This window comes from Geobacillus lituanicus, from assembly GCF_050994965.1.
Lineage (GTDB): Bacteria > Bacillota > Bacilli > Bacillales > Anoxybacillaceae > Geobacillus > Geobacillus stearothermophilus.
The window spans coordinates 536,206-593,876 of sequence record NZ_CP194773.1; the positions used below are offsets into that span (position 1 = coordinate 536,206).

The window sequence follows — 57,671 nt, forward strand, 5'->3', positions numbered from 1 at the left end:
AAAGCATGCCAAAAAGCCCGGAGCGCTCGTTGAAGTTGGATTTTTATCGAATCCGGACGAGCGGGAGCTGCTCGCCTCTGACCATTACCAGACGAAACTCGCCGCCTCGATTTACAAAGGAGTGCTGCGTTACTTTTCGAACGAACCTACCCCTCGCGAATAGCGAGGTTTTTTATCGTCCCGAAGCGGGAAAGGCCCTGCTTCCAAGCGGGGAAGAACGGCCAAGGCGAGAGAACCGTTCTCCCCCGTCCAAAAGCGCGCCATCGCCATTCATCTCACATTTCGCACCCTAACAAGGTCAAAACAAAGGATTTTTTATTTAGTTTTTCAGAATAACTTTTTGACCAACACGACGAGCGATGGCAATCCTTTTTTTACCATCGCTGGTCGTTCCGTATGACGTTACACGTAAATGCTCTCATCCAGCCCCAACCCCTGCAGAATCCTTCGTTGTTCAGGGGTGAGGGAGCGATCCAGTGAGCGTTGGATGCGTCCATCCGGCAGCTCCAGGAGGACGACGTTCACATATTGAAACAGCTGGAAAATCGCCTGCCCCGTCGGTCGGGTCAGCTTGCGGCCTCCGGCGCCCTTTAATGGGTGTTCGGGTGTGATGAACTGGCGCACTCGGCGCTGAAAAACGCGGTAAATCGCCAAGGCCAACAGAAACAAATAGCCTAATACTGCGACCCGTTCTGGTTTTTTGACGTAAATCTCATCCGTGAAAAACGGATCTTTCAAAAAAGCGAAGTTCATTTCCACCGAGATCTGCCCTTTATACAGCTTCAAGATCTCTTGGGCATCCATGGGTTGGCCCTTCCATTCCTTCGGAACGGTCGTGACAAGGACAAACCGGGACGCTTTCCGTCTTGCCTGTTCCCACGCGTCTTGGTCGAATTCGACGTCAAGGTGCAAGAAATACAGCGTCTCCACCTCGGGTTCCGCCCCTTTTTTCGGCCGTCCGCGCCGTTTTTTCAGGCGTACGGTCTCTTCGACCGCGGCCTCAACCCGATGAAACCGGGGGCGAAGGGACGCCTTGAGGGACGCCAAGGCTTGTTCGGCATCTTCCCGGCAGGAGAAGGGGTGACGCTCCCAACGGGCTTGTTCCTCGCGAAGAAGCTCCGCTTCTTTGGTTCGTTCTTTTTCAAGCGTCTTTCCTTTTCGCTGGTCGAGCGCACTCGATTCGACGACGATCAGCCGAACGGGGTGGCCTTCATAGGTGGAGGATGTTTCCCATACCCGATACGTGGCGCCGTTTCTCTCCGCCAGGGTAAAGGGTTCGCTCCACGGGATGTGAGGCGAATCGGCCTCCGCTAATGCCCGTTTCACGATCCGAAGCGACGAAGGGCCTCGGGTGATCAAAAAGGCGTTGGCCGCTTTGGTTTGCGCCAGAGTGTCTTTTGTCATCGCGGCGGAATCGGCCACGTAAATCCATTCGTCTTCCATCTTGGCTTGTTTGAGCTGTTCGTGGACACGGGACAGCACCTCCGGATTCCACGTTTTGTCAGGCAGGTTGCCGTCGTGCACATCGCCGTAAAACGGGATGCCGTCCTCGTTGCCGACCAGTCCGAAACCGATCTGTTTTTGCCAACGATGATGGCGGTTATAGCCATGTGTGATCTGCAAAGCCTCTAATGAGGCCGATTCATACGCGCCGTAAACGGTCTTGTCCGTCGTATCGGCGTGGAAGGCTCGGAGGGAAAGGCCTTCTTTGCGATAAATATGAATCAAGCAAGTGCTGATGACGTTGTGAATGCCAGCCTCATACAGGCGATCGAGATGACGGGCCAACGCATCGTCGTTCAACCAGGAAGGATGGAGATCGGGACGGATGAGTTTCTCACAATCGACCTCCTGAGCCCAATGTTCCAAGTGAACAAGGGCTTGCCGGCCGTCAAACAGATTGTAGATGATGGCCTGAACGGCATCGCTGACTCGAGTCTGGCACTGTGGATCAACGGGAACGAGATGGTCAATCAATTGGGGCAGGCCCAGTTTCTTGAATAGGGCACTTATTATATTCAAATAATCATTACGATAGACCTTTTTGACTTGAACGTTCATGAGAGAAAAACTCCTTCACTTTCCTTGTGTGTCAAGGATTCATTCGACATCGGAACGAAAAAATCCTCCCGATTTTCGTCGAGAGGGTGCGAAATGTGAGATTCATACATCTGAAAAGAACACTCAATGTAACGAATGTCGAAAAGCCGGGACAGGCAGGGGGACGAAATGGAAGCCATCTGGCGGTTTATGGTATAGTAAATATATAAGGGAACTATTGATTTGAAAAAGGGTTGGTGAATACGATGCTGACGGAAAACGAAGTGCGAGCCATTCTTGAAAACATGAAAGACCCGTTTTTAAACAAGACCTTTAAGGAAACAAACGCCATTCAAGAAATTAAAATTAAGGAAGAGAAAAACCATGTCAGCGTAAAGATCGCGCTTGCCAAAACCGGCACGCCTGACCAACTGCGCGTGCAAACGGCGATCGTCCAGCAGCTGAAAGAGGCTGGCGCCGCATCCGTCGGCTTGCGGTTTGCCGAACTGCCGCGCGAAGTGGTTGAGAAATATAGCGACAATCCGCAAAAAACGACGTATATCGCCATCGCCAGCGGCAAGGGCGGCGTCGGAAAATCAACGGTTTCCGTCAACTTAGCGGTCGCGCTCGCCCGGCTTGGCAAAAAAGTCGGGTTGATCGACGCCGATATTTATGGGTTTAGCGTTCCAGACATGATGGGAATTACTCAGCGTCCGACAGTGCGGGGCGATAAAATCATCCCCGTCGAGCGGTTTGGGGTGAAAGTCATTTCGATGGCCTTTTTCGTCGAGGACAATGCTCCGGTCATTTGGCGCGGCCCGATGCTTGGAAAAATGCTGAACAACTTCTTCAAAGAAGTTGAGTGGGGCGACTTGGATTACTTGCTGCTCGACTTGCCTCCAGGCACCGGCGATGTCGCGTTAGACGTGCACACGCTTTTGCCGTCATGCAAAGAAATTATCGTCACCACTCCGCACCCGACCGCCGCGTTTGTCGCTGCCCGCGCTGGGGCAATGGCGCTGCGCACCGACCACGAAATTATCGGTGTCATTGAAAATATGTCGTATTACGAAAGCCGGAAAACGGGTGAGCGGGAATACGTCTTTGGCAAAGGCGGCGGGGAAAAGCTGGCAAAGGAGCTGAACACGGAGTTGCTCGGGCAGCTGCCCCTTCAGCAGCCGGACTGGAACGATGATGATTTCGCTCCGTCCATTTACGCCGAAGATCATCCGATCGGAAAAATTTATATGGATATCGCCCGCAAAATAGCGGAGAAATATTAAGGGGAATAACGAAAAAGGTGTCCGATGGCGCGGAACCGCATTGCATCGCCTGCTCTTTGGAACGTTGCGATCCCGTCCCCCGCCGGACACCTTTTTTTGATTGATTATCCTCCCCCGCCTTGTTGGTTGCCTCCGCCGCTTTCTTCCCCTTCTCCTCCTTCCCCTTCTCCTTGTTTTTCAGCGCCTTGTTGGAGCGATTCCGCCGCTTTTGTCAGCATATCTTGAATTTTGGCTTGGTACAGCGGGCTGTTTAGCGTTTCTGTAACTACCTTTTGCAAGTGTTGGCGGAACTCTTTGCTTTTGACTACTTCGATCATGGCCTTTTCCATTTCTGGATCTTTTAAAATGTCCATCATCATCTGTTGATAGTCGGGATCCTTCATCAGCGCTTTTATCATTTTTTCATGTTCCTTTTGCAGTCCCTTGGCAAAGCTTTCGGCAAATTTCGGGTCTTTTAAAGCGGTTTCCCAAAATTTTTTCCCTTGTTCCGATGTCAGCACCTTTTCGAGTGTATCTTTCACAGCGGCTTGATCCATCACAAGTTGCTGCTTCATCTGATCTTCCGACATAATATCTTGAATCGCCTTTTTCCCCTCGTCGGTTTTTAAAATGTCAACAACCATCTTTTTCGTTTCGTCATAATCCGGGGGAGGGGGGCTGGTTTCTTGAGGGGCACAGGAACCAAGAATGAGAAAACTGAGCAAGAGGAGCGGTAGGCATTTGTTCATGAAAGTGAGCTCCTTTCTGCAAAAATCCCTCACCTTTAATATGAATGTTGGGGAAAAAAATATACATGGGGGAGATCGGAGCTGGCTTTTTCACAAGGGCGCTGGTAAAATGGTAAGCGGGTTATGCTGAAACGATGGAGGATGAAGCTGTGAACAGCCGCAAATGGGTGCGTTTATTTTTGACCACGCTGCTGATCGGCGGAATCGCGACAGCAGCCGTCGGGATAGTTTTGAATTGGAAAGAGTTTGGACATCTCCTTGTACGTTTCGAGGTCATTGAATTTCTTGCCGTATTGCTTTGGCATGTCGGCGTCGGCTTTATTTTCAGCGTCATCAGCCAGGCGGGCTTTTTTGCCTATTTGACCGTCCATCGGTTCGGACTTGGCATGTTCCGTTCCCTCTGGAACGCTGTCCAGCTTGTTTTGATCATGTTCGTGCTGTTCGATCTAGTCTATTTCCGCTACATGGTGTTTGCGGATAAAGGCGATTCGATCATCCCGTATGTATTGACCGCCTTGTTTATTTTGGCGGTTGGCTTAGCCGTTGCCTACATAAAAAGCGCGCAGACGAACAAAGGGGCATTCGTCCCGGCGCTGTTCTTTATGGTCGTGGTAACGGTGATTGAATGGTTTCCCGTTTTGCGCATCAATGACCGAGACTGGTTATATTTGATGCTGATTCCGTTACTAGTATGCAATGCATATCAACTTCTTATACTGCATAAATTGACAGGCGGCGCAGGATCGTCCGCGTAAAGCGCCGCCTGTTCTTTTTTGTCGGGCCGCTCATTCTAAAAGGAAACATGATCAGGATATCATCCAACTGCAACGGCCATGCTAAAGTCTTGAGGGAAGGCTGGCGGCTTTTAGGCGAAAACCCGCCTCCCGCCCTTTTTAGTCGATCCCTTTGCTTTCTGCTTTACCGTTGGCCAGCAGCTCAGAGAGGCTGGCGTTTTTATAGCCGTTTTCTTTCATGGCTGCAATAATTTTCGGCAGCGCCTTTGCCGTTTGTTTGGCCGAGTCGGACGCGTGAAGGAGCACAATATCGCCCGGCTCCAAATCGCTTGTGACGTTGGCGACAATTTGCTCTGTGCCGGGATTCAGCCAGTCCTTCGAGTCAACGCTCCAATGCACAACCGTATAGCCGAGAGACTCCGCAACTTTTAGCACCTTTTTGTTAAAATTCCCTCCCGGGGGGCGCAGCAACTCGACGTTTTTCACACCTAACATGTCGAACACTTTCTCCGCCATCATTAAATCTTGGCGGATTTTAGCGTTCTCGAGTTCTGCATAATTGACAAAATTATACCCCATGCTGCCGATTTCATGCCCTTCCTCTTTGATCCGCTTTACGACGGACGGATGGCGTTCAGCCCATGAGGCTGATAAAAAAAAGGTTGCGTTTTTAATCCCGTGTTGCTTCAATACGTCCAAAATTTTTTCCGCGTTCTCATCCCCCCAGCTAATGTCAAACGTCAATGCCACCTCATCGCGGTCATTGTCCACCTTGTACACGGCCTTAGGCCCAGAGGAAAGCGAAAACACGGGTCGGTTCATTTCATAAGCGTATAGGATGACCGCAGTGAAAAAAGCAGAACAAATAATAATGAGAGCTTTTTTCAATGTCCGCCCATTTAGTGCGTAAAACATGGCTTCCATCCCTCCCTAAACAGTTGTCCTATGTACATCTTATGCGGCGGTCTATGGCGGTTATGAAACATAATTGCCACTCCTTGGCGCCAGAGTAGGCAAAAGCGGGGGTGGGGATAAACATGGATTGGGATCCGCAAACTTCCTAAAAATATTATCTTGCATTTTTGGAGGTAAAGTGGTATATTTTTAAACGTCGCTGTTCGGAAAAGCAGTTTGGCAACAGCGAAGCAAAAAAGTGGTTGACATCAAAAAAGTGTTATGATAATATAAAAGAGCTGTTTGCAAAGGGAAATTTACAGCGTTCCTTGAAAACTGAACGAAACGAAGCGCGACGAAAAGCGGAGGTCCGCGGGTCGCCGCGACGGGCAAATGTTCTTCGCCTGCAAGGGTGCTTGCACCCGGAAGGCGAAGGTTATTTGACCCCGAGCGGCGGCGGACCGAAGCTGGACAATACGAAAAGCGGAGGTCCGCATGGGCCGAAGCAAAAGCCAATCAACTTTCTTTGGAGAGTTTGATCCTGGCTCAGGACGAACGCTGGCGGCGTGCCTAATACATGCAAGTCGAGCGGACCGGATCGGGGCTTGCCTTGATTCGGTCAGCGGCGGACGGGTGAGTAACACGTGGGCAACCTGCCCGCAAGACCGGGATAACTCCGGGAAACCGGAGCTAATACCGGATAACACCGAAGACCGCATGGTCTTCGGTTGAAAGGCGGCCTTTGGGCTGTCACTTGCGGATGGGCCCGCGGCGCATTAGCTAGTTGGTGAGGTAACGGCTCACCAAGGCGACGATGCGTAGCCGGCCTGAGAGGGTGACCGGCCACACTGGGACTGAGACACGGCCCAGACTCCTACGGGAGGCAGCAGTAGGGAATCTTCCGCAATGGGCGAAAGCCTGACGGAGCGACGCCGCGTGAGCGAAGAAGGCCTTCGGGTCGTAAAGCTCTGTTGTGAGGGACGAAGGAGCGCCGTTCGAAGAGGGCGGCGCGGTGACGGTACCTCACGAGAAAGCCCCGGCTAACTACGTGCCAGCAGCCGCGGTAATACGTAGGGGGCGAGCGTTGTCCGGAATTATTGGGCGTAAAGCGCGCGCAGGCGGTCTCTTAAGTCTGATGTGAAAGCCCACGGCTCAACCGTGGAGGGTCATTGGAAACTGGGGGACTTGAGGGCAGGAGAGGAGAGCGGAATTCCACGTGTAGCGGTGAAATGCGTAGAGATGTGGAGGAACACCAGTGGCGAAGGCGGCTCTCTGGCCTGCACCTGACGCTGAGGCGCGAAAGCGTGGGGAGCAAACAGGATTAGATACCCTGGTAGTCCACGCCGTAAACGATGAGTGCTAAGTGTTAGAGGGGTCACACCCTTTAGTGCTGCAGCTAACGCGATAAGCACTCCGCCTGGGGAGTACGGCCGCAAGGCTGAAACTCAAAGGAATTGACGGGGGCCCGCACAAGCGGTGGAGCATGTGGTTTAATTCGAAGCAACGCGAAGAACCTTACCAGGTCTTGACATCCCCTGACAACCCAAGAGATTGGGCGTTCCCCCTTCGGGGGGACAGGGTGACAGGTGGTGCATGGTTGTCGTCAGCTCGTGTCGTGAGATGTTGGGTTAAGTCCCGCAACGAGCGCAACCCTCGCCTCTAGTTGCCAGCATTCGGTTGGGCACTCTAGAGGGACTGCCGGCGACAAGTCGGAGGAAGGTGGGGATGACGTCAAATCATCATGCCCCTTATGACCTGGGCTACACACGTGCTACAATGGGCGGTACAAAGGGCTGCGAACCCGCGAGGGGGAGCGAATCCCAAAAAGCCGCTCTCAGTTCGGATTGCAGGCTGCAACTCGCCTGCATGAAGCCGGAATCGCTAGTAATCGCGGATCAGCATGCCGCGGTGAATACGTTCCCGGGCCTTGTACACACCGCCCGTCACACCACGAGAGCTTGCAACACCCGAAGTCGGTGAGGTAACCCGCAAGGGAGCCAGCCGCCGAAGGTGGGGCAAGTGATTGGGGTGAAGTCGTAACAAGGTAGCCGTACCGGAAGGTGCGGCTGGATCACCTCCTTTCTAAGGACGAAAAGCGGAGGTCGCAATGGCCAACTGTCGATACACAGCGCTTTCGTTTCGTTCAGTTTTGAGGGAACGAGTCATGTTCTCTCAATGACAAAAATCGTTCCTTGAAAACTAGATAACCGGAAAAGCGGAGGCTCGCGGGTTGCCGCGATGGGCAAATGTTCTTCGCCTGCAAGGGTGCTTGCACCCGGAAGGCGAAGGTTATTTGACCCCGAGCGGCGGCGAGCCGACGCTAGACAATAAGGAAGAAGCCGAGAGCGCTGTAGGTTAAGCTAGAAAGGGCGCACGGTGGATGCCTTGGCACTAGGAGCCGATGAAGGACGGGGCAAACGCCGAAACGCTCCGGGGAGCTGTAAGCAAGCGTTGATCCGGAGATGTCCGAATGGGGGAACCCACTGTCCGTAATGGGGCAGTATCCATGCCTGAATCCATAGGGCATGGAGGGCACACCCGGGGAACTGAAACATCTTAGTACCCGGAGGAGAAGAAAGCAAACGCGATTCCCTGAGTAGCGGCGAGCGAAACGGGAACAGCCCAAACCAAGAGGCGTGCCTCTTGGGGTTGTAGGACCGCTCATTGTGGGAGTGAGAAAGGAACGGGGTAGACGAACCGGTCTGGAACGGCCGGCCAGAGAAGGTGACAGCCCTGTAGTCGAAACTTCGTTCCCTCCCGAGCGGATCCTGAGTACGGCGGGACACGGGAAATCCCGTCGGAAGCAGGGAGGACCATCTCCCAAGGCTAAATACTCCCTAGTGACCGATAGTGCACCAGTACCGTGAGGGAAAGGTGAAAAGCACCCCGGAAGGGGAGTGAAAGAGAACCTGAAACCGTGTGCCTACAAGTAGTCAGAGCGCGTTCATGCGTGATGGCGTGCCTTTTGTAGAATGAACCGGCGAGTGACGATGGCGTGCGAGGTTAAGCCGAAGAGGCGGAGCCGCAGCGAAAGCGAGTCTGAACAGGGCGAAAAGTACGTCGTCGTCGACCCGAAACCAGGTGATCTACCCATGTCCAGGGTGAAGGCCGGGTAACACCGGCTGGAGGCCCGAACCCACGCACGTTGAAAAGTGCGGGGATGAGGTGTGGGTAGGGGTGAAATGCCAATCGAACTTGGAGATAGCTGGTTCTCCCCGAAATAGCTTTAGGGCTAGCCTCGGGATGGAGAGTGTTGGAGGTAGAGCACTGATTGGGCTAGGGGCCCTCATCGGGTTACCGAACCCAGTCAAACTCCGAATGCCAACGACTTATGCCCGGGAGTCAGACTGCGAGTGATAAGATCCGTGGTCGAGAGGGAAACAGCCCAGATCGCCAGCTAAGGCCCCAAAGTGCACGTTCAGTGGAAAAGGATGTGGAGTTGCAAAGACAACCAGGATGTTGGCTTAGAAGCAGCCACCATTTAAAGAGTGCGTAATAGCTCACTGGTCGAGTGACTCTGCGCCGAAAATGTACCGGGGCTAAACGTGCCGCCGAAGCTGCGGGATGACCGTTGGTCATCGGTAGGGGAGCGTTCTAAGGGCGTTGAAGCCAGACCGGAAGGACTGGTGGAGCGCTTAGAAGTGAGAATGCCGGTATGAGTAGCGAAAACAGAGGTGAGAATCCTCTGCGCCGAAAGCCTAAGGGTTCCTGAGGAAGGTTCGTCCGCTCAGGGTTAGTCGGGACCTAAGCCGAGGCCGAAAGGCGTAGGTGATGGACAACAGGTTGAGATTCCTGTACCACCTCCTTCCCGTTTGAGCGATGGGGGGACGCAGGAGGATAGGGCGAGCAGGCGGCTGGAAGAGCCTGTCCAAGCCGCAAGGCTGATCCGTAGGCAAATCCGCGGATTGTAAGGCCAAGCGGTGATGGCGACGGAGTCATCCGGAAGTCCCCGATTTCACACTGCCAAGAAAAGCCTCTAGCGAGGGAAGAGGTGCCCGTACCGCAAACCGACACAGGTAGGCGAGGAGAGAATCCTAAGGCGCGCGGGAGAACTCTCGTTAAGGAACTCGGCAAAATGACCCCGTAACTTCGGGAGAAGGGGTGCTCGTTTGGGTGAAGAGCCCGAACGAGCCGCAGTGAAAAGGCCCAAGCGACTGTTTATCAAAAACACAGGTCTCTGCGAAGCCGAAAGGCGACGTATAGGGGCTGACACCTGCCCGGTGCTGGAAGGTTAAGGGGAGCGCTTAGCGGAAGCGAAGGTGCGAACCGAAGCCCCAGTAAACGGCGGCCGTAACTATAACGGTCCTAAGGTAGCGAAATTCCTTGTCGGGTAAGTTCCGACCCGCACGAAAGGTGTAACGACTTGGGCGCTGTCTCAACGAGAGACCCGGTGAAATTATACTACCTGTGAAGATGCAGGTTACCCGCGACAGGACGGAAAGACCCCGTGGAGCTTTACTGCAGCCTGATATGGAATTTTGGTATCGCTTGTACAGGATAGGTGGGAGCCTGGGAAGCCGGAGCGCCAGCTTCGGTGGAGGCGGCGGTGGGATACCACCCTGGCGGTATTGAAGTTCTAACCCGCACCCCTTAGCGGGGTGGGAGACAGTGTCAGGTGGGCAGTTTGACTGGGGCGGTCGCCTCCCAAAAGGTAACGGAGGCGCCCAAAGGTTCCCTCAGAATGGTTGGAAATCATTCGGAGAGTGCAAAGGCATAAGGGAGCTTGACTGCGAGACGGACAGGTCGAGCAGGGACGAAAGTCGGGCTTAGTGATCCGGTGGTTCCGCATGGAAGGGCCATCGCTCAACGGATAAAAGCTACCCCGGGGATAACAGGCTGATCTCCCCCAAGAGTCCACATCGACGGGGAGGTTTGGCACCTCGATGTCGGCTCATCGCATCCTGGGGCTGTAGTCGGTCCCAAGGGTTGGGCTGTTCGCCCATTAAAGCGGTACGCGAGCTGGGTTCAGAACGTCGTGAGACAGTTCGGTCCCTATCCGTCGCGGGCGCAGGAAATTTGAGAGGAGCTGTCCTTAGTACGAGAGGACCGGGATGGACGCACCGCTGGTGTACCAGTTGTCCCGCCAGGGGCACCGCTGGGTAGCTATGTGCGGACGGGATAAGCGCTGAAAGCATCTAAGCGTGAAGCCCCCCTCAAGATGAGATTTCCCACCGCGTCAGGCGGGTAAGATCCCTCGAAGATGACGAGGTCGATAGGTCCGAGGTGGAAGCGTGGCGACACGTGGAGCTGACGGATACTAATCGATCGAGGGCTTAACCTAGAAAAGCGCAGGCGAGCGGTTCGCCGCGACGGGCAAATGTTCTTCACCCGCAGGGGTGCTAGCACCCCGAGGGGGAAGGTTATTTGACCCCGAGCGGCGGCGAGCCGGAGCTAGACAATGAAAAGTGAAAGCGCCCCGGCTTCTTCCGACGGTTATCTAGTTTTGAAGGAATGAACTTCCTGTTGACAAATAAAGCAGGGTGGATATAATAATTATTGTCTAAAGCAAATCGATCATCCATTGCCTAGTGGTGATAGCGGAGGGGAAACACCCGTTCCCATCCCGAACACGGAAGTTAAGCCCTCCAGCGCCGATGGTAGTTGGGGCCAACGCCCCTGCAAGAGTAGGTCGCTGCTAGGCAATGTTATTCACTTCGCAATAGCTCAGCGACGAGCTTTAGCATCGTTGAATTTACTTTGAATTTACTTTGAGTTGTCCCGACGTATCTGACTCTTTATGAATTGGCTGGCAGAGGAAGGGACACTGATTTTTAGCATGTTGGACTTTTATTTCAAATTGCCTCGACGCATCTCGCTTCCTTGAATTAGTTGGCAGAGGAAGAGGCAACAAGCACATTGAGAAGATGTGCATGACATATAGTTTATTCATCATTCCGCAATAGCTCAGCGGTAGAGCAACCGGCTGTTAACCGGTAGGTCGTAGGTTCGAATCCTACTTGCGGAGCCATTTTTATGCTTCCATAGCTCAGTAGGTAGAGCACTTCCATGGTAAGGAAGAGGTCACCGGTTCGAGCCCGGTTGGAAGCTCCATTTCTCACTGGCCCGTTGGTCAAGTGGTTAAGACACCGCCCTTTCACGGCGGTAACACGGGTTCGAATCCCGTACGGGTCACTTTCGTTCAAATCAACCGCCCTTCGAAGGGCGGTTGATTTGAAAATGTATAGCCACATTGCAACAGTGACATAATAATTACTGGATATCGAATCGTTTCACAGCGTTGGGCTATAGCCAAGCGGTAAGGCAACGGACTTTGACTCCGTGATGCGCTGGTTCGAATCCAGCTAGCCCAGCCATTATTTTTTTGTACATAAAATTTACATGCTATGGGTCATTCGTTCAGCAACGAGCGCTACATCTTCGAATTTGCTTCGAGTTGCCCCGACGCACTTGACATCTTCGAATAAGCTTGTAGAGGAAGGGGCATCGTTGTCTCGGAGTGTTATTGAACCCATGAGCCATTAGCTCAGTAGGTAGAGCAACGAGCGTTACATCATCGAGTTTGCTACGAGTTGTCCCGACGCATCTGACATCTTCGAATATGCTAGTAGAGGAAGGGACATCGTTCACTGTGAGTGTATACCTAACCATGAGCCATTAGCTCAGTAGGTAGAGCAACGAGCGTTGCATCTTCGAATTTGCTTCGAGTTGCCCCGACGCACTTGACATCTTCGAATAAGCTTGTAGAGGAAGGGGCATCGTTGTCTCGGAGTGTTATTGAACCCATGAGCCATTAGCTCAGTAGGTAGAGCAACGAGCGTTACATCATCGAGTTTGCTACGAGTTGTCCCGACGCATCTGACATCTTCGAATATGCTAGTAGAGGAAGGGACATCGTTCACTGTGAGTGTATACCTAACCATGAGCCATTAGCTCAGTAGGTAGAGCATCTGACTTTTAATCAGAGGGTCGGAGGTTCGAGTCCTCCATGGCTCACCATAGCGCGGAAGTAGTTCAGTGGTAGAACACCACCTTGCCAAGGTGGGGGTCGCGGGTTCGAGTCCCGTCTTCCGCTTGGGCGGGGCCTTAGCTCAGCTGGGAGAGCGCCTGCTTTGCACGCAGGAGGTCATCGGTTCGATCCCGATAGGCTCCATCAAGAGCAGACTGCTTGACAACCACAAGCAGTCTGCTCTTTTTTGTTATATCGGTATAAATATTCAAAATTTTGTCAAGTTGAGTCATCCCCTTTCTTTCCTCTACAATAAAGACGTAACGAAAGGAGTGGGAGACAGCATGAAGCCAATTTCAATTATCGGGGTTCCGATGGATTTAGGGCAGACACGCCGCGGCGTTGATATGGGGCCGAGCGCGATGCGTTATGCAGGCATCATCGAACGTCTGGAACGTCTTCATTACGATATTGAAGATTTGGGAGATATTCCAATTGGGAAAGCAGAGCGGTTGTCCGAGCAAGGGGATTCGCGGTTGCGCAATTTGAAAGCGGTTGCGGAGGCGAATGAGAAACTCGCGGCGGCGGTTGACCAAGTCGTTCAGCGGGGGCGCTTCCCACTTGTGCTGGGCGGCGACCATAGCATCGCCATTGGCACGCTCGCCGGGGTGGCGAAACATTATGAGCGGCTTGGAGTGATCTGGTATGACGCGCACGGTGACGTCAATACGGAGGAGACGTCGCCGTCTGGAAACATTCATGGCATGCCGCTGGCGGCGAGCCTCGGGTTTGGCCATCCGGCGCTGACGGGAATCGGTGGATACAGCCCCAAAATCAAGCCGGAACATGTCGTATTGATTGGAGTCCGTTCGCTTGATGAGGGAGAGAAGCGGTTTATTCGCGAAAAAGGAATCAAAATTTACACGATGCATGAGGTTGACCGCCTTGGGATGACGAAAGTGATGGAAGAGACGATCGCGTATTTGAAAGAGCGAACGGATGGCGTCCATTTGTCGCTTGACTTGGATGGCCTTGACCCAAGCGACGCACCGGGGGTTGGGACGCCTGTCATTGGAGGATTGACATACCGCGAAAGCCATTTGGCGATGGAGATGCTGGCCGAAGCACAAATCATCACTTCAGCGGAATTTGTCGAAGTGAACCCGATCTTGGATGAGCGGAACAAAACAGCATCAGTGGCTGTAGCGCTGATGGGGTCGTTGTTTGGTGAAAAACTCATTTAATGCATGTGAGCAAAGAGGGTTGGTTGCGGGATTCACGGATATGATGATGATTTGTTCCCGCTGTTTGTGAAAGAGGGGCTGCCATTTGTTTGGTGTCTCCTCTTTTTCAGTTGTATGATACAATAAATATGTTGCATGAAACTTTTCTTGATCGAGCGCCGTAATATACAGTAAGCCGTGAGGCGGGGGTATTGTATTTTATGGATCTATTTATTAAAAAGAGAATTAAGGCGATCCAAAAAGGGGATCAAAACGCATACGCGGATCTTGTCGATTTGTATAAGGACAAGATTTACCGCCTTTGTTATCGAATGCTCGGCAACCGGCACGAGGCGGAAGATGCGGCACAAGAGGCATTCATCCGCGCTTATGTCCATATTGATACGTACAACCCGGAAATGAAATTTTCCACATGGCTGTACCGGATTGCGACGAATTTAACGATCGATAAGCTGCGGAAACGGAAGCCTGATGTGTATTTGGATGAAGAACTAAACGGTACGGACGGATTGACGATGCAGGCGCAGCTTCCTTCCCGCGAAACATCCCCGGAGGAGGCAGTGGAAAGCCTGGAGCTGCAAGAGACGGTGCAGCGAGCGATTGAGCAGTTGCCGGAAAAATACCGGAGCGTGATCGTGTTGAAATATATGGAAGATTTGTCGTTGCAAGAGATTAGCGAGATTTTAGGGTTGCCGGTCGGCACGGTGAAAACGCGGCTGCATCGCGGCCGCGAAGCGTTGCGCAGGCAATTGGGTCATTTATAAGAGGGTGGGAGACTATGGAATGTCCGAAAGAAATCGTGTTGCTCATGCACAGCTATTTTGATGGAGATCTCCAGCCAGAAGGAGAGCAGCAGCTGAAAGAACATTTGCGTTCGTGCGCTGCGTGCGCTGCCCATTTTCACGAGCTGAAAAAGACGGTTGCTTTCCTCCAATATGCCGCCCACGTTGCGGCGCCGCCGTCGTTTGCAGCCAAGGTTATGGAGGCGATGCCGAAAGAGAGAAAGACCGCGCGGCTGCGCCGCTTCCTGCATCGCCACCCGCTGCTTACGGCTGCCTCGTTGTTTTTAGCGCTCACTTTCGGCAGCTTAGCTTCTTCATGGGGGGAAAGAGGCGCGTTTTCCGTCTCAGCTGATGAACATGTCATCATCCGCGATCATACAGTGATCGTGCCGGAAGGGCAAACAGTTAAAGGGGATATTACAGTTCGCAATGGATCGATTCGGATTGAAGGAACGGTCGATGGGGATGTGACGGTGATCCACGGGAAGAAATATATGGCGTCTGCTGGACAAGTAACCGGGGAAGTAGAAGAAATTAATCAAGTGTTTGAATGGATTTGGTATAATATTAAAGAGAGGGTTCACCATGCGCTCCAATCCCTTGAATGATGGCAGCCATCGTCCGATGGCTTTTTCCATGACCATCGGAAGGTTGGAATTAGAGATAAAGGAAGTGTGAAGATGTCCTTCGAAGAGCTCCCCATCGTGTCATATTTGTTAAAAGTGGTTGATATCCTTGTCGTTTGGTATGTGATTTACAAGTTGATCATGATGATTCGCGGGACGAAGGCCATTCAGCTGTTAAAAGGCATTTTTTTAATTATTTTGGTTCGTTTCGTGAGCAATTATCTCGGTTTGACAACGCTGCAATGGCTGATGGATCAGGCGATCATTTGGGGATTTCTCGCGATCATCATTATTTTTCAGCCGGAATTGCGGCGCGCCCTCGAGCAGCTTGGCCGTGGACGGCTGTTTACACGCAGCACAGTCAATGAAGACGAGGAACGGCTGCAGATGGTGGAAGCCATCGTCAAAGCCACGGAGTATATGGCGAAGCGGCGCATCGGGGCGCTCATTTCGATCGAGCGGGAAACCGGAATGGGTGATTATGTGGAAACGGGGATTACGCTTAACGCACATGTATCGCCGGAGCTGCTCATTAATATTTTCATTCCGAACACCCCGCTTCATGACGGAGCGGTGATTATTCAAAAAAATCAAATCGCTGCGGCCGCTTGTTATTTGCCGCTATCGGAGAGTCCGTTCATTTCAAAGGAACTCGGGACGCGCCATCGGGCGGCGCTCGGCATCAGCGAAGTGACTGACAGCGTCACCGTCGTCGTGTCGGAAGAGACGGGAGCAGTATCGTTGACGAAAAACGGCGAGCTGTACCGTGATTTAACGATCGATGAGTTTCGGGAGCTGTTAACGGGGGAACTTGCTCCTGCGACGAAGGCGTCCGCTTCTTCCCGTTGGCAGTGGAGGGGGAAGAAACATGGATAAGTTGATGGACCATCCTTGGTTTATTCGTGTCGTCTCTTTATTGCTGGCGATTATGCTGTATATGTCGGCCAATGTCGGGGCGAAAACCGGTGAAACGCGCAACACGTTTGGCCAGGAAGATACGGAAACGTTGATCGATATTCCGGTGGTCGCTTACTATGATGAAGACAACTTGGTCGTATTCTGGCGTCCCGAAATACGTGAACGTTACGCTCCAAGGCCCGGCAAGCATCGTCAAACCGACGGCTCTGCAGCGAAATTTCGAGGTGTATGTCGATTTAACGGAATTGCCGTTAGGGACATACACGGTGCCGATCAAATACAAGGACATCTCGGAAAAGCTGAAGGTGAATATCCAGCCGGCTTCAGTGAAAGTGACGATCCGTGAAAAAGTATCGAAACGCTTTTCGGTCGGCGTCGAATTTTTCAATCGAAACAAAATGCCGGATGGCTATTCCGTTGGAGAACCGACTGTGAAACCAGATGCCGTGACGATTACCGGGGCGAAGGAACTAATCGACGAGATTGCGTTTGTCAAAGCCATCGTCGACTTAGATGGGGCGACGGAAACGCTGACGAGAGAAGCGCGCGTTCGGGTGTACGATCGACGGGGAAATGAGTTGGATATTGAGCCAGAGCCATCGTCGGTGGAAGTAACCGTGCCGGTGAAAAGCCCGAGCAAGACGGTGCCGGTTCAAGTGCGAACAACTGGGGAGTTGCCGGATGGTGTGCATCTTGTCAGCATCACGCCGGAGCCGGATCGAGTGACGATTTATGGACCGAAGGAAGTGTTGAACCATATTGACAAGCTGGAAGGATTGACCGTTGATTTGGACGACATTACCGACGATGCGACGGTAGAACTTGACGCTCCGCTCCCTGATGGCGCAAAAAACGTCGATCCAGACAAAATCAAGGTGCATATTGATGTGGAAAAAGACATCACGCAAACGTGGAAAGACGTGCCGATCGCCGTCGTCGGCTTGCCGGATTCATACAAAGCTGAATTTGTCAAACCGCTTGAAGGCAAAATTACGGTTCGCCTTGTCGGTCCGCCCGATGTCGTCCGCGGGTTGACAAAAGACGATATTCGTTTGTATGTCGATGTCGGTGGACTTGACACCGGCGAACATCAAGTTCCCATTCAATGGAACCACCCTAAACAAGTCCAATGGCAGCCGTCATCAGAAACGGCGATGGTTCACATTAGCGAAAAAGCAGTTGCACAATAAATTGTACAAGTAAGGAGAGAGTGACCGAATGGGCAAATATTTTGGCACTGATGGTGTACGTGGAGTCGCAAATCGTGAATTGACGCCAGAGTTGGCGTTTCAAATCGGCCGCTGCGGCGGATACGTGCTGACCAAAAGCGCTGAGCGCCCGAAAGTACTGATCGGGCGCGACACCCGCATTTCCGGCCATATGTTGGAAGGCGCCCTTGTCGCCGGGCTTTTGTCGATCGGGGCGGAAGTGATGCGCCTTGGCGTCATTTCCACGCCAGGCGTCGCCTATTTGACGAAGGCGCTTGGAGCGCAGGCCGGCATTATGATTTCCGCCTCCCACAACCCGGTGCAAGATAACGGCATTAAATTTTTCGGTCCGGACGGGTTCAAGCTGTCGGATGAGCAGGAAGCGGAAATTGAGGCGCTGATCGACAGCGCGGAGGATATGCTGCCGCGGCCGATCGGGGCTGGGCTTGGGCAAGTAAACGACTATTTCGAAGGCGGACAAAAGTACTTGCAGTATTTAAAACAAACGATTGATGAAGAAGATTTTTCCGGGATGAAAATCGCCCTCGACTGCGCGCACGGGGCGACGTCATCGCTGGCGACGTACTTGTTTGCCGATTTGGATGCGGATGTCGTGACAATGGGGGCGTCGCCCAATGGGCTCAACATTAACGAAGGGGTCGGGTCCACCCATCCGGAAGCGCTCGCCGCATTTGTCAAAGAAAAAGGAGCCGATGTCGGGCTCGCCTTTGACGGCGACGGCGACCGTCTCATTGCCGTCGATGAGAACGGCAACATCGTCGATGGCGACCAAATTATGTACATTTGCGCCAAATATTTAAAAGAAACCGGCCGCCTCAAGCACCAAACCGTCGTCTCAACCGTCATGAGCAACCTTGGGTTTTACAAGGCGCTTGAGGCGCAGGGAATCAAAAGTGTACAAACGGCGGTCGGCGACCGCTATGTCGTCGAGGAAATGAAGAAGAACGGCTATAATCTCGGCGGCGAGCAGTCCGGACATATCATCTTCCTTGACTACAACACGACGGGGGACGGAATGTTGACGGCGCTCCAGCTTGTCAACATCATGAAAATCAAAGGCAAGCCGCTTTCCGAATTGGCGGGGGAAATGAAAAAATACCCGCAGCTGCTTGTGAACGTCCGGGTGGCCGATAAGGAAAAAGCAATGGAAAACGAACAAGTGAAAAAAGTGATCCAGGAAGTGGAGGCAGAGATGAACGGCAATGGCCGCGTTCTTGTCCGCCCATCGGGGACTGAGCCTCTTGTGCGCATTATGGCGGAGGCCCAAACCGAGGAAGCGTGCCGCGCCTACGTTGAGCGGATCGCGGATGTCGTCCGCCGTGAAATGGGAGTGGAATAACCGACCGCTTGGACAACCACCCTATGCATAGACGGAACGTTCGCTTCCGTTTATGCATAGGTTATTTTATATAAAGGGATGGATAGATGATAGTTGACGCCGCTGGGAATGTCCTGTAATATTAACGTTGTTGCCTTTTTCTTGAAAGGAGGCGATGGAAGGGCGAAGAGCGGAACATGGTGAAGTGATGGCTTGCCGCAACCGTGGGCATGGCCAACAAAGCAAAAAGGTGGTTGGTTGTTGCAATCGTTTTGACGACAAAAGCGCCTGGACTAAGCGTTGGACGGAAGAACGCTTAGTTGACGAGGAGGAGGTTTATCGAGGTTTTCGGCGGATGCCTCCCGGCTGGAGCGATGACAGCCGCAAGTCCTCTCTTAAAACAAAGGGGCGACCCTTTGCACAAAGGGGAGGATGTCATCGCGCAAATCGAAAGGGGAGTCTGCCGCATTGACGGTGAGGCCCCGTTGTTCTTTGACAACTGAACATGGAAGGATCTCATTAGCGGCAGCCTCCAAGATGAAAAGGAGGAACATTTGCCATGTGCGGCATTGTTGGCTATATCGGTTATCAAGATGTGAAGGAAATTTTATTGCGCGGATTGGAAAAACTCGAGTATCGCGGCTACGATTCGGCGGGGATCGCTGTGTTGAACGAAAGCGGCGTGCATGTGTTTAAGGAAAAAGGACGGATTGCTGATTTGCGCCGCATCGTCGACCCGAACGTCAACGCGACGGTCGGCATTGGCCATACACGCTGGGCGACACACGGGGCGCCAAGCCGAGTGAACGCCCACCCGCATCAAAGCGCTTCAGGCCGTTTTACGCTCGTGCATAACGGTGTCATTGAAAACTATGAAATGGTCAAGCGCGATTATTTAGCCGATGTTGCGTTTCAAAGCGACACGGACACGGAAGTGATCGTTCAGCTCGTGGAGAAGTTCGTCAACGACGGACTGGCAACGGAAGAGGCGTTCCGAAAAACGCTCTCGCTGCTAAAAGGATCGTACGCCATCGCCATGATCGATGCGCAAGACGAAAACACCATCTATGCGGCGAAAAACAAAAGCCCGCTTCTCGTCGGCTTGGGCGATGGATTTAACGTTGTGGCGAGCGACGCGATGGCGATGCTTCAAGTGACGAATCAATTCGTCGAACTGATGGATGGGGAGCTCGTTATCGTCACGAGCGAGAACGTCACGATTCAAACGCTCAACGGCGAAACAGTCGAACGGAAGCCATTTACGGCTGAGCTCGATGCGAGCGACATTGAAAAAGGGACGTATCCGCATTACATGTTGAAAGAAATTGATGAGCAGCCGTTCGTCATCCGCCGCATCATTCAAAAATACCAAGACGAAAACGGCGGATTGACGATTGACCAAGCGATCATCAACGAAGTGCTGAACGCTGACCGCCTGTACATTGTCGCGTGCGGAACGAGCTACCATGCAGGTCTCGTCGGCAAGCAGTTGATCGAATCGTGGGCGAAAATTCCGGTGGAAGTGCATATCGCCAGCGAATTTTCGTACAACATGCCGCTGTTGTCGGAAAAGCCGCTCTTCATCTTTATCTCGCAAAGCGGCGAAACGGCCGACAGCCGCGCCGTGCTCGTGCAAACGAACAAACTCGGCTATAAAGCGATTACGATCACGAACGTCCCAGGTTCGACGCTGTCGCGGGAAGCCGATTATACGCTCCTGTTGCACGCCGGTCCGGAAATCGCCGTTGCCTCGACAAAAGCCTATACGGCGCAAATTGCTGTGCTTGCGATTTTGGCCGCCGCGGCGGCGAAAGCGAAAGGCTTTGAGCTGGACTTTGACTTGACGAAAGAGCTTGCCATCGTCGCCAATGTGATGGAAATGCTGTGTGATGCGAAAGAAGAAATGGAGAAAATCGCAAGCGACTACTTGACGCTGACGCGCAACTGCTTCTTCATCGGCCGCGCCGTTGACTACTATGTCTGCCTAGAAGGCGCGCTGAAGCTGAAGGAGATCTCGTACATTCAAGCGGAAGGGTTCGCCGGCGGCGAGCTGAAACACGGCACGATCGCCTTGATTGAGGACGGCACGCCGGTCATCGCCCTCGCCACCCAAGAGCACGTCAACTTAAGCATTCGCGGCAACGTAAAAGAAGTCGTCGCCCGCGGCGCGAACCCGTGCGTCATCTCGATGCGCGGCCTGGAAGGCGACGGCGACCGCTTCATCATCCCGGCTGTCCATCCGGATCTTACGCCGCTTGTCTCCGTCGTGCCGTTGCAGCTGATCGCCTACTATGCCGCCTTGCACCGCGGCTGCGACGTCGACAAACCGCGCAACTTGGCGAAGAGCGTGACGGTGGAGTAAGCGGTTCATTGGTCGGAAAGGCTGTTATTACCGTCAAATAAATCCTGTCCTGAGAAAATAAAATCTGTCCAAGGAAAATAAATAATGTCCACGAAGCCGAGCGTGGTTAGGGTTTTGCCCTGATTCATGCTTGGCTTCTTCTTTTGTTGAAAGTGGTACAGGGGAAAGGGGAAAGGAAAGAACATTGGTCTATCAAGCAGTTTCCCAATATACCCCCTCCCGCTATGTTCCGATTGAGCTTCTCCATTTGTTCACTCAAATGATTTCCCTGGACATTTCCCAACGTTCCATTTTTGAGCCCCCTGTCAACTTTTCCCTAAATTCTTCCAATTTGGCGGACACTTTTTATTTTCCTGGCATTTTGTACCAACTCGTTCCTCAAGTCCTGAAACCCTTGTACAGCAAGGGATTGGAGGCCTTGGTGGAGCTTGAGTGGGATGGACATGAATTAATTTCCCTTAACATAGTAGGGAAATCAAAATGGGTTGATCGGACTCTTGCGGTTGGTTTGCGAAAGGGGGCAGGGGGGAAGGGGATAGAACATTAGTTTTTCTGTTATGGTTGTGATAAAATGATTTGCAGAAAGCACAGCAAAGGAGTTGAGCCTATTGACCGTCTAAAAGGTAATTGAACAAATAAGCCATGAACTAAACGGAATACCTGGCGTTGTGGGGGTCGTTTTGGGTGGTTCAAGAGCAAGGGGCACAAATCACTCGACTTCCGATATTGATATTGGCATTTATTACGATGTATCGGCAGGTTTTGATATCAAAGCAGTGAGCAAAATCGCGACAAGACTCGATGATCAACACAGAGAACATTTGATCACTTCTCTAGGGCAATGGGGACCCTGGGTTAATGGCGGCGGATGGCTGGTGGTTCAAGGGTATCATGTTGACTTTTTGTTCCGTGACATCCATCGGGTGGCCCGCGTGATTGATGAATGCTTGCAAGGAAAGGTTTCGGCCCATTATCAGACGGGTCACCCGCACGCTTATCTCAATGTCATGTACATGGGTGAAATCGCCATCTGTCAAATCCTGTCCGACCCAACTGAACAAATTGCCAAATTAAAAGCGAAGACGGTACCTTACCCCAAAGCGGTCAAAAGATGCGATTGTGGGCTTTTTCTTGTTTGAAGCCGCTTTTTCTTTGATGTTCGCCGAGGATAGCGTGGATAAGGACGACATTTCCTATGTAGCGGGTCATGTCTTCCGCTCGATTTCGTGTTTGAATCAGGTGATCTTTGCAATCAATGAAGAATACTGCATCAACGAGAAAAAAGCGGTTCGGATGATTGAGGGTTTTCGTGCCAAACCCCGCAATTACAAGCAAAGGATAGACAATATCATAACGTTGCTTTCCTCGGACCAGAAAAGCACAAAGAAAGCCGTAGAATTCCTTCGGGAACTGATTGCTGAAACCGAAGAATTAATAAAGAATTAGTGAATGTCATTCATCACGATCCCCAATGGAAATCAGGGGCGGATATTCGAAATAAGGAATTCTTTTATGAGGAGAGGGACAAGTGAAGGCGGTAGAAACCAATTTATTGAAATTTATGCAAGGCACAAAACAATTCATCATCCCGATTTATCAGCGAAAATATAGCTGGACGATGAAGCAGTGTCGCCAGCTTTGGAACGATATTGTAAGAGCGGCGGAAGACGAAAAGATCAAGGGCCACTTTGTTGGCTCGATTGTCTACATCGAACAAGGGTTATATCAAGTATCATCCGTTCCGCAACTGCTCGTCATTGATGGACAGCAACGATTGACCACGTTGACGTTACTGTTGCTTGCGTTGGGCAAAGCCATCGAGGAAAGCGGACAATCCTTGGATATTACGAAAAAGAAGATCATGAATTACTATCTGGTCAACAGCGAAGAAGAGGGGGAACTGTATCACAAACTCATCTTGACGGAGAGCGATAAGGACACGCTGATCAACTTGATTTTAGACAAAACACTCCCCGAAGAATACTCCCCGAGAGTGTACGAGAACTACAATTTTTTTGCGGAATCCATCAAAAACAGTGGTATCGATCTGAACAAGCTGTACAAGGGAATCTCCAAGTTGATTATTGTAGATATTTCGTTGGATCGTGACCATGATAATCCACAGTTGATTTTTGAAAGTCTTAACTCAACGGGGCTTGATCTGTCGCAAGCCGATTTGATCCGAAACTTCGTTTTGATGAAACTGGAGCCGAAAGAGCAAGCGGAACTGTACAGGGAATACTGGTATCCGATGGAAAAAAGCTTCGGGAATCTGACAAATTCCGCTTTGTTTGACCGATTTATGCGTGACTATTTAACGGTGAAAACGGGGCGAATTCCAAACATTCAAGAAGTATATTCCAGCTTTAAGGAATACGTATTTCAGCATAGTGAACTGAGTGTTCAACAAATTGTCGAGGACATTTATCGATATTCCCAGTATTTCGTAAAGCTCGTGTTCCAGACGGAAAAGGATAAAGAAATCAATGAAGTGCTTAAAGATATCAATACGCTAAAGGTCGATGTCTCGTATCCGTTCTTGCTTGAGGTATATGACGACTATGAGCGTCAAATTTTATCAAAATCGGAATTTATCGAAATCCTAAAGCTTGTTGAAGCTTACGTTTTCCGCAGAGCGGTTTGCGGGGTTCCGACCAATTCATTGAACAAAACGTTTGCGACCCTCAGCAAAGAGATCGACAAGGCGAATTATGTGGAAAGCGTGCGGGCGGCGTTTTTGCTCAAAGATTCCTATAAACGGTTTCCGACCGATGAGGAGTTCAAGCGGGAACTCATGATTAAGGATGTGTATAATTTCCGTAATCGAAATTACCTGCTTCGGAAGCTGGAAAATTTCAATCGGAAAGAGATTATTGATATCGAAGCCTATACGATTGAACACATCATGCCGCAAAATCCAAACTTGTCTCCAGAGTGGAGACGGGATTTGGGGGCCAAATTGGGAAGAGGTGCACAAAACGTATCTTCATACGCTGGGCAACCTGACACTGACCCGATATAATTCCGAGCTCGGTGATCGGCCGTTTAAGGAAAAACGGGATATGGAAGGCGGGTTTGCAGACAGCCCGCTGAGGTTAAACAGAGAACTAGCCAAACTTGAAACTTGGAATGAGGAGGCAATCCTCAAACGTGCAGAGCTTCTTGCAAATTTGGCGTTAAAAGTCTGGGAATACCCACAGCTATCGGATGATATTCTGGCTAAATACCGAAAGAAAGGCTCCGAAAATGATAGTGTGACTTATACGATTGCCGATCACCCTGAATTACAGGGAGATATGTTGGCGTTATTCGAGGAATTGAGCAAACGAATTTGTAACCTGGACAGCTCGGTTCGCATGGAGTTCAAAAAGTTATACATTGCTTTTAAGATGTCAACAAACTTCGTCGATATTGTGCCGCAGAAAAGCAGACTGCGGTTAAGCTTAAATATGCCATTCGATGAAATACAGGATCCTCGAGGTATTTGTAAAGATGTGAGTAACCTCGGTCGTTGGGGGAACGGTGACGTTGAATTTGGCGTTTCTTCTTTAGATGAAATCGACTATGCGATGTTTCTGATCAGACAGTCATATGAAAGGCATCGGGAAGATGAATAGTTGAGAAGAGGAGTGATCGTGTGAGTAAAATATTTGTGGGTGACATTCCGAAATGATCCCCGACGAGGGTTGCGAACTTTTGTTCGCGACGCTCGTCGGGGCCACCAAGCGAAGCGCGGTAGAAAAAAGCAAATGTCATGCAAAAAGGACTCTCTCCCTGCTATGATGGTGATTGTCAACATCAACCGAAAACAGGAGGGAGAGAGTCCATGAAACATGGTGTTCGCTGTCTTGTTGGCGGCCCTTTTGGAGGAGATTGATCAACAACTGGCGGAAGCGCGGGACAAGCGCCGGTATCAGCTGAAAGACAAACGGCCGACTACGATCCAAACGCTGTTTGGAGAAGTGACGTTTCGACGGAACGACTACTATGACCGGCAAACGGGGAACTATACCTTCTTGCTGGATGCCGAATTAGGCTTTGATGGGGCCCGATCGATTAGTCCTTGCCTCGAGGAAACGGCGGTCGAGTTGGCCGTAGAGTGCTCTTCCTACCGCAAAGCGGCCCGTACGTTGGAGTCGATCGTGGGGTATGCGGTCATGAGCCACGAGGCGATTCGCCAACTGGTGCTGGAGGCCCCTGTCTCGCTGCACCGCCCTGTTTCCCAACGGCACGGCCGGGTGCTGTTTGTGGAGGCGGATGGACTGTTTATTTCCCGCCAGGGGAAAGGGAAACGGGCGAAAGAAGAGAAAATCCTGGCGGTTCACGAGGGATGGAAACGAAACGGTTCGCAGCTCGAGCTCGTGAACCGGCGCCACTACCTCCATGAAGGGGAGGGAGACGTGTGGGAACGGTTCGAAGAGTGGCTGATGAACGAATATGCCTATGATCCGTGCCGGGACCTGTTGATCATCAACGGCGACGCGGCGTCGTGGATCACGGCCTGCCGGGAGTATTTTGGGAAGCGGGCGTGCTTTCAGCTGGATCGATTTCATGTGGCGCGGGAGCTGCGTCAGTGTCTGTCCGGCCATCCGCGTTGGCGGGAGGTGCGGAAGAAGCTGGCGAAACAAGACGAAGAGGGGCTTCTCGTGGAGCTGAACAGCGCGGTCGGCACGTTGGAGGACGAAGCGAAAGAGAAGCAGATGGCTGCCATGATCCGCCGGATCGAGTCGATGCCGGGATGCATCCGGGACTATCGGGAGTGGCTGTCGGAGCAAGGGGTGGAGACGACCGGCATGCGTCCGATGGGCCACGCCGAGAGCGTGATGAGCCGGTTTGCGCATCGGGTGAAATCCCGCCGCAGCTGGAAAGACCAAGGGCTTCGGGCGTTTCTGAGGGCGATGGCGGCCCGAATCGACGGGATTTGGCGGAGAAATGGGCAGTTGGTGGAGGAAGAAGAGACCCGAACGGCGGCCTCGGCCTCAACAAAGTCCAAGCGGATCGAACAGGCCAAACGGAAGGCCGGACGGTTATGGGCAGATGTGGTGTGTCAGAATCTACCGTGTCTGCAGCGGTCATCCGGGACACCGATCCATCAAGCGTTGTCGGCGCTCCGGGATGGTGGTTGGGTGTAAAAAAATGGAATATCGTATCATCGCCTCAAGATGAGGGATGAGAGTCCGAAAGCGCTTACGATATGAATTCCTGAAAATGGTTCGCTAACTAGTGATTGACAACGCCCGTAGTGAACCGAAAAAATGTTCTCCACAAAGTCTTGACTGACTCTTGTTTCTACATCAATTTGCTTATCCATGCCAATACCGATAATATGAGAATAATAGTGATTATTTTGATGAAAAGACCCTTTAGGTCTATTTTTTTATTTTTTATTTGGAAAAACAAAATAAACAAAGAAATAATTAAAAGCAAAATATAAATAATTTCACTCATGAGATTTCCTCCCTATAATAAACAATGTCAGCTTTTCCATCATTTAATACAATTTTCTTGTTCACAAGATACATTAATTCATCAGTGTGACTAATAAACAAACAAATTTTGTCATGAAGTAAATCCAGTAAAATGTTTTGAAAAGCCTCTTTTGCGTTTGGATCCATATTCGATGTAGCTTCATCAAATATCAAGACATCAACATCCTTCATAAATATTCTTGCAAAAGCGATTTGCTGAATTTGTCCTTTGGACAAGTTTTTCCCATTATCAATAATTTTTTTATTTAAATCCAAACCATCCAAAAAGCCATATTCAAGAAGTCTATCTAATCTTTTTTGAAATTCTTCCTCAGACAACACCCGATTTCCAATCCGAATATTTTCCTTTACACTTCCTTCGAATAGATAGATATTTTGCGGAACAATCCCAATTTTGGATCTTAAACTATTTATATCTAACTCTTTCAGTTCATAATCATTAATGGTGATATTCCCAGAATAATTTTTATAAAAACCCAATAAAAGTTTGGCTATAGTAGTTTTACCAGATCCATTTTTTCCGATAAATGCTATCCGATCTCCAGAATATAGATCAAAACAGATATTATTAAGAATACTTTCATTCGATGTATCGTATTTAAATGATACATTTTCAAATTTTACAAACTTGATGCAATCTATTTTTTACCTGTGCTTTCCTCTATGTTCTCTGTGTTATTAGAGGATAACATGCTGTTAATTCTTGAAATAGCAGCAATAGCAGGTTGTATACTTAACTTAAAACTCTGTAACATAATCAACGGAGAGTATATCATGCCAACATATTGGGGCATGGACACATAATCTCCTATAGTCAGCTTTTTATTGGTTATGAAAAAACCAATTATACCTATAATGAGCGTCTGAACCACCAAAACCATCACGTTTAGCATTTGGGAACTTTTACTGGCAGTTTTGCTTTGATGAATTGTCTTCAATGCTAATTGGTTGACTTCTTTTGTAATAGACTGATTCATGTGTTCTTCCTCGTTTAGTTCTTTTAATGCAATTATCCCCTCTAATGCAGAATGTATTTTGTTATTCGTATTTGCAGTAGCTTCAAGCATTTCTCTAGAGTATTTGTTTAAGGATGTGATAGAAGTGTTAGAAATAATATAAACCACTGGAATGAACGATACACATGCAACGAATATTTCAATGCTTTTGGACAATATGTACATTAAAGCGCCTATCATTGATATTGTGCTGGAAAGAAAGTTAAAAACAGTTGGAGTAAATATCGATGATAAAGAATTCACTTCGTTCAATCTTGATAAGATATAAGCTGTTGATTGTTTATCAAAAAATGATACAGGCATTTTTAATATCTTCTGAATGATTTCGTTCTTGACGTTGGCTATAATCTTAGCAGATGTTGCAGATATTAAATAATCACTAAAATGATTTAAAACACCTCTTCCAATATATACTCCTATTAGAATAGATGAGTAAACAGCAATGTTAAAAACATTGTTTTTCATAATTCCTTCATCAAAAACCATTTGTGATAATATAGGAATGATGTTGCTAAGGAAAGAGATGAATAGGGTGAGCAATACTAGAATAACAACATTTTTTAAGCTTTTTTTTAAATAGAACTTTAATATTTTCAATTTCCTTCCTCACCTCCATAACCAAGAGGTTACATCGTTAAAAATTTTTCATTCGATATTTTCTTTAAAAGAAAATGGAGCGTGATTACAAGGAAAAGCAATATACCAATAATGGTTCCAATAATCTTGTATCGATGTATATTCGTAAAGGTTAATACATAAAACATCGCTCCAAACATAGAAGTAACTTTTAATATGACAATATTATCAACCAGAAACGTGACGACGCATAACACTATTCCAAAGAGCAAGTTAATAAACGGCAATAATAATAAAGACAGCAAGTATTGAGAAGGGATCTGAATCCCCAGGTACAACTGATATCCATAGAATAGAAACGAATACATGCTGCTAAGGATTGTTGCGATAAAAACAGAAAAAAGTACCTTGACAATTAATATCTTCTGTATAGAAAAAATTTGCAACATTTTCTCATATACTCGATTTTGTTTATCTGTCTTAATGGATTCAAAAAGTATTTGTAACAGAAAAATAATCGATGTCGTTCCTAAAATGAGATTAAATTTAATATGAATAGGGATAGAATTTAATCCATAGATGAAGTACAACACTAGAACAAATTCAATTGCTATTAGAAGCAACATCTTTTGCATTTTCTTCTTCAGAAAAAGATATTCTTTCCACAATAGAGCCTTCATTCCGTCAACCTTCTTTCTTATTCAAACGTAAGTAAATATCTTCAAGTATTGCTTCATTTTCTAAAACATCACGTATTTCTATATTCAAATGGATTAATTTTAATAAAACATCGTTCAATTTATAAATTTGTTTATCTAAAATCACCTCATGATCTTTCACCAGAACATTTGGAAATTCTTCTTTAATTAGAATTGATTGTTGTTGATTGATTTTTGAGATGGTTCGTATTCTGACAAGAGAGGATTGAAAATCAGATTTTAATTTATTCAGTTCCTCTTTCACTTTTATCGTTCCATCAACAATCATAACAATTCGATTACACATATGTTCAATGTCATCAAAATTATGAGATGTAATGACAATGCAACTTTCCTTAGGATATTCCTGTATAAATTTCTTTATTAAAGATCGATTTTCTACATCCAAATTTACTGTAGGTTCATCCAAAATAAGAAGTTTGGGGGAATGAATAATAGAGCAAGCAAAAGCAAGTTTTTGTTTCATTCCAGAAGAAAGCAAAGACACCTTTTTGTCTGCCATCTTATCCATGTTTAGCCTATCTATCAGTTCCTCCACTACATGGATAGGGGATTGATAAGTTTGAGACCAAAATATGAGATTTTCTCTCACTGTAAACTCTTCTATAATCCCTTTGGTAGAAGGCAAATACCCAATTTCGTGATTGGATATGTTTCTATTGATTTTCCCAGATGTTGGAGTATACAATCCCAAGATTATTCTTAATAAAGTGGTTTTCCCAGAACCAATTCCCCCAATAATGCCCACACGATCCCCTTGGTGTAACGACAAGTTGATATCTTTTAGTATGTAATTTTTATTATCAAATGATTTAGCAATATTGTGCAGTTCAATATAATTCAATTGTTTCCCTCCTACATTCTACTTCTTGGCTTTTAATTATCCTTATTATAACTCCGTATAAGAACAAAGAGATTTTTGGGTTAAACTGTTAGAAAAAGCAACCTCTGCGGCTCTGCAATCCATACACATTCGTTTAAATTCGCAAGTACCACAAGGTTCAATATTTTCCAATGAAAGCTTCCAATATTTCAGGACTTCTTCTTTTCTGTCAAATAAATCAAGCAGACTGTTATGTTCTTTAAGATCCATCAGCACTTCCGATTCTAATCTTGGACACGGAACCACTTTTTTATCGGAAGTGATTGCTAAGCTGCCTGTTAAACAAGGATGATATATTCCAAGATCAGGCGTGTTGATTATCCAATAAAATCCAAAGGGTATAGAAAAAAGAGCACCTTTCCTGTAGAATGTGAGTAGCGACACAAACAAACCCAGGAGGTGCTCTCTATGAACAAGCATACCACACTCCCGAATTTGATGCAAAAACTTGTTTCGGATGAAGAGATTCAACTGATTGCCGAAGCGGTTGGGTATCGTGATTCGTCTCGAACCTTTACGTTGCGCGAGTTGATTCACTTCTTCCTGCTGGCCGCCATGCATCAATGGAAAAGCTTTCGCCACGGAGCCGATGTGGGGCCTCTGTATGGATTGCCGCGATTCCATTATTCAACTGTATCCAAGAAAGCGAAAGAAGTTCCCTATGACATCATGAAACGCTTGTTGGCGTTGATCATTTCCAAGTGCAACCGCCAAACCCGCCGTTCGCTTCGGTTTCCCAAACCGCTTCGGGTGGTGGATTCGACGACCGTCACGGTCGGGAAAAACCGCCTGCCATGGGCGCCGTATCACGGCGAACGCGCCGGAGTGAAGCTGCACGTCGCGTATTCGCCGGAATCCTCGTTGCCGGCAGACGTGGTGGAAACCATCGGACTGCGTCATGATGGCCCGGTGGGAGAACAGTTGACGAACGCTCAACAAGTGCTGGTGGAAGACCGGGCGTATTTCAAAATCGAACGCCTCGATCGATTTGTGGAGCAGCATCAGCTGTTTGTCATTCGGATGAAGGACAACATCGAACTTCATCAGAAAAAAAAGCTTGAAACGCCTTTCCAGCACATCCTCATCGGTTCAAGCCGACTTCACGTGCCAGTTGGGGACGAAACAATGCCGCTCCACCAAGCGTCACCGGGTGGTGATCTTTCGAGATGCGAATGGCCGCGACATTCGGGTCGTGACGAACCTCTTCCATGCGTCTGCGGAAACCATTGCCGACATGTACCAACAACGTTGGACTGTTGAGGTCTTTTTCCGTTGGGTGAAGCAATATCTGAATGTCCCGACCTTGTTTGGCACGACGGAAAATGCGGTATACAACCAACTGTTTGCGGCATTCATCGCGTATGTGTTGCTGCGATGGCTGTATGATCAAACCAAAAAACAGACGAACGTCTCTCTTTCCTTCATTTCGTTCGTTCGCCGTTTTTTCTCTGGGCAGCTTCCTCTCGATTGGAAATCCGGGATGGCCGCTGCTTTGTTTGAGTATGCCCAAATTTATGGAAGGCGTATGTCTAATTTTGGATAATCAACACTCGTGGTATAATTTATAAAAAATGAATTCAATATGTTGCATTGAAACTCCTTCCGAAGTCGAGAAAAAGGAAAAACCCCTTGATATTCAAGGGGTTTTTCTAGTTTTGTAGGGAATTGTTGAATGCAACATAATATCTATAAGGATCTAACCTGTTCGGGTTTCATGGCGGCGAATGGCCACCGCTTTTTGAGGGTTTCTTTTCCTCGCGATGTTTCCGTTTGCCCGTGTGCTCTTGTCACGCCAGACTGAGCCATTGCATAAGATAGTGGCAGATTCCAAGTGTGAGGAGAGTGAACAGGCAATTGAATCCGAATTACGTCCATCCGTATATTAGCACTCAGTGGCCCTACCCGATGTCCAGTTACTTCCCCCCTCATTATGGCTGGTGGAGCTGGTCACCGTATGCTTATGGTATGCTACAACATGCAAGGAACGACAGGTTTCCTCCCATCAAATTGAGAGATTACGGCGGAAAACCGTTCGTTGTCAATATTGAGAGAGCCGCCGAGCAAAATCAAAATTTCCGAACCGCATTATGGACAGGAAAACATTTGCAAGTGACGTTGATGAGCATTGAGGTAGGAGGAGATATCGGACTGGAAGTTCATCCGAATGTGGACCAGTTTATTCGTATTGAACAAGGACAGGGTCTTGTGCAGATGGGGGAACGAAAAGACCGTCTGGATTTTGAAAGAAGAGTGTCCGAAGGTGACGCGATCATGATTCCAGCTGGGACGTGGCATAATGTGACCAATATAGGGCATGTTCCCTTGAAGCTATATTCCATTTATGCTCCGCCCGAGCATCCGTTTGGCACGGTTCACAGGACGAAAGCCGAGGCCATGGCCGATGATCGGTGACTGATTTGGCAGTTTCGTTGGAAACCAGAGTTATGTCAGGTTTTCAATTGATTATGGGAAAAAGTAGCCGCAGAGCCCTTCGTCAGGGGTGTTCTGCGGTTTTTGCTTTCAAACGAGGGGTGCCGCCTGCAACATTTAGGGGTTCGTTTGGCAGAACGTCGCGGCTGATCAAAGCGTTTGTGCAGCTTGTTCGCTTCGGTTGGGCGCAGGCGCAATCTTGCGTGTTTCCGGTTGTCATTTTTGCCTCATTGGCGCTGACGAAGATCGCGCCGCTTCCGCTATTGCCGCGGTATGATTGGCTGCTTGTTATTTGCCTGCTCATGCAATGGTGGATGGTGCGGTCAGGGATGGAAACGCGGGATGAACTCAAAGTGATCACCTTGTTCCACGTCATTGGACTTGCGCTCGAGCTGTTTAAAGTGCGCATGGGTTCGTGGTCGTATCCGGAAGAGGGGTATACGAAAATCTTTGGCGTGCCCTTGTACAGCGGCTTTATGTATGCGAGCGTCGCCAGCTATCTTTGCCAGGCGTGGCGAAGGCTGAAGGTGGAGTTGGTGCAATGGCCGCCGTTTTGGATGGTCGTTCCTCTCGCTTCGGCGATTTACTTGAATTTTTTCACCCACCATTATTGGGTGGACGTTCGTTGGTGGCTCTCAAGCCTCGTCATGCTTGTCTTTTGGCGGTCATGGGTGACGTATGAGGTCGGGGGAGTCCGCTACCGGATGCCGCTTGTTTTGTCCTTTTTGCTGATCGGGTTTTTCATCTGGATCGCGGAAAACATCGCCACCTTTTTTGGCGCTTGGCAATATCCAAACCAGGCGAAGGCGTGGAGCCTTGTTCATCTTGGGAAGGTGAGTTCGTGGTGTTTGCTCGTTATTGTCAGTTTTCTCATCGTGGCGACGTTAAAGCAAGTGAAAACAATGGCTGTGACAGGGGCAGTGGAGCGTTCACATGAAGATGGAAAATCGTTGTAAGCCGAGCAGGGCGGGGATTTGGCTGGTCGTTGCTCGGCTTTTTCCTTGATGAGCCGCCCGCTCCTCACGGAAGCTGTGCCTTGATTTCTTCAATTTGCGCGAGGTGGCGCTGTTCATGGTAGCCGACAAATTCCACCCATTGCTTCAAATTCAGTGGCCCAAAAATGGGATGCGGGAACGACTTGGCTTCCAAGTCAGCCGGATTGGCTTGCTCCGTGATTTGGCGCAACCGCTGCCGCGGTTGATGCAATTTTTCTTCCAGTTCGTGTCGAGTGAAAAAGCGGTTGTCCGGGCGGGCGAAATCAGGCGCCTCCACTTTTTTGGAACGGTCAACGGTCAAGTGGATCGGTTTCTCCTCAACCGGCTGACTCTCGCCATGCTTTAATGTACGGGTGATCATAGATACGATCGATGTTTCAATTAAGTACAGGTAACTATTCAGCCACATCATAAAGTGAGCTGAATATTTTTTGCTTTTCCTGTCTATGATGTGAATATTGATAGACAAGGAGGTGAATCGCATGTTGACGGTACAACAAGCTGTATTTACAGTTGAGGGCTTAATCGGCAAAGTTCAACAACAAAAACAGCTCATTCATCAACTCATTCAAGAAAATGAACATTTGCGTCACGAAAACAAACAACTACGCAAAGAAAATGAACAACTGAAGTACCGTGTTCAAGAGCTGGAAGCACGCACGAAAAAAAACAGCTCCAATAGCCATTTGCCCCCATCTTCTGACCGTTTTGAGAAAAAGCGTTCCTCCCGCGAGCCGTCTGGCAAAAAGCCTGGTGGGCAAGAGGGACATGAGGGGAAGACGCTCCGTCAAGTGGAACATCCACATCATCGTGTCGTCCACCGTGTGCATACGTGTCAAGGATGTGGAGCTTCTTTGCGTGACGTCAAACCGTTCAAAGTCGATATCCGTCAAGTGTTTGATGTCCCTCCTGTGGCGATCGAGGTGACACAACATGAACGTGAAGTGAAATCGTGTCCACATTGTCGATGCGTGCAACAAGCCGAATTCCCATCCCATGTCACGAATCATGTGCAATACGGTCCACGGCTCACGGCGCTCGTTGTTTATTTACATCACTGTAGATGAGCAAATTCACTGACATAAATTGACAACTAAACAAAAAAGGAGACATGAACCCGATTCCTTGGTTAGAATAGATGTACCACCAACTATCCACAAGGAGGTTCATGTCTCATGAATAGATTAGCACATCACCAAGGAATCCACAAGTTTTTCTTCACGCTGGGGTTGACGCTGCAGCTTTCCAAACCGGTCATCAAGCATCTCATTCATATTGTCGATGCCTTGACCACCAAGGGATTCTCGGGAACATTGACTGATATTCATTACTGGAGCTTTCATCCGAATCATCGAACGACGCTCAGTCACTTTTTCACGAAAAGCCCTTGGAACGAGGAAAGGCTGCTTGGGAAGCTTCAAGAGTGGATCCTTTCCCAGGTCGAACGACTGGCCAAACGGAAGAATCAACCCCTTTTTGTTTCGATTGATGATACGATTTGCCAAAAAACAAAGCCTTCGTCACGGGCTGTGCACGCCATTCAAGGGTGCGACTGGCACTACTCGCATAAAGATCATCAATCGGTCTGGGGGCATTCGCTCGTTTGGCTGATGGTGCACACCTTCACGCAGGCGTTCCCATTTGCGTTCCGCCTGTATGACAAGAAAGCGGGAAAAAGCAAGATCGACCTGGCGATCGAGATGCTTTCCTCGCTCAAGGTGAAGCGGGCTCAGCGGGTGTATGTGCTCATGGATTCGTGGTATCCGTCTAAGAAGCTCATCGAAGCCTGTCTGAAACAGGGATTCCATGTCATCGCGATGCTCAAGACGAACCGGATTCTCTACCCGAAAGGCATCGCCATCCAAGCCAAGCAGTTCGCCCGCTATATCGAGTCCAAAGACACCCGCCTCGTCACGGTGGGGCAGGAGCGTTATCGCGTGTATCGCTATGAGGGGGCCATCCATGGCCTCGATGACGCGGTGGTGCTGCTGGCTTGGAAGGCGGATCAGCCGATGGCGCCGGAACATCTTCATTGCATCTTGAGCACCGACCGGGAACTCGGGGACGAAGACATCTTGCGTTACTATGCTCAGCGTTGGACGATCGAGTGCTTTTTCCGGCAGGCGAAAGATCAACTGAAGCTGGATGGATACCGCGTTCGCCACATTCGGGCGGTGAAACGGTATTGGGCGGTGGTGCTGCTCTCCTGCGTGTACAGCATCGCCGAATCCCGCCAAAACCTCTCCACCGGGCTGGAGCTTCTTCGGTCGCGGAAAGACCACAGCGTCGTCGAGTTCATTTATGACGCTGCAAAGCAAGATATTCCCATTGATGTGATCAAAAAACAGCTCCGTATCGCGTAAGGGGTACCCTGTTTATCTCTCTAACCATGGAAATTATTGTAATGAAAAATGCTCATCTACAGTACATCATATCCAATTGATCCCGTACAAGCGTTTAAGTGATACAATCGAAGCGTTATATCAACACTCGATTAGTACAGGAACCCTTGCCAATATGGTGAAACGAGGACGCGAAGCGCTGGAATCAAATATGGACATCATCGAAGACGCCTTACTTGAATCCAACATCCTGCATGTCGATGAAACGAGTTTGCGCATCAATGGGAAACTCGCATGGGTGCATGTCGCGTGTACATCGAGATATACATACTTGGCTCCTCACGCTTCTCGTGGAAAAAAAGCGACCGATGATATCGGGATTCTTCCCCGATATGAAGGGACGATGATGCACGATGCGTTCGGTACATATCCGAAATACACACATGCCACCCATGCCCTTTGTCACGCCCATCATTTGCGTGAGTTAAAAGGATTCATCGAACAAGGGCATACGTGGGCGATGCGCATGACCACGTTTCTGTTAGCCGCCAAGCAAGCCGTCGAAGCCCATCACGGTGCACTTTCCGAAGAAGAAGCGAGACGGTGGGAACGAGTGTATGATCGCATCCTAGAAAGAGCACAACACCGATTAGAAACGATGACGCCTCTTCCGAAAAAAGCACTTGCTTTTGTTCGACGGCTTCAAAAACGAAAGGAAGAAGCGCTGCGTTTCTTACGTGAAGTACATGTTCCCTTTGACAACAACCAAGCCGAACGCGATCTTCGCATGGTCAAAGTCAAAGAGAACATTTCGGGTACGTTTCGCGAAGAAACATTCGCGCAGTCGTTTTGCATCGCAAGAAGCATCGTTTCCACACTGACGAAACACGAAAAAAACGTGTGGGATTCGTTATGTCTTCTGTTGGCAGGCGAAACGATCGATCGAGTTCTTTCCGCTACCTAGGGCATTTTCTATGACCGAAATGCCCTATTTGTGCTGGGCTTTTTTATACACTAGCACTGGGGTGAATAGTTACAAGTACAGGTGTTCGAGCACTTGGGCGATGGTCCAACTCCCTTTCGCCGCCCGGGTGTTCAGCTGTTCGTCCGACAGCCCGGAAACGCTTTTGATCAGCTGTTGGCGCACCCGCTCATTATGATCCATCATGTTTCCCTCATTTCGATGTAGATTTGGTTTCATCGTATCATAAGGAAGATCAACCGTAAAGCCGTTTTGTGTTCGCCGTGATCATGGTTTTGACTTGTTCGATATGAGCGTCGATCATCCACAGCGACCTCCCCTGTCCTTTTTGCCGTCCCGCTGGCTGAGGCTTTTCGCCTTTTCATCCCCATTCCTTATCAATCTGGTACTTGCGGATGCGGTATTGCAAGTTTTGTCGGCTCAAACCAAGCGCTTTGGCCGTTTTGGTGATGTTGAAGCCGTGATGCTGCAGCGCCTTGCGGATGTAGTAAATTTCGACTTCTTCCATGTATTTGTCAAGAGGCAAAATGTCTTCCGTATCAAATAAAAAGTCCGTTTTCGTTTCGTCGGGCGCCAGCTTGGCTCGAAAAGGGGCAGGCAGATGGGCGAGGGTGATGGTTTGTTCTTGTTCCATCGTCGCCATCGTTTCCAAAATGACGGCCTCAAGCTCGCGCACGTTGCCGGGCCAGCTGTAAGCAAGAAACGCCTCTTGCACGTCATCGCCGAGTCCTTCGACATGTAGGCCATAGCGCTCGTTGCCTTGACGGATGAAATGGATAGCGAGCGGCAAAATGTCCTCTTTCCGTTCGCGCAACGGCGGCAGGACGATGCAGTGGACGGCAATTTGGTAGTAAAGCGATTTGATCAATTCTCCGTTTTGGACCGCGTCAATCGGGTCGCCGCTTGTCGAGGCGATGAGGCGAACGTCCGCACGAACCGGTTCTTGGCCATGGGCGCGGACAAACTGTTTTTCTTGCAGGAAACGGGCAAGTTTTTGTTGAAGCGGCAGGCTTAACGAGTCAATATCGTCAAGCAGGACGGTGCCGCCGTCCGCTTGTTCAAACAAACCGGGCTGGATCTCGCCGTCTTCTTCGCTGCCAAACAGCATCGTTTCCATCCAATCGTCCGGAAGCGACAAACACGTTTGCGCAAAAAACGGCTTGGCCCGCCGTTCGCTTTCGTGGTGAATGCAGGAAGCGACCAAGTCTTTTCCTGTCCCTTTCTCCCCAATGAGCAGCACAGACGCCTCGGAGCGGGCGGCATGACGAGCAAGGCGGATGGCCTTTTGCATGGCTTCGCTTTGGCCGATGATGTCTGCAAACGTGCGGCTGGCTTCCTTGCGTTGGTGGTGTTCTTGGATCAGTTTGCGGAACTTCGTGATGTCTTTGGCGATTTCCACGGCGCCGATGATGCGCCCGTCTTTTTGCAGCGGGTGTGTTTGATTGACCGTTGTCACGGCTTGTCCTTTGTTATTGAAATAGGTTTGCTGCTTGTTCAGAATGCTTTCACCGGTGCGCAGCGCTTCAAGCAATGTGCTCGGCTGCTCCGGGTTGAAGCGGAAGACGTCCAAAATGTTTTTATCGAGCACGTCCTCGATGTTCATGCCCTCGATGTCCCGCATTTTTCGGTTGTAAATGACGGTTTTCCCGTGTTGATCGACGGCATGGACGCCAAGGTCAATCAGTTCGAGAATTTGCTCATACATTGATAAAAGCGTTTCCATATCCCGGTTCACGATCAGCACCTCTCTTTTTTGTATTATAGCATAAGGTGGACGGGAGGACAGGAAGGGAAAGAAAGATGTGAAAAAATTTTTTGCTAAATATATTGAAAATAGAAAAAAATAATTTCGTAATAAAGTTGTAATACATTATAAATTGAAAAATAATTTTGCATAAAAGGAGGTTGCTATTCGTTTGATAAAAATGTAAGCGGTTGCGAAATCGATCATAGAGAGGGGAGAGTTTTCGGATGCAACCAGTGCAAGAACTGAAACGAGAGCTAAAAAGCAGGCATTTATTTATGATCGCGCTAGGCGGAGTGATCGGCACCGGTTTGTTTTTAGGATCGGGTTATACGATTCATGAGGCGGGGCCAGGCGGGGCCGTCGTTGCTTATCTTTTTGGCGGATTGGTTATGTATTTGACCATGCTTTCGTTAGGAGAATTGGCCGTGAGAATTCCTGATGCCGGGTCGTATCAGACGTATGCGACGAAATTCATCTCGCCGGCAGTGGGGTATTGCATCGGTTGGCTGTCATGGCTGAACTGGTCGGTGACGGTCGGCATCGAGCTGCTCACGGTCAGCATTTTGATGAAGCGATGGTTTCCTGATGTGCCGACATGGGTGTTTTGTGCGGTCTTCGCTTTGCTCTTGTTTTTGATCAACGCCTTGTCTGTCAAAGGATTTGGCGAGGTGGAGTTTTGGTTTTCGAGCATCAAGGTGCTGACGGTGATCGCCTTTATTGTTCTTGGTCTGGCAGCGATGTTCGGAGTCATCCATATGAAAAATGGACAACCTGCTCCGTTTTTCTCGAACTTTACAGACCATGGGGGCTTGTTTCCAAATGGATTTTGGGCCATCTTTACGACGATGATCCTCGTGAACTTTTCGTTCCAGGGGACGGAATTGGTCGGCGTGGCGGCAGGGGAAAGCCGCGAGCCGGAAAAAACGGTGCCGGTTGCGTTGCGCAACACCGTATGGCGCATTTTGATCTTCTTTATTTTGGCCATTTTTGTGCTGGCTGGTTTGTTTCCGTGGGAGAAAGCCGGCGTTGTGGAAAGCCCGTTTGTTGAGGTGTTTGACAACATTGGCATTCCGTATGCAGCCGATATCATGAATTTTGTCATCATTACGGCGGTGCTGTCGGTGGCCAACTCGGGGTTATACGCGACGTCGCGCGTCCTCTGGTCGATGTCGCGCCAAGGCATGGTCAGTCCGTTTTTCAGCAAGCTATCGAAACGCGGCGTGCCCATCAATGCGCTTATTGCCAGCATTGCCATCGGCTGCTTGTCTCTGTTGTGCAGCGTGTATGCGGAAGATACGGTGTACGTCTGGCTGACGGCGATCGCCGGATTTGGCGCCGTCACGCTGTGGGCTTCCATCGCGCTGTCAAGCTATTTCGGCCGGAAAGCGTTTTTGCGCGAAGGCGGCGATGTGCGCGATCTGAAATACAGGACGCCGTTGTATCCGTTCGTGCCGCTGGCCGCGTTTGCGTTGAATATGGCGACGATCATCGGGCTGGCGTTTATTCCAGATCAACGGATCGCGCTTTACTGCGGCATTCCGTTTTTGCTCGCTTGCTACGGGTACTACCACCTTGTGGCGAAAAAACGGGTTCAGCCCCTAGCCGCAGAAAAAGGGGAGCTCAAGGCCGCCAAGTAAAAATCATTGAAAAAAGCCATAATCATTTGCATAATATAACTATGAAACCGTTTTATAACGAAAAATTTTTTTGCCTTTAAAAGGAGGATGACCAAATGGTGCAGCCGTACAGACACGAACCGCTCACCGACTTTACCGTAGAAGCAAACCGTGAGGCGTTTTTAGCAGCGCTCAAAAAAGTGGAATCGGAGCTTGGGCGCGATTATCCGCTTGTGATCGGCGGCGAGCGGGTGATGACGGAGGACAAAATCATTTCGATCAATCCGGCGAACAAAACGGAAGTCATCGGCCGGGTGGCGAAAGCGAACAAAGAGCTGGCGGAGCGGGCGATGAAAACCGCTGATGAGGCGTTCCGCACTTGGAGCCGGACAAGTCCGGAAGCGCGGGCCGATATTTTGTTCCGGGCGGCGGCGATCGTGCGCCGGCGCAAGCACGAGTTTTCCGCTTGGCTGGTGAAAGAAGCGGGCAAACCGTGGCGTGAAGCGGACGCCGATACCGCGGAAGCGATCGATTTTATGGAATATTACGGACGGCAAATGCTGAAGCTGAAAGACGGCATTCCGGTTGAGAGCCGTCCGGGGGAAACGAACCGGTTTTTCTACATTCCGCTTGGCGTCGGGGTTGTCATTTCGCCGTGGAACTTCCCGTTTGCCATTATGGCCGGCACGACGGTCGCTTCGCTTGTCACGGGCAATACGGTGCTGTTGAAACCGGCAAGCGCAACGCCGGTCGTGGCGTATAAATTTGTGGAAGTGTTGGAAGAAGCGGGGCTTCCGGCTGGTGTGTTGAACTATATTCCGGGCAGCGGAGCCGAAGTCGGGGATTATCTCGTCGACCATCCGCGCACACGATTTATCAGCTTCACCGGATCGCGGGATGTCGGCATCCGCATTTATGAGCGGGCGGCGAAAGTGCACCCAGGGCAAATTTGGCTGAAACGCGTCATCGCGGAAATGGGCGGCAAAGACGGCATCATTGTCGATAAAGAAGCGGACCTCGAACTGGCGGCGCAATCGATCGTGGCGTCGGCGTTTGGCTACTCTGGGCAAAAATGTTCGGCGTGCTCGCGCGCCATTATCGTCGAAGATGTGTATGACCAAGTGTTGAATCGCGTTGTCGAGCTGACGAAGCAGCTCAACGTCGGCGATCCGGCGGAGCAAGCGACGTTTATGGGACCTGTCATCGACCAAGGGGCGTACAACAAAATTATGGAGTATATCGAAATCGGCAAGCAGGAAGGCCGTCTCATGACCGGCGGGGAAGGAGACGACTCGAAAGGGTTCTTCATCCAGCCGACCGTGTTTGCGGATGTCGACCCGAACGCGCGCATCATGCAGGAGGAAATTTTCGGACCGGTCGTGGCGTTTGCGAAAGCGCGCGACTTTGACCATGCGCTTGAGATTGCGAACAACACCGAATACGGTCTGACAGGAGCCGTCATCTCGCGCAATCGGGCGAATCTTGAAAAAGCGCGGCACGAGTTCCATGTCGGCAACTTGTACTTCAACCGCGGCTGCACAGGGGCGATCGTCGGGTATCATCCGTTTGGCGGCTTCAACATGTCAGGCACTGACTCGAAAGCGGGCGGCCCGGACTATTTGATCCTCCATATGCAAGCGAAAACAGTGTCGGAAATGTTTTAAACCAAAAAAGGGCGGCGGCGTCCGCCCTTTTATAGCGAAGAAACGCAGATAAGGAAAGGAGCGGTTGATGATGGCTACGAAGTCCGAACAGCTCATTGAACAGACGGAGCGATACGGAGCACGAAATTATCATCCATTGCCGATTGTCATTTCGGAAGCGGAAGGGGTATGGGTGAAAGACCCGGAAGGCAACCGCTATATGGACATGTTAAGCGCCTATTCGGCCGTCAACCAAGGACATCGTCATCCGAAAATTGTGGAGGCGTTGAAGCGGCAAGCTGACCGCGTCACGCTCACATCGCGCGCCTTCCATAACGACCAGCTCGGCCCATGGTACGAAAAAGTGTGCCGGCTGACGAAAAAAGAGATGGTGCTGCCGATGAACACCGGCGCCGAGGCGGTAGAAACGGCGCTCAAGGCGGCGCGCCGCTGGGCGTATGACGTGAAAGGCGTCCCTGACAATCAGGCGGAAATCATCGTTTGTGAAGGCAATTTCCATGGCCGGACGCTCGCCGCGGTGTCGTTGTCGTCCGAACCGGCTTATAAACGCGGTTTTGGTCCGCTTTTGCCCGGGGTGAAAATCATCCCGTACGGGGATATCGAAGCGCTCAAGGCAGCGATGACACCGAATACGGCGGCGTTTCTTGTCGAACCAATCCAAGGGGAAGCCGGCATTCGCATCCCGCCGCAAGGCTTTTTAAAAGCGGCCTATGACGTGTGCAAAGAACACAACGTGTTGTTCATCGCCGATGAAATCCAAACCGGGCTAGGACGGACGGGGAAGTTGTTTGCTTGCGACTGGGAAAATGTTGTGCCTGATATGTATATTTTAGGGAAAGCATTGGGCGGCGGGGTGTTCCCGATTTCGTGCGTCGTCGCCAACCGCGACATTTTGTCGGTGTTTGAACCGGGCTCGCACGGGTCGACGTTCGGCGGCAATCCGCTCGCTTGCGCGGTGTCGATCGCGGCGCTTGAGGTGATCGAAGAAGAGCGGCTGGCGGAGCGGTCGCTTGAGCTTGGCGAATATTTTTTGGCAAAGTTAAAGCAAATCGAAAACAAGGACATTAAAGAAATCCGCGGCCGCGGCTTGTTTATCGGCGTCGAGCTGCATGGACCGGCGCGTCCGTATTGCGAAGCGCTGAAAGAACAAGGGCTGCTTTGCAAGGAGACGCATGAGACGGTCATCCGTTTTGCGCCGCCGCTCATTATTACGAAAGAAGAGCTCGACTGGGCGATTGAGCGGATTGTAAAGGTGCTGTCCCAACCGGCTGCGGTTTAAAAAAGTGGAAAAAAGGTGTCCCGAAAGTACAGCGGGGCGCCTTTTTGTTTTGCGGGGAATGGCGGTTTTCTGTTAAGATAGGGAAAGGATTGCATTGACGCTGCATAAACATCCTACATAAGCGAAGGACGAGTGAATGGAGGAAGAACGCGTGCAGGCTTGGATCACTGATTTTATGGAGCAATTCGGATATATCGGTATTTTTTTGATGATCGCGCTTGAAAATATTTTCCCGCCGATTCCGTCGGAAGTCATTTTGCCGTTTGGCGGGTTCATGACGACGTACACGTCTTTGACGGTGCCAGGCGTCATTGTGGCAGCGACAGCGGGATCGATCGTTGGGGCGATCGTGCTGTATGGGATCGGCCGGCTGTTGTCCGTTGAGCGGCTTGAGCGGATCGTTGACCGCTGGGGCGGATGGCTGCGGGTGAAGCCGGAAGACATTGCCAAGGCGAACCGGACGTTTCATCGCTACGGGGTGTGGGCCGTTTTTTTCGGACGCATGATTCCGCTTGTACGCAGCTTGATTTCCATTCCAGCGGGCATGGCGAAGATGAATATCGGGCTGTTTGTCTGGCTGTCGGTATTGGGGACGCTCATTTGGAATACGATTTTAATCTCCGTCGGCGCGGCGCTCGGTGAGTCGTGGGGGAAAGTGTCCGAGGTGATTGGCGCGTACGCTGATGTTGTCTATATCATCATCGCGATTGTCATTGTCGTTGCGGTTGTCCGCTTTTGGAAAAGACGCCGGGTTTTATGAACCGGCGTCTTTGTTTGGCGGGTGTCATCGCTCGAACCCGTTCTCATAACGGGCAGCGGATGTCAACGCTTTAACAACAAGTAAATGAAATACGGCGCGCCGATCAAGGAGACGATGACGCCGGCGGGAAGCGGCTCGGCGAGAACGTTGCGCCCGATCGTGTCAGCTGCAAGCAGCAGCCAGCCGCCAATGAGCATGGAGGCCGGAATGACCCGCTCATGGCGTGGGCCAACGATCGACTTGGCGATATGCGGCGCCATTAAGCCGATAAAGGAGATGCCCCCGGTTACAGAGACGGCGGCGGCCGCGACGGCAATAGCTGTTGTCATAAGCACGAGCCGCTCGCGGCGGACGTGGACGCCGACCCCGATCGAAACAGGGTCGCCTAAGTGCAAAATATTGAGATGCTTCGCCCGATATAGCGCCACCAGTGTGCCCGCAGCCAACCACGGCAGCACGGCCCAAATAAACGGCCAATCATCGCCCCAAATGTTGCCGGAAAGCCAGCGGGCGATAAAATCGACTTTTGTCCGGTCGGCGGCGGAAATGAGGACGATCATCAGCCCAGATAGCGCCATCGACATGCCGACGCCGGTTAAGATAAACGGCACCGGCTGCAGCCCGGTTGTTTTCTTGTAGGAGACGGCATAGATGGCAACTGCTGTCAGAATCGCCCCGGCGAAGGCAACGAGCGGCAAGGCGTAAAGAAATGTTCCGGCCTCAATCGGAAAAAACAAAAAGAACAAGGCGACGCCCGCGCCTGCGCCGGCGTTGATCCCAAGCACGCCCGGGTCGGCGAGGTCATTGCGCGTGAGGCCTTGCAATACGGCCCCGGATAAGGCGAGCGCCATGCCGGCCAACAAGGTGATGAAAAGGCGCGGCAGGCGAAGGGAAAACAAAATGAATTCCTCTTCCATCGAACCGTAGCCCAATAGTGTCGGGACGATGCGGTTATATGAGAGCGGCGCATCGCCGGTGCTTAAGGCGACGGCCGCTGTTGCGGCAATGAGCAACGCAAGCACGGCAAAGAGCGAAAAACTTTTTTTTCTCATGAAAAGCCCCTCCCTTGTTTCCGCACGACGAAGAGGAAAAACGGCAAGCCGATGACGGCGATGATGGCGGCCACCGGCGTTTCAAACGGGGCATTGACCGTGCGCGCCGCCGTGTCGGCCAGCACCATGGCGCTGGCGCCGACAGTCGCTGACAGCGGGATGACAAACCGGTAGTCGGCGCCGGCTATTGCCCTCACGAGGTGAGGAACCATTAAGCCGATAAAGGTGATATTGCCGGCGATGGCGACCGACGCTCCTGTTAATAAAAACACAGCGAAAAACGGCCATGTTTTGACGGTCGTTGTTTTTTGCCCAACGCCAACCGCGACGTCTTCACTCAAACTAAGGATCGTCAGCTGCCGTGAATACCATGCGGCAATAGCGAGCCCGGTCGTGATGAGCGGGATGACGACCGACAATTGTTTCCATGAAGCTCCGGCCACCCCGCCTGACATCCACATCGAGACGTCTTTGGAAATGTGGAAATACAGTCCGATTCCTTCGGCGATGGCGAATAAAAGCGCCGAAACCGCCGAGCCGGCCAAGACGATGCGAAGCGGTGAAAACCCTCCTTTGCGGGCGGCGCCGATGCCAAAGACGGCCCCTGCCCCGGCGGCCGCACCAAGCAAACAGGCGACCGTGATCAAAAGATAATGGGCGGAAGGGAAAAAGGCCATTGTCATGGCCAACGCTGCGTTTGCGCCGGCGGTGAGGCCAAGGAGACCGGGGTCGGCAAGCGGATTGCGCGTCATCCCCTGCATGATCGCTCCGGCGACGGCAAGGCCGGCGCCGACAAAGGCGGCCGCTGTTTCGCGCGGCAGACGGAGCTCGCGAATGAGATCAAGCTGTTTGCTTTGTTGATCGGAAAACAACGCCCGCCATACGTCGCTCCATGTCGTATCGGCGACGCCGACTCGCATCGAGCCAAACCAAACGGCGACAAGCAGGCCAAGCGACAGAAAAAACATATAACGAAACGGCCAACGCCGGCGGTCTGCGTCCATTGGTGACTCCCCCTTTGACAAAAAGAAGGACGGGACATTCACTGCCCATGAACGCCCCGTCTCGTCGTTATTGGCCTAAAAAATGCTTTTTAAAGAAATCGAGCTGGTAGTCTAACGTAATCGGGTCGTTGAAATAAAATGCCTTCGCATCGGCGACAAACATATGGCCGTTTTTGACAGCAGGGATGTTGTTGAACGTGTTCGTTTCCATAAACGATGTGTCGCCGTCGTCGTTTTTGCTTAAGATGAGATAATCGCCGACAAACTGCGGGAGCGCCTCAAGGGAAACGGCATAGTAGCCCGGTTTGAGCGCCTTTTCTTCTACAGCTTTTGGCATTTTCAGCTTCATTTCTTGATACAAAATCTCAGTGCCGCGCGCCCAGTTGTTGCCGAACACATACAGCTGCTTATCAAAGTTTTCGACTACAGTGACGGTCGCGTTTTCGCCAATTTTGGCCCGGATTTCTTCCCCGGCTTGTTGCGCCCGTTGTTTGAAATCGTCGATCCACGCTTTCGCTTCTTTTTCTTTATTCAACAGTTTCCCGATTTCCAAAAACTGTGTCAAATAATCGACTTTGCCGTATGTAAAGGTGACGGTCGGCGCGATTTTGCTTAATTTGTGGACGTTTTTCGTATTGGATAATCCGATGATTAAGTCTGGTTTTAACGCCATAATTTTTTCAATGTCGTAACTATTCACCCCAGTGCTAGTGTATAAAAAAGCCCAGCACAAATAGGGCATTTCGGTCATAGAAAATGCCCTAGGTAGCGGAAAGAACTCGATCGATCGTTTCGCCTGCCAACAGAAGACATAACGAATCCCACACGTTTTTTTCGTGTTTCGTCAGTGTGGAAACGATGCTTCTTGCGATGCAAAACGACTGCGCGAATGTTTCTTCGCGAAACGTACCCGAAATGTTCTCTTTGACTTTGACCATGCGAAGATCGCGTTCGGCTTGGTTGTTGTCAAAGGGAACATGTACTTCACGTAAGAAACGCAGCGCTTCTTCCTTTCGTTTTTGAAGGCGTCGAACAAAAGCGAGTGCTTTTTTCGGAAGAGGCGTCATCGTTTCTAATCGGTGTTGTGCTCTTTCTAGGATGCGATCATACACTCGTTCCCACCGTCTCGCTTCTTCTTCGGAAAGTGCACCGTGATGGGCTTCGACGGCTTGCTTGGCGGCTAACAGAAACGTGGTCATGCGCATCGCCCACGTATGCCCTTGTTCGATGAATCCTTTTAACTCACGCAAATGATGGGCGTGACAAAGGGCATGGGTGGCATGTGTGTATTTCGGATATGTACCGAACGCATCGTGCATCATCGTCCCTTCATATCGGGGAAGAATCCCGATATCATCGGTCGCTTTTTTTCCACGAGAAGCGTGAGGAGCCAAGTATGTATATCTCGATGTACACGCGACATGCACCCATGCGAGTTTCCCATTGATGCGCAAACTCGTTTCATCGACATGCAGGATGTTGGATTCAAGTAAGGCGTCTTCGATGATGTCCATATTTGATTCCAGCGCTTCGCGTCCTCGTTTCACCATATTGGCAAGGGTTCCTGTACTAATCGAGTGTTGATATAACGCTTCGATTGTATCACTTAAACGCTTGTACGGGATCAATTGGATATGATGTAAATAAACAACGAGCGCCGTGAGCCGTGGACCGTATTGCACATGATTCGTGACATGGGATGGGAATTCGGCTTGTTGCACGCATCGACAATGTGGACACGATTTCACTTCACGTTCATGTTGTGTCACCTCGATCGCCACACGAGGGACATCAAACACTTGACGGATATCGACTTTGAACGGTTTGACTTCACACAAAGAAGCTCCACATCCTTGACACGTATGCACACGGTGGACGACACGATGATGTGGATGTTCCACTTGACGGAGCGTCTTCCCCTCATGTCCCTCTTGCCCACCAGGCTTTTTGCCAGACGGCTCGCGGGAGGAACGCTTTTTCTCAAAACGGTCAGAAGATGGGGGCAAATGGCTATTGGAGCTGTTTTTTTTCGTGCGTGCTTCCAGCTCTTGAACACGGTACTTCAGTTGTTCATTTTCTTTGCGTAGTTGTTTGTTTTCGTGACGCAAATGTTCATTTTCTTGAATGAGTTGATGAATGAGCTGTTTTTGTTGTTGAACTTTGCCGATTAAGCTCTCAACTGTAAATACAGCTTGTTGTACCGTCAACATGCGATTCACCTCCTTGTCTATCAGTATTCACATCATAGACAAGGAAAGAAGAAAATATTCAGCTCACTTTATGATGTGGCTGAATAGTTACTCAATGTCTTCATCGGTCACGACTTCGGCATCTTTCAGTTTTTCTTGAAAAAGCGGGCTCATTTTCGACCACGAATCCACGCCAACAACGGGGACGTCCAAGGCCAGCACATGTCCGGCAAACGTCGATAAGACGACGACGCGCTTCGGATTAGCCGGCACTTCCACCGGTCCGTTTTCCGATTGGTATGTAATCGTTTCTGTCTTTTTTTCTTTTGGTGAAGCGCTGTTGTTCTTTTGATCGTCCGCCGCGTTGCCGCATGCGCTTAGCACAAGCGCGAACATCAGCAATAATGCAAGCCATGTTTTCCTCATGATGAATAAACCTCCCTGAGCAATTGATAAGTGAAGCAAATTGGTTTGTTCGTCCGCGGGTCGCGGCCGATGTCGGCGTCGATGCCGAACACGTCGCGGAGCACTTCGCGACAGATAACGTCTTCGCTCCGCCCGGACTTGATGATGGCTCCTGCTTTCATAGCGATGATATAGTCGGCAAAGCGGGCCGCCTGGTTGATGTCATGAAGCACCATGACGATCGTCCGCCCTTCTTCTTGGTTCAGCCGCTCAAGCAGCTCGAGCACCTCAAGCTGATGGGCGATGTCCAAATACGTCGTCGGTTCATCCAAAAAGATGATGTCGGTCTCTTGGGCGAGCGCCATGGCGATCCAGACGCGCTGCCGCTGCCCGCCCGAGAGCGCATCGACCGGCCGGTGCTTTAAGTCGGCCGTTTTGGTGACGTCAAGCGCCCAGTCAATCGCTTCATAATCCCGCTTTGTCAGCCGTCCGAATCCTTTTTGATACGGAAAGCGGCCGTACGAGACGAGCTCAGCGACCGTTAATCCGCTTGTCGCTTCCGGCGTCTGCGGCAAAATGGCCATTTTTTTCGCCAGCTCTTTCGTCGGTTGCTGGGAAATGGCTTGGCCGTCTAAAATGACCGCGCCCGATTGTGGGGAAATGATGCGCGTCAACGTCTTGAGCAGCGTCGACTTGCCGCACCCGTTCGGCCCGATAATGGCGGTGATTTGCCGATCGGGAATGCGGACGGACAATCGTTCAAAAATCGTCCGGTCGTCATAGCGGACGGTGAGCTCCTCGGCATACAAGCGAACCATGCGGCCACCTCCTTTTGGACTAAGAAAATGAAAATCACTATCATTAACAATCTTTATTATAACGAAATTCTTAAAAAAGACAATGAATTTTCTCATCGAAAAAACAAGTTTTATGATGGAAAAAAGAAGAATTTTTTCGTTCCGATGTCGAATGAATCCTTGACACACAAGGAACGTAAAGGAGTTTTTCTCTTATGAACGTTCAAGTCAAAAAGGTCTATCGTAATGATTATTTGAATATAATAAGTGCCCTATTCAAGAAACTGGGCCTGCCCCAATTGATTGACCATCTCGTGCCCGTCGATCCGCAGTGCCAAACGCGAGTCAGCGATGCCGTTCAGGCCATCCTCTACAATGTGTTTGACGGCCGGCAAGCCCTTGTTCACTTGGAACATTGGGCTCAGGAGGTCGATTGTGAGAAACTCATCCGTCCCGATCTCCATCGTTCCTGGTTGAACGACGATGCGTTGGCCCGTCATCTCGATCGCCTGTATGAGGCTGGCATTCACAACGTCATCAGCACTTGCTTGATTCATATTTATCGAAAAGAAGGCCTTTCTCTCCGAGCCTTCCACGCCGATACGACGGACAAGACCGTTTACGGCGCGTATGAATCGGCCTCGTTAGAGGCTTTGCAGATCACACATGGCTACAACCGCCATCATCGTTGGCAAAAACAGATCGGTTTCGGACTGGTCGGCAACGAGGACGGCATCCCGTTTTACGGCGATGTGCACGATGGCAACCTGCCCGATAAAACATGGAATCCCGAGGTGCTGTCTCGTGTCCATGAACAGCTGAAGCAGGCCAAAATCGAAGACGAATGGATTTACGTGGCCGATTCCGCCGCGATGACGAAAGAGACCCTGGCGCAAACCAAAGCGGCCAACGCTTAAGGAATGGAAGGGCCAACCCATGGATGCCCAAGAGATCTTGAAGCTGTATAAAGGGCAGATCTCGGTGGAAATGAACTTCGCTTTTTTGAAAGATCCGTTTTTCACGGATGAGATTTACGTCAAAAAACCAGAACGGGTCGCAGTATTAGGCTATTTGTTTCTGTTGGCCTTGGCTATTTACCGCGTTTTTCAGCGCCGAGTGCGTCAGTTTATTACTCCAGAACACCCGTTGAAGGGTCCTGGAGGCCGCAAGCTGACCCGGCCGACGGGACAGGCGATTTTTCAGCTGTTTCAATATGTGAACGTCGTCCTGCTGGAGCTGCCAGACGGGCGCATCCAACGCTCACTGGATCGCTCCCTTACCCCTGATCAGCGAAGGATTCTGCAGGGATTGGGCATGGATGAGAGCATCTACGTGTAACGTGATACGGAACGACCAGCGATGGTAAAAAAAGAATTGACATCGCTCGTTGTGTTGGTCAAAAAGTTATTCTGAAAAACTAAATAAAAAATCCTTTGTTTTGACCTTGTTAGGGTGCGAAATGTGAGTCAAATCCGATAATCGAATTGGCTCGGATCCCCGTGATGCGATAGTGGTCAACCAGAACCGAGAACACCGTCTCGATCACTTTGCGTTTTTGTTGGATCCACTGCTCCCATGTCTCAGACGCACGATGTTTCTGGTTTTTTCGAGACGGAGTCCAAAGCGCCATTTGGTATTCTTCGTACAGCCTTTTTTGCAAGTCACGGCTAATGAATCCTTTGTCCCCGAAGTTATAGGGATGAGGAATTTGAGTCATCACGCTTTCGGCTGCGATTCGATCGTGGCAAGATGCTTCCGTCACCACATATCCCATCGGCAGACCTTGATCGGTCACTTGAAGGTGTAGCTTAAACCCGTAGTACCATTGCTTTTTCGAAGCACAATACCCGATGTCGGCGATCTCTTGAAACCGTTTGACGCGATGCATTCTTGCCGTATGGCACAATGGGAGCGGCAAACTGTCCACGACGGCATAGGCATGATGTTGGCCGCGTTTTGCTCACGACGGTGATCCATTTGATAGCGAAGCCAAGCGCCCGGCAGCGGCGGTTATACCGGGAACGCTCAGGGAACAAGACCTTGGGAAACAAATTCCCAATCACAAACCGATGCCAAGCCCGTTCGGAAGTGAAGCCCAACAACTTTCCAAGGACATGGATGGTGATGATGACTTCGTCTTTTTGTTTCAACAAATGACGATTTCGACGTTGAAGAGGAATCTGGATACTCGATAGTTGAGCCGATACAAAAAGCAAAATCGATGCATATTGTTTTTGAAGTTTGATGTTGTAAAATGAAAGTGCTCTTGCATGGGAATTTCTCCTTTTGATGTTTGGTTGCACTTTCATTTTAAGGAGATCCTCATGCAAGGGCTATTTTTTATGCTTGTCTGATTTTATCTAGCACCACGGGTTCCAGAAGATATTATTGAAAAATCGAAAGCCATGGTGCTGTTCGGCTTAAGCGTCCTGGAAGAATACGGCGGCCTTGGCTTGTCGATGGTCGGCAAATGCGCCATTTATGAAGAACTCGGGAAAACGCATAACGGCTATACGACATTAATCGGCGCTCATACCGGCATCGGTACGGTCGGCATCGTCGAGCTCGGCACCGAGGAACAAAAGCGGCGCTACTTGCCAAAAATGGCGACAGGCGAATGGATCGGCGCCTTTGCCTTAACCGAGCCGAGCGCCGGCTCGAACGCCGCCGCAATCGGCCGTGTGCCAAGGCCAAGCATCATCGCCCAGCCGCCGGCAAGCTCCACCATCGTCACGATGTAGGCGAGCCAGCCGGGAAGCCCCATCGCCGCAAACGAATCGGCCGCCGCCTCAAGCCCCCGCTGCCATTTCACCCAGCCATGGGCGAAAAAGATGAACCCGGTGACAATCCGCAACAGAAAGACGCCGAATTCCTGGGAATGCATGAGATTCTCCCTCCTTGTCCCAACAGCATGGTAGTACAATGTATGCGGGTGGGTCCGCCCCCATGCCTTTCGTTCGCCATTTGACTAGCGATGGGTTACAATGGAGGGGAAGCGCGTCAAAAGTAGAGGAGGATGGCCATGAAAATTGAAGTATGGTCTGATTTTGTCTGCCCGTTTTGCTATATCGGCAAACGCCGATTGGAACAGGCGCTTGAGCCATTTCCGCACCGGGAAGACGTTGAAATCGTATTCCGCAGCTTTGAACTCGATCCAAACGCACCAAACGAGACCCCATTGACGATTCATGAAATCATCGCCAACAAATACGGCATTTCGCTCGAGGAAGCGAAGCGGGCGAACGCCGATATCGGCCGGCAGGCGGAGGCGGTCGGTTTGACGTTCCGCTTTGACACGATGAAGCCGACGAATACGTTTGACGCCCACCGGTTGGCTCAATATGCGAATGAAAAAGGAAAGCTTCAAGATGTCGTCGAGCGGTTGTTTTACGCCTATTTTACGGAGTCGAAGCGAATCAGCGACCGCAATGTGCTGCTTGCGATCGCCGAAGCAGCCGGGCTTGACCGGACGGAAGCGGAAGAAGTGTTGGCCAGCGGCCGCTACACACAAGAGGTGCGCCGCGATGAGGAAGAAGCGGCGGCGTTGGGCGTCCGCGGCGTGCCGTTTTTCGTTCTGAACCGGAAGTATGCGATTTCCGGCGCCCAGCCGGTTGAGGTGTTCCGGCGGGCGCTGGAGAAGGTATGGGAGGAAGAACAATCGCGGCCGCTGCAGCCGCTGTCGACTGATCAAGGCGGGACGTGCACCGACGAAGGGTGCTCTATTTAAGAAAATAAATCAAAAGGAAAAGCCGGTTAGGGATGCCTAGCCGGCTTGCTGCTTTGCTGTCATCGAGGTCGGCGTCGGTTTGTAATCATAATGCGCCTCGTCGATTTTGTGGATCAATTCCATCGTGACATGGCGGTGGGAAAGGAAATATTGCACCCATTGTTGTGCGCGGGACATGCGTATTCCTCCTTTGGAATTTATTTCCTCGTCCTATTATACCACAAATAGAGGAAATGTTGGCGGCTAGTGTTTCTCCTTGTTTTGGTCCTTTGCCTGTCACCTTTTCCTTTCAAATGCTTATTCTATTAATAAAATAAGGAAAAATGTGGAGTGGATGTCCCTATATTGTCTTCGTGAAAAACGCCGGACATGTAAGGAAGGGGAGGAAACGACGATGCCGAAAATTTTTATTGACCCCGGTCATGGGGGAAGAGATACCGGAGCGATCGGCAACGGGTTGTTGGAGAAAGACATTACGTTGTTTATCGCTCTTGAAATCAACCGTCTGCTGCAAAATGAGTATGAAGGAGTGTTGGTGCAGCTGAGTCGGACAAAAGATGAAACGGTGCCGCTTGAGGAGCGGACGGATCGGGCCAATCAATGGGGGGCGGATTTATACGTGTCGATTCACGTGAATGCCGGTGGCGGCACGGGGTATGAAGATTATATTTATAATCGGCTCGATGACGATTCGGTAACAGCCCGCATCCGCGATGCCATTCATGAAGAAGTCGTCAAGGCTACAGGATTTCGCGACCGTGGGAAAAAGAAAGCAAACTTCCATGTGCTGCGCGAAACAGTGATGCCGGCGGTTCTCACGGAGAATGGATTTATTGATCGAAAAGAGGATGCAGAAAAATTGAATGACACCCAGTTTTTGCGAACAGTCGCCCGTGGGCATGTGAATGGAATGGCACGGGCATTGGATCTGACAAAAAATCAAACCTCTTTTTAACTTCCCTCCGAAAGAAGTCTCCTACTTCTAAACGTGAAGGTGCGCCAGCACCAGTGAAAGTGGGAGATGAATGTCGGTTGGCGTTAGCCAACGAATATGATAGAATATGGCTAGAACGGACACCTTCGGAACGAAGGGAAGCGTAAAGGGTTCTTGTGTGTGGCTTACCGTTCAGCGAACACACACAAGTCGCTTGAAGCCCCCACCTCTAAGCGAAGCGTAGGTGGTGGGTAGTTCACCGCGTGTGACAGTGGATGGAACGCAAGTCGGGGCATTTGCGGAGAAGGAAAATGTGCTGCGTCAAGTGGAGCGTTATTTAGGAAGAGCGAAGCGGATTGTGCTTGAACAAGTCGAGGAATGACGGGAACGCTTGCCTAGTTTCAGCTGGGCGAGCGTTTTTTTGTCCGTTTGTCCTAGAAGGGTAGTGATGGAGTGAAAAAAACACGAAAAACACGGTGTTCTCAAGTTGAGAAGCCTTTTAAAACCAGGCATTCTCTCGCGTCCCAAAACACTGATTAAGCGAAAGTCACCGTTTTTCACCGGCCTTCTAGAAAAAAAGAGGGAAGCGCTTATTGTGCGCTTCCCTCTTCATTTTCGCGTTTGTTGTAATCGTATTTCGACGGATCGACCGGTTCGAAGCCTTTTGGGGTATAGAACCGAAGCAAATCGCCGTAAACAACCTTATCCGACAGGTCGAGCTTCGTGCGGACGATTTGTTCGAGACGTTGAATCTCCGGCGTTTCTTCAAGCGGCTCGCCCGTTTTCGTATCATAGTACTTGCCGTTGACCGCTGTCACGGTTGGCGTTACGAAGTCACCGTTGCGGAACGGGATGATTTCTTGATGGTCCGGCGACAACAAGTCCGTTCCGAAGTGGACGTAATTTTTCGTGTCGATGCCAAGCAAATGCAGCAAAGTCGGCAACAAGTCGATTTGGCCGCCGAATTCATGAATGACGCCGCCTTTTATGCCTGGGACATGGATGAACAGCGGCACTCGTTGTAACTGGGCGTGTTCATACGGCGTGATTTCCTTGCCTAAAATTTGCGACATGGCCTTGTTGTGATTTTCCGAAATGCCATAATGGTCGCCGTACAAAATAATGACCGAGCGGTCGTACAGACCGGATTTTTTCAAGTAATCAAAGAACTCTTTGATGGCCTCATCCAAGTAGCGGGCCGTTTGGAAGTAACGGTCGACCGTTCCGTCTCCCGTCGTTGCCGGCGGGATTGTGGCATCTTCCTCGCTGATCGGGTACGGGAAGTGGTTCGACAGTGTAATAAATTTCACATAGAACGGCTCTTTCAACGTTTCCAACAGCGGGATCGACTCCCGGAAGAACGGTTTGTCTTTCAACCCGTAGTTCAAGACGTCCTCGTCGTTCATATCATAGTAGCTGGCGTCAAAGAAATGATCGAACCCTAACGATTTGTAAATTTCATCGCGGTTCCAGAACGATTTGTAGTTGCCGTGGAAAACCGCGCTTGTGTAACCGTATTGGCGCAAAATGGCAGGAGCCGCATGGTACGTATTTTGCCCTTTCGTCGTGAAGACGGCCCCTTGCGGCAGGCCATAGAGCGAGTTTTCGAGCATAAACTCTGCGTCCGATGTTTTCCCTTGACCCGTTTGATGGAAGAAGTTATCGAAATAGAATGTGTTCGGATCGCGGGTGAGCGAGTTTAAAAACGGCGTCACTTCCTGGCCATTCAGTTTGTAGTTGATTAAAAAGTTTTGGAATGACTCCAAGTGAATATAGATGACGTTCATTCCTTTGGCGACGCCGAAATACTTCGGATTCGGCTCAGCATACGTCGCCTGCACATGGTTCAATACGGTCGTGATGTCGCTTTTGTTCGCGAACGCCCGTTGTGTCGACGATTTCATGCTTTGGATCGTGTCATAGATCAAGTAGTTGTATATCCCTAAATATTTGACGATATAGTTGCGGTCAAACGTTCTAGTCAACAGCTGCGGGCGGTCGGCTTCCGCGAGCGCCAAGTTGACGCTGAACATTAAAATGGCCGAAGCAAAAATAACGCCTTTTTTGACGCGACCGGCCCGCACCGGCGGAAGCGGGAACCGTTTCGAGAACACGATCACTGCCAAAATGATCGTGTCCAAGAAATAAAGCGGGTCATACCATCTGAGCAATTCCAAAATGCTGCCGCCGAGATCGCCAAAGTTTTTCGTTTGCGTCAACGTCGGCAATGTAATAAAATCGCTGAAAAAGCGATAATAGACGATATTGGCGTATAAAATGAACGACAAAATGAAATTAATAGTAACGAGCCGCCTATATACCCGTGTTTCTCTGCCCAATAGGGCTAAGCCAAAGAAAAACACCGCCGAGCTGATCGGATTGATCAACAGCAAAAACTCCTGCATGGAGTTGCTGATGCCAAGGTTAAATTCCGCTAGATAGGCGACATACGTCTTCAGCCAAAACAAGAGCACCGCCAAAATAAAAAAACCAATATATTGGTTAGGGAGAGAACGGCATTTTGTCAACAATTTCTTTCCAATCGTTTTCACGTTCTCTTCTCCTCCTTTGTCTCGTATTCTCGAAAGATCCATTTCTATTTCTATTCTTCTATGAACAGCTTCCGCGCATAGCAGCCAGCATTTTGTCCTGACATCATTTTACATCGGAACGTCTCCATGTCAAGTAGCATAATACGTCTTTTGCCAAAAGTCAATGGAATGTTTTTTAAGGATTGACGGGCGCCCCCTTCCTTGCCACCTCGTTTCCCTGTATGGCGATGGACTGCCACTCATATAGACGAATGGAAATCGAAAAGGTTTCAACTGCCCTTCTGAAAACGTCCCGATGCGCGTGGCCATGCCCTTTACCCATTTTATTAGACAACGAGGACATTATGATAAAAATTATTGGCTGTACCCGGCTTGTTTTTGGTATATTTTTTCTATGCATTATCCACAAACTATAAGGAAGAACTGGATGAAGGGAAAGAGGTAAGCCATGCCAATGAATCCGAAAGGCAAATTTTTTGATCCGCCGAAAATTCTCGTGTCCGGATTTGCGCTCATTATTTTGATTGGAGCGCTGCTGTTGATGCTTCCTGTTGCGACCGTGGATGGAAAGGGGTTGCCGTTTTTAGACGCGCTGTTTACAGCGACTTCCGCGACGTGCGTAACTGGACTTGTTGTCGTCGACACCGGGACGACGTTTACCCTGTTTGGCCAGCTTGTCATTTTGGCGCTCATTCAAGTCGGTGGGCTCGGATTTATGACGTTTGCGACGCTGTTTGCCTTTTTGTTTGGCAAACGCATTTCGTTGAAAGAACGGCTCATCCTCCAAGAGGCGCTCAATAATTTGACGATCGAGGGCATCGTTCGGCTCGTCAAACGCATTTTCCTTTTTACTGTTGTGATTGAAGGGATCGGCGGGGTGTTGCTCTCAATCCGCTTTGCCTTTGACATGCCGCTCGGCCGGGCGATTTACTTTGGCTTTTTCCATGCGATTTCGAATTTTAACAACGCCGGGTTTGATTTAATGGGTGAGTTCCGCAGCTTGACCGGCTATGTGGACGATCCGGTCGTCAGCCTTGTTGTGCCGATTTTGATTATTTTAGGCGGAATCGGCTTTATTGTCATGAATGAAGTGTACGAGTATAGGCAGACGCGCCGCCTTTCCCTTCATACGAAGGTCGTCGCCATTACGACGGCATGGCTGCTAGTAGCCAGCATGGCGCTGATATTGCTGCTGGAGTGGAACAATCCGAAGACGATGGGGCCGCTGTCGCTCTCAGGCAAGTTTCTGTCCGCGTTTTACCAGGCGGTCACTCCGAGAACGGCGGGCTCGAATACGCTTAACATCCCGGATTTGACGCAGCCGACGCTGTTTTTGATCGTGTTTCTCATGTTTGTCGGCGCTTCCCCGGGTTCGACGGGCGGCGGAATCAAAACAACGACCTTTACGACGTTGCTCGGCGCGGTTTGGTCGCAAATTCGCGGGAAGG

At 50.2% G+C, this 57,671-nt stretch carries 37 protein-coding genes, 7 tRNA genes, 3 rRNA genes and 13 pseudogenes (2 of these 60 only partly in view); 40 read left to right on the forward strand and 20 right to left on the reverse strand.

What is annotated here, in order from left to right:
* Nucleotides 1–163 carry the 3' portion of an N-acetylmuramoyl-L-alanine amidase CwlD gene (cwlD, locus tag ACR1UW_RS02690; protein ID WP_429882191.1) on the forward strand. It extends 554 nt beyond the left edge of the window, so only the last 163 of its 717 coding nucleotides appear in the window; the start codon falls outside the window, past its left edge; it ends in the stop codon at nucleotides 161–163.
* 239 nt (nucleotides 164–402) lie between these two features.
* On the opposite strand, the gene ACR1UW_RS02695 is transcribed toward cwlD, so the two are convergent.
* Entirely contained in the window at nucleotides 403–2,061 is a 1,659-nt protein-coding gene (locus ACR1UW_RS02695) for an IS1634 family transposase (RefSeq protein WP_429903820.1), read from the reverse strand.
* A gap of 245 nt (nucleotides 2,062–2,306) precedes the next feature.
* On the opposite strand from ACR1UW_RS02695, the gene salA reads away from it, so the two are divergent.
* A complete protein-coding gene (gene salA, locus ACR1UW_RS02700; RefSeq protein WP_033008706.1) occupies nucleotides 2,307–3,323 on the forward strand; it encodes an iron-sulfur carrier protein/transcriptional regulator SalA in 1,017 nt (338 codons plus the stop codon).
* A gap of 104 nt (nucleotides 3,324–3,427) precedes the next feature.
* Here salA and gerD read toward each other — a convergent pair whose 3' ends face one another.
* A complete protein-coding gene (gerD, locus tag ACR1UW_RS02705; RefSeq protein ID WP_498934471.1) occupies nucleotides 3,428–4,051 on the reverse strand; it encodes a spore germination lipoprotein GerD in 624 nt (207 codons plus the stop codon).
* 149 nt (nucleotides 4,052–4,200) lie between these two features.
* Between gerD and ACR1UW_RS02710 the strand changes: the two genes are divergently transcribed.
* The gene (locus ACR1UW_RS02710) at nucleotides 4,201–4,806 is read left to right on the forward strand and encodes a KinB-signaling pathway activation protein (protein WP_033008717.1); all 606 of its coding nucleotides are present in this window, start codon (nucleotides 4,201–4,203) and stop codon (nucleotides 4,804–4,806) included.
* Between the two features lie 138 nt (nucleotides 4,807–4,944).
* On the opposite strand, the gene pdaB is transcribed toward ACR1UW_RS02710, so the two are convergent.
* Nucleotides 4,945–5,700 (reverse strand): polysaccharide deacetylase family sporulation protein PdaB, encoded by a 756-nt coding sequence (gene pdaB / locus ACR1UW_RS02715; protein ID WP_498935234.1) that lies wholly within the window; start codon nucleotides 5,698–5,700, stop codon nucleotides 4,945–4,947.
* A 502-nt stretch (nucleotides 5,701–6,202) separates the two neighbouring features.
* Here pdaB and ACR1UW_RS02720 point away from each other — a divergent pair.
* The 22 genes and pseudogenes from ACR1UW_RS02720 to ACR1UW_RS02825 form a co-directional block, all read left to right on the forward strand.
* A 16S ribosomal RNA gene (locus tag ACR1UW_RS02720) occupies nucleotides 6,203–7,761 on the forward strand.
* A gap of 148 nt (nucleotides 7,762–7,909) precedes the next feature.
* Nucleotides 7,910–8,038 carry a hypothetical protein gene (locus ACR1UW_RS02725; RefSeq protein ID WP_268760403.1) on the forward strand — a complete coding sequence of 43 codons (129 nt, stop codon included), beginning with the start codon at nucleotides 7,910–7,912 and terminating at the stop codon, nucleotides 8,036–8,038.
* Nucleotides 8,033–10,960: ribosomal RNA gene (locus ACR1UW_RS02730) — 23S ribosomal RNA — on the forward strand. The genes ACR1UW_RS02725 and ACR1UW_RS02730 overlap by 6 nt, the downstream gene beginning before the upstream one ends.
* A 243-nt stretch (nucleotides 10,961–11,203) precedes the next feature.
* Nucleotides 11,204–11,320, forward strand: a 5S ribosomal RNA gene (rrf, locus tag ACR1UW_RS02735).
* Together the 16S, 23S and 5S rRNA genes with 4 tRNA genes alongside form the textbook arrangement of a ribosomal RNA operon.
* A gap of 252 nt (nucleotides 11,321–11,572) precedes the next feature.
* Nucleotides 11,573–11,647: transfer RNA gene (locus tag ACR1UW_RS02740), tRNA-Asn, on the forward strand.
* A 7-nt stretch (nucleotides 11,648–11,654) separates the two neighbouring features.
* Nucleotides 11,655–11,730: transfer RNA gene (locus ACR1UW_RS02745), tRNA-Thr, on the forward strand.
* A 9-nt stretch (nucleotides 11,731–11,739) separates the two neighbouring features.
* Nucleotides 11,740–11,811 (forward strand) — tRNA-Glu (locus tag ACR1UW_RS02750).
* Nucleotides 11,812–11,918: 107 nt separating this feature from the next.
* Nucleotides 11,919–11,993 (forward strand) — tRNA-Gln (locus ACR1UW_RS02755).
* 567 nt (nucleotides 11,994–12,560) lie between these two features.
* Nucleotides 12,561–12,636 (forward strand) — tRNA-Lys (locus ACR1UW_RS02760).
* A 4-nt stretch (nucleotides 12,637–12,640) separates the two neighbouring features.
* A tRNA-Gly gene (locus ACR1UW_RS02765) sits at nucleotides 12,641–12,712 on the forward strand.
* Between the two features lie 5 nt (nucleotides 12,713–12,717).
* Nucleotides 12,718–12,790, forward strand: a tRNA-Ala gene (locus ACR1UW_RS02770).
* Nucleotides 12,791–12,930: 140 nt separating this feature from the next.
* The gene (gene rocF, locus ACR1UW_RS02775) at nucleotides 12,931–13,830 is read left to right on the forward strand and encodes an arginase (RefSeq protein WP_498934473.1); all 900 of its coding nucleotides are present in this window, start codon (nucleotides 12,931–12,933) and stop codon (nucleotides 13,828–13,830) included.
* A gap of 200 nt (nucleotides 13,831–14,030) precedes the next feature.
* Entirely contained in the window at nucleotides 14,031–14,594 is a 564-nt protein-coding gene (sigW, locus tag ACR1UW_RS02780; RefSeq protein ID WP_498934475.1) for an RNA polymerase sigma factor SigW, read from the forward strand.
* A 14-nt stretch (nucleotides 14,595–14,608) separates the two neighbouring features.
* Nucleotides 14,609–15,220, forward strand: a complete 612-nt coding sequence (gene rsiW, locus ACR1UW_RS02785) for an anti-sigma-W factor RsiW (RefSeq protein WP_498934477.1) — start codon at nucleotides 14,609–14,611, stop codon at nucleotides 15,218–15,220.
* A 72-nt stretch (nucleotides 15,221–15,292) separates the two neighbouring features.
* Nucleotides 15,293–16,114, forward strand: coding sequence for a diadenylate cyclase CdaA (gene cdaA / locus ACR1UW_RS02790; protein ID WP_033011740.1), 822 nt, complete (start codon nucleotides 15,293–15,295; stop codon nucleotides 16,112–16,114).
* A pseudogene (locus ACR1UW_RS02795) lies at nucleotides 16,107–17,346 on the forward strand (CdaR family protein). The gene cdaA and the pseudogene ACR1UW_RS02795 overlap by 8 nt, the downstream one beginning before the upstream one ends.
* A 28-nt stretch (nucleotides 17,347–17,374) precedes the next feature.
* Nucleotides 17,375–18,724, forward strand: coding sequence for a phosphoglucosamine mutase (gene glmM / locus ACR1UW_RS02800; protein WP_095858726.1), 1,350 nt, complete (start codon nucleotides 17,375–17,377; stop codon nucleotides 18,722–18,724).
* 538 nt (nucleotides 18,725–19,262) lie between these two features.
* Complete coding sequence (glmS, locus tag ACR1UW_RS02805; protein ID WP_498934479.1) at nucleotides 19,263–21,065, forward strand: glutamine--fructose-6-phosphate transaminase (isomerizing); 1,803 nt, start codon at nucleotides 19,263–19,265, stop codon at nucleotides 21,063–21,065.
* A 626-nt stretch (nucleotides 21,066–21,691) separates the two neighbouring features.
* A pseudogene (locus ACR1UW_RS02810) lies at nucleotides 21,692–22,511 on the forward strand (nucleotidyltransferase domain-containing protein).
* 82 nt (nucleotides 22,512–22,593) lie between these two features.
* Nucleotides 22,594–24,087: a DUF262 domain-containing protein gene (locus ACR1UW_RS02815; RefSeq protein WP_498934481.1), complete on the forward strand. Its 1,494-nt coding sequence runs from the start codon at nucleotides 22,594–22,596 to the stop codon at nucleotides 24,085–24,087.
* Nucleotides 24,035–24,682: a DUF5655 domain-containing protein gene (locus ACR1UW_RS02820; RefSeq protein ID WP_498934483.1), complete on the forward strand. Its 648-nt coding sequence runs from the start codon at nucleotides 24,035–24,037 to the stop codon at nucleotides 24,680–24,682. The genes ACR1UW_RS02815 and ACR1UW_RS02820 overlap by 53 nt, the downstream gene beginning before the upstream one ends.
* A gap of 219 nt (nucleotides 24,683–24,901) precedes the next feature.
* Nucleotides 24,902–26,197: pseudogene (locus ACR1UW_RS02825) on the forward strand (ISLre2-like element ISGsp3 family transposase); the annotation flags it as partial.
* A 312-nt stretch (nucleotides 26,198–26,509) separates the two neighbouring features.
* Here ACR1UW_RS02825 and ACR1UW_RS02830 read toward each other — a convergent pair.
* The 4 genes from ACR1UW_RS02830 to ACR1UW_RS02845 form a co-directional block, all read right to left on the reverse strand.
* Complete coding sequence (locus tag ACR1UW_RS02830) at nucleotides 26,510–27,196, reverse strand: ATP-binding cassette domain-containing protein (RefSeq protein ID WP_498935236.1); 687 nt, start codon at nucleotides 27,194–27,196, stop codon at nucleotides 26,510–26,512.
* Nucleotides 27,193–28,167, reverse strand: coding sequence for an ABC transporter transmembrane domain-containing protein (locus ACR1UW_RS02835; RefSeq protein WP_498934485.1), 975 nt, complete (start codon nucleotides 28,165–28,167; stop codon nucleotides 27,193–27,195). The genes ACR1UW_RS02830 and ACR1UW_RS02835 overlap by 4 nt, the downstream gene beginning before the upstream one ends.
* Before the next feature lie 663 nt (nucleotides 28,168–28,830).
* Nucleotides 28,831–29,709, reverse strand: coding sequence for an ABC transporter ATP-binding protein (locus tag ACR1UW_RS02840; protein WP_060475562.1), 879 nt, complete (start codon nucleotides 29,707–29,709; stop codon nucleotides 28,831–28,833).
* A 45-nt stretch (nucleotides 29,710–29,754) separates the two neighbouring features.
* On the reverse strand, nucleotides 29,755–30,168 hold the full coding sequence (locus tag ACR1UW_RS02845) for an SPASM domain-containing protein (RefSeq protein WP_498934487.1): 414 nt from the start codon (nucleotides 30,166–30,168) through the stop codon (nucleotides 29,755–29,757).
* Here ACR1UW_RS02845 and ACR1UW_RS02850 point away from each other — a divergent pair.
* The 3 genes and pseudogenes from ACR1UW_RS02850 to ACR1UW_RS02860 all read left to right on the forward strand — a co-directional run bounded on the left by ACR1UW_RS02850 (nucleotide 30,157) and on the right by ACR1UW_RS02860 (nucleotide 33,134).
* A pseudogene (locus ACR1UW_RS02850) lies at nucleotides 30,157–31,291 on the forward strand (IS4-like element IS5377 family transposase). The gene ACR1UW_RS02845 and the pseudogene ACR1UW_RS02850 overlap by 12 nt on opposite strands.
* A gap of 311 nt (nucleotides 31,292–31,602) precedes the next feature.
* A complete protein-coding gene (locus tag ACR1UW_RS02855) occupies nucleotides 31,603–32,160 on the forward strand; it encodes a cupin domain-containing protein (protein ID WP_498935238.1) in 558 nt (185 codons plus the stop codon).
* 164 nt (nucleotides 32,161–32,324) lie between these two features.
* Nucleotides 32,325–33,134 carry a DUF817 domain-containing protein gene (locus ACR1UW_RS02860; protein ID WP_498935240.1) on the forward strand — a complete coding sequence of 270 codons (810 nt, stop codon included), beginning with the start codon at nucleotides 32,325–32,327 and terminating at the stop codon, nucleotides 33,132–33,134.
* Nucleotides 33,135–33,198: 64 nt separating this feature from the next.
* Here the strand turns inward: ACR1UW_RS02860 and ACR1UW_RS02865 are convergent, their stop codons facing one another.
* Nucleotides 33,199–33,582: a DinB family protein gene (locus ACR1UW_RS02865; RefSeq protein WP_498934489.1), complete on the reverse strand. Its 384-nt coding sequence runs from the start codon at nucleotides 33,580–33,582 to the stop codon at nucleotides 33,199–33,201.
* Between the two features lie 73 nt (nucleotides 33,583–33,655).
* Here ACR1UW_RS02865 and ACR1UW_RS02870 point away from each other — a divergent pair.
* The 3 genes and pseudogenes from ACR1UW_RS02870 to ACR1UW_RS02880 form a co-directional block, all read left to right on the forward strand.
* Nucleotides 33,656–34,231 (forward strand): annotated as a pseudogene (locus tag ACR1UW_RS02870) (DUF6444 domain-containing protein); the annotation flags it as partial.
* A 117-nt stretch (nucleotides 34,232–34,348) separates the two neighbouring features.
* The gene (locus ACR1UW_RS02875; protein ID WP_050368573.1) at nucleotides 34,349–35,536 is read left to right on the forward strand and encodes an IS701 family transposase; all 1,188 of its coding nucleotides are present in this window, start codon (nucleotides 34,349–34,351) and stop codon (nucleotides 35,534–35,536) included.
* 61 nt (nucleotides 35,537–35,597) lie between these two features.
* Nucleotides 35,598–36,479 (forward strand): annotated as a pseudogene (locus tag ACR1UW_RS02880) (IS66-like element ISGst1 family transposase); the annotation flags it as partial.
* Between the two features lie 69 nt (nucleotides 36,480–36,548).
* Here the strand turns inward: ACR1UW_RS02880 and ACR1UW_RS02885 are convergent.
* Together ACR1UW_RS02885 and ACR1UW_RS02890 are read right to left on the reverse strand one after the other, a co-directional pair.
* Nucleotides 36,549–36,683 (reverse strand): DinB family protein, encoded by a 135-nt coding sequence (locus ACR1UW_RS02885; RefSeq protein ID WP_498934491.1) that lies wholly within the window; start codon nucleotides 36,681–36,683, stop codon nucleotides 36,549–36,551.
* 175 nt (nucleotides 36,684–36,858) lie between these two features.
* On the reverse strand, nucleotides 36,859–38,232 hold the full coding sequence (locus ACR1UW_RS02890; RefSeq protein WP_498934493.1) for a sigma-54 interaction domain-containing protein: 1,374 nt from the start codon (nucleotides 38,230–38,232) through the stop codon (nucleotides 36,859–36,861).
* 236 nt (nucleotides 38,233–38,468) lie between these two features.
* Between ACR1UW_RS02890 and ACR1UW_RS02895 the strand changes: the two genes are divergently transcribed.
* From ACR1UW_RS02895 to ACR1UW_RS02910, 4 genes are all read left to right on the forward strand, one after another.
* A complete protein-coding gene (locus ACR1UW_RS02895) occupies nucleotides 38,469–39,881 on the forward strand; it encodes an amino acid permease (protein ID WP_498934495.1) in 1,413 nt (470 codons plus the stop codon).
* Between the two features lie 95 nt (nucleotides 39,882–39,976).
* The gene (gene pruA / locus ACR1UW_RS02900; RefSeq protein WP_498934497.1) at nucleotides 39,977–41,524 is read left to right on the forward strand and encodes an L-glutamate gamma-semialdehyde dehydrogenase; all 1,548 of its coding nucleotides are present in this window, start codon (nucleotides 39,977–39,979) and stop codon (nucleotides 41,522–41,524) included.
* 70 nt (nucleotides 41,525–41,594) lie between these two features.
* Nucleotides 41,595–42,803: an ornithine--oxo-acid transaminase gene (locus tag ACR1UW_RS02905; RefSeq protein WP_049626654.1), complete on the forward strand. Its 1,209-nt coding sequence runs from the start codon at nucleotides 41,595–41,597 to the stop codon at nucleotides 42,801–42,803.
* 151 nt (nucleotides 42,804–42,954) lie between these two features.
* A complete protein-coding gene (locus ACR1UW_RS02910) occupies nucleotides 42,955–43,563 on the forward strand; it encodes a DedA family protein (protein ID WP_498935242.1) in 609 nt (202 codons plus the stop codon).
* A gap of 62 nt (nucleotides 43,564–43,625) precedes the next feature.
* On the opposite strand, the gene ACR1UW_RS02915 is transcribed toward ACR1UW_RS02910, so the two are convergent.
* The 6 genes and pseudogenes from ACR1UW_RS02915 to ACR1UW_RS02940 all read right to left on the reverse strand — a co-directional run bounded on the left by ACR1UW_RS02915 (nucleotide 43,626) and on the right by ACR1UW_RS02940 (nucleotide 49,031).
* A complete protein-coding gene (locus ACR1UW_RS02915; RefSeq protein ID WP_429882955.1) occupies nucleotides 43,626–44,615 on the reverse strand; it encodes a FecCD family ABC transporter permease in 990 nt (329 codons plus the stop codon).
* Nucleotides 44,612–45,619 carry a FecCD family ABC transporter permease gene (locus tag ACR1UW_RS02920; RefSeq protein WP_498934500.1) on the reverse strand — a complete coding sequence of 336 codons (1,008 nt, stop codon included), beginning with the start codon at nucleotides 45,617–45,619 and terminating at the stop codon, nucleotides 44,612–44,614. The genes ACR1UW_RS02915 and ACR1UW_RS02920 overlap by 4 nt, the downstream gene beginning before the upstream one ends.
* 67 nt (nucleotides 45,620–45,686) lie before the next feature.
* Nucleotides 45,687–46,313 (reverse strand): annotated as a pseudogene (locus ACR1UW_RS02925) (ABC transporter substrate-binding protein); the annotation flags it as partial.
* 67 nt (nucleotides 46,314–46,380) lie between these two features.
* A complete protein-coding gene (locus tag ACR1UW_RS02930; protein ID WP_498932894.1) occupies nucleotides 46,381–47,829 on the reverse strand; it encodes an IS66-like element ISBst12 family transposase in 1,449 nt (482 codons plus the stop codon).
* 90 nt (nucleotides 47,830–47,919) lie between these two features.
* Nucleotides 47,920–48,234 (reverse strand): annotated as a pseudogene (locus tag ACR1UW_RS02935) (ABC transporter substrate-binding protein); the annotation flags it as partial.
* On the reverse strand, nucleotides 48,231–49,031 hold the full coding sequence (locus ACR1UW_RS02940) for an ABC transporter ATP-binding protein (protein ID WP_033016509.1): 801 nt from the start codon (nucleotides 49,029–49,031) through the stop codon (nucleotides 48,231–48,233). The gene ACR1UW_RS02940 and the pseudogene ACR1UW_RS02935, both read right to left, overlap by 4 nt.
* 194 nt (nucleotides 49,032–49,225) lie before the next feature.
* On the opposite strand from ACR1UW_RS02940, the pseudogene ACR1UW_RS02945 reads away from it, so the two are divergent.
* Nucleotides 49,226–50,348 (forward strand): annotated as a pseudogene (locus tag ACR1UW_RS02945) (IS1634 family transposase).
* Nucleotides 50,349–50,457: 109 nt separating this feature from the next.
* On the opposite strand, the pseudogene ACR1UW_RS02950 reads toward ACR1UW_RS02945, so the two are convergent.
* Nucleotides 50,458–51,282 (reverse strand): annotated as a pseudogene (locus tag ACR1UW_RS02950) (IS982 family transposase).
* A gap of 97 nt (nucleotides 51,283–51,379) precedes the next feature.
* On the opposite strand from ACR1UW_RS02950, the pseudogene ACR1UW_RS02955 reads away from it, so the two are divergent.
* Nucleotides 51,380–51,685: pseudogene (locus ACR1UW_RS02955) on the forward strand (acyl-CoA dehydrogenase family protein); the annotation flags it as partial.
* On the opposite strand, the gene ACR1UW_RS02960 reads toward ACR1UW_RS02955, so the two are convergent.
* Entirely contained in the window at nucleotides 51,601–51,894 is a 294-nt protein-coding gene (locus tag ACR1UW_RS02960; protein ID WP_498934502.1) for a DoxX family protein, read from the reverse strand. The pseudogene ACR1UW_RS02955 and the gene ACR1UW_RS02960 sit on opposite strands and share 85 nt — an antisense overlap.
* Before the next feature lie 138 nt (nucleotides 51,895–52,032).
* On the opposite strand from ACR1UW_RS02960, the gene ACR1UW_RS02965 reads away from it, so the two are divergent.
* Entirely contained in the window at nucleotides 52,033–52,737 is a 705-nt protein-coding gene (locus ACR1UW_RS02965) for a DsbA family oxidoreductase (RefSeq protein ID WP_015373773.1), read from the forward strand.
* Between the two features lie 42 nt (nucleotides 52,738–52,779).
* Here the strand turns inward: ACR1UW_RS02965 and ACR1UW_RS02970 are convergent.
* Nucleotides 52,780–52,914, reverse strand: a pseudogene (locus tag ACR1UW_RS02970) (DinB family protein); the annotation flags it as partial.
* Nucleotides 52,915–53,131: 217 nt separating this feature from the next.
* Here ACR1UW_RS02970 and ACR1UW_RS02975 point away from each other — a divergent pair.
* Nucleotides 53,132–53,680: pseudogene (locus ACR1UW_RS02975) on the forward strand (N-acetylmuramoyl-L-alanine amidase family protein); the annotation flags it as partial.
* A 581-nt stretch (nucleotides 53,681–54,261) separates the two neighbouring features.
* Here the strand turns inward: ACR1UW_RS02975 and ltaS are convergent.
* Nucleotides 54,262–56,223: a lipoteichoic acid synthase gene (gene ltaS / locus ACR1UW_RS02980; protein WP_498934504.1), complete on the reverse strand. Its 1,962-nt coding sequence runs from the start codon at nucleotides 56,221–56,223 to the stop codon at nucleotides 54,262–54,264.
* A gap of 454 nt (nucleotides 56,224–56,677) precedes the next feature.
* Between ltaS and ACR1UW_RS02985 the strand changes: the two genes are divergently transcribed.
* Nucleotides 56,678–57,671 carry the 5' portion of a TrkH family potassium uptake protein gene (locus ACR1UW_RS02985; protein WP_033010305.1) on the forward strand. Its footprint extends 344 nt past the window's final position, so only the first 994 of its 1,338 coding nucleotides appear in the window; it begins with the start codon at nucleotides 56,678–56,680; its stop codon lies off the right edge, out of view.

Excerpts from the sequence above, each read along its gene's own strand:
- rsiW (WP_498934477.1), top strand. The coding sequence starts at position 14,609 with ATGGAATGTCCGAAAGAAATCGTGTTGCTCATGCACAGCTATTTTGAT.
- ACR1UW_RS02885 (WP_498934491.1), bottom strand. The coding sequence starts at position 36,683 with ATGATGGATCATAATGAGCGGGTGCGCCAACAGCTGATCAAAAGCGTT.
- ACR1UW_RS02905 (WP_049626654.1), top strand. The coding sequence starts at position 41,595 with ATGGCTACGAAGTCCGAACAGCTCATTGAACAGACGGAGCGATACGGA.
- rocF (WP_498934473.1), top strand. The coding sequence starts at position 12,931 with ATGAAGCCAATTTCAATTATCGGGGTTCCGATGGATTTAGGGCAGACA.
- salA (WP_033008706.1), top strand. The coding sequence starts at position 2,307 with ATGCTGACGGAAAACGAAGTGCGAGCCATTCTTGAAAACATGAAAGAC.
- ACR1UW_RS02960 (WP_498934502.1), bottom strand. The coding sequence starts at position 51,894 with ATGCATTCCCAGGAATTCGGCGTCTTTCTGTTGCGGATTGTCACCGGG.
- ACR1UW_RS02930 (WP_498932894.1), bottom strand. The coding sequence starts at position 47,829 with ATGTTGACGGTACAACAAGCTGTATTTACAGTTGAGAGCTTAATCGGC.
- glmM (WP_095858726.1), top strand. The coding sequence starts at position 17,375 with ATGGGCAAATATTTTGGCACTGATGGTGTACGTGGAGTCGCAAATCGT.
- glmS (WP_498934479.1), top strand. The coding sequence starts at position 19,263 with ATGTGCGGCATTGTTGGCTATATCGGTTATCAAGATGTGAAGGAAATT.
- cdaA (WP_033011740.1), top strand. The coding sequence starts at position 15,293 with ATGTCCTTCGAAGAGCTCCCCATCGTGTCATATTTGTTAAAAGTGGTT.
- ACR1UW_RS02940 (WP_033016509.1), bottom strand. The coding sequence starts at position 49,031 with ATGGTTCGCTTGTATGCCGAGGAGCTCACCGTCCGCTATGACGACCGG.
- sigW (WP_498934475.1), top strand. The coding sequence starts at position 14,031 with ATGGATCTATTTATTAAAAAGAGAATTAAGGCGATCCAAAAAGGGGAT.
- pruA (WP_498934497.1), top strand. The coding sequence starts at position 39,977 with ATGGTGCAGCCGTACAGACACGAACCGCTCACCGACTTTACCGTAGAA.
- gerD (WP_498934471.1), bottom strand. The coding sequence starts at position 4,051 with ATGAACAAATGCCTACCGCTCCTCTTGCTCAGTTTTCTCATTCTTGGT.
- ACR1UW_RS02845 (WP_498934487.1), bottom strand. The coding sequence starts at position 30,168 with ATGCTTGTTCATAGAGAGCACCTCCTGGGTTTGTTTGTGTCGCTACTC.
- ACR1UW_RS02915 (WP_429882955.1), bottom strand. The coding sequence starts at position 44,615 with ATGAGAAAAAAAAGTTTTTCGCTCTTTGCCGTGCTTGCGTTGCTCATT.
- ACR1UW_RS02920 (WP_498934500.1), bottom strand. The coding sequence starts at position 45,619 with ATGGACGCAGACCGCCGGCGTTGGCCGTTTCGTTATATGTTTTTTCTG.
- ACR1UW_RS02865 (WP_498934489.1), bottom strand. The coding sequence starts at position 33,582 with ATGTGGCTGAATAGTTACCTGTACTTAATTGAAACATCGATCGTATCT.
- ACR1UW_RS02965 (WP_015373773.1), top strand. The coding sequence starts at position 52,033 with ATGAAAATTGAAGTATGGTCTGATTTTGTCTGCCCGTTTTGCTATATC.
- ACR1UW_RS02875 (WP_050368573.1), top strand. The coding sequence starts at position 34,349 with ATGAATAGATTAGCACATCACCAAGGAATCCACAAGTTTTTCTTCACG.
- ACR1UW_RS02695 (WP_429903820.1), bottom strand. The coding sequence starts at position 2,061 with ATGAACGTTCAAGTCAAAAAGGTCTATCGTAATGATTATTTGAATATA.
- ACR1UW_RS02895 (WP_498934495.1), top strand. The coding sequence starts at position 38,469 with ATGCAACCAGTGCAAGAACTGAAACGAGAGCTAAAAAGCAGGCATTTA.
- pdaB (WP_498935234.1), bottom strand. The coding sequence starts at position 5,700 with ATGTTTTACGCACTAAATGGGCGGACATTGAAAAAAGCTCTCATTATT.